55 protein-coding genes (1 of these 55 only partly in view) are annotated in these 55,683 nt (G+C 62.2%); 28 read left to right on the forward strand and 27 right to left on the reverse strand.

Features of this window, described 5'->3' with window-relative positions; genetic code table 11:
• Positions 1 to 272: 272 nt before the first annotated feature.
• Positions 273 to 794: a lipocalin family protein gene (locus QZT63_RS00005; RefSeq protein WP_290647564.1), complete on the forward strand. Its 522-nt coding sequence runs from the start codon at positions 273 to 275 to the stop codon at positions 792 to 794.
• A gap of 57 nt (positions 795 to 851) precedes the next feature.
• Here the strand turns inward: QZT63_RS00005 and QZT63_RS00010 are convergent, their stop codons facing one another.
• A complete protein-coding gene (locus tag QZT63_RS00010; protein WP_290647566.1) occupies positions 852 to 1,451 on the reverse strand; it encodes a rhomboid family intramembrane serine protease in 600 nt (199 codons plus the stop codon).
• A 169-nt stretch (positions 1,452 to 1,620) separates the two neighbouring features.
• Here QZT63_RS00010 and QZT63_RS00015 point away from each other — a divergent pair, with 169 nt between their 5' ends.
• A complete protein-coding gene (locus QZT63_RS00015) occupies positions 1,621 to 2,121 on the forward strand; it encodes a GNAT family N-acetyltransferase (protein ID WP_290647568.1) in 501 nt (166 codons plus the stop codon).
• Here QZT63_RS00015 and QZT63_RS00020 read toward each other — a convergent pair.
• Complete coding sequence (locus QZT63_RS00020; RefSeq protein WP_290647570.1) at positions 2,051 to 3,574, reverse strand: ATP-binding protein; 1,524 nt, start codon at positions 3,572 to 3,574, stop codon at positions 2,051 to 2,053. The genes QZT63_RS00015 and QZT63_RS00020 overlap by 71 nt on opposite strands.
• Positions 3,575 to 3,685: 111 nt before the next feature.
• Here QZT63_RS00020 and QZT63_RS00025 point away from each other — a divergent pair, with 111 nt between their 5' ends.
• The 10 genes from QZT63_RS00025 (at position 3,686) to QZT63_RS00070 (ending at position 11,662) form a co-directional block, all read left to right on the forward strand.
• Complete coding sequence (locus QZT63_RS00025; RefSeq protein ID WP_290647572.1) at positions 3,686 to 4,912, forward strand: MFS transporter; 1,227 nt, start codon at positions 3,686 to 3,688, stop codon at positions 4,910 to 4,912.
• A gap of 125 nt (positions 4,913 to 5,037) precedes the next feature.
• Positions 5,038 to 5,922, forward strand: a complete 885-nt coding sequence (locus QZT63_RS00030) for a universal stress protein (protein ID WP_290647574.1) — start codon at positions 5,038 to 5,040, stop codon at positions 5,920 to 5,922.
• 93 nt (positions 5,923 to 6,015) lie between these two features.
• A complete protein-coding gene (locus tag QZT63_RS00035) occupies positions 6,016 to 6,819 on the forward strand; it encodes a DUF2189 domain-containing protein (protein WP_290647576.1) in 804 nt (267 codons plus the stop codon).
• Positions 6,820 to 7,208: 389 nt separating this feature from the next.
• The gene (locus tag QZT63_RS00040; RefSeq protein WP_290647578.1) at positions 7,209 to 7,634 is read left to right on the forward strand and encodes a PRC-barrel domain-containing protein; all 426 of its coding nucleotides are present in this window, start codon (positions 7,209 to 7,211) and stop codon (positions 7,632 to 7,634) included.
• A gap of 181 nt (positions 7,635 to 7,815) precedes the next feature.
• A complete protein-coding gene (locus tag QZT63_RS00045; protein ID WP_290647580.1) occupies positions 7,816 to 8,961 on the forward strand; it encodes an AI-2E family transporter in 1,146 nt (381 codons plus the stop codon).
• Between the two features lie 75 nt (positions 8,962 to 9,036).
• On the forward strand, positions 9,037 to 9,321 hold the full coding sequence (locus tag QZT63_RS00050; protein ID WP_290647581.1) for a hypothetical protein: 285 nt from the start codon (positions 9,037 to 9,039) through the stop codon (positions 9,319 to 9,321).
• A gap of 16 nt (positions 9,322 to 9,337) precedes the next feature.
• Positions 9,338 to 9,733: a hypothetical protein gene (locus tag QZT63_RS00055; protein WP_290647582.1), complete on the forward strand. Its 396-nt coding sequence runs from the start codon at positions 9,338 to 9,340 to the stop codon at positions 9,731 to 9,733.
• Positions 9,733 to 10,074, forward strand: a complete 342-nt coding sequence (locus tag QZT63_RS00060) for a hypothetical protein (protein ID WP_290647583.1) — start codon at positions 9,733 to 9,735, stop codon at positions 10,072 to 10,074. The genes QZT63_RS00055 and QZT63_RS00060 overlap by 1 nt, the downstream gene beginning before the upstream one ends.
• Positions 10,075 to 10,289: 215 nt before the next feature.
• Complete coding sequence (locus QZT63_RS00065; RefSeq protein WP_290647585.1) at positions 10,290 to 10,823, forward strand: RNA polymerase sigma factor; 534 nt, start codon at positions 10,290 to 10,292, stop codon at positions 10,821 to 10,823.
• Positions 10,820 to 11,662, forward strand: coding sequence for a hypothetical protein (locus QZT63_RS00070; protein ID WP_290647587.1), 843 nt, complete (start codon positions 10,820 to 10,822; stop codon positions 11,660 to 11,662). The genes QZT63_RS00065 and QZT63_RS00070 overlap by 4 nt, the downstream gene beginning before the upstream one ends.
• Before the next feature lie 45 nt (positions 11,663 to 11,707).
• Here QZT63_RS00070 and QZT63_RS00075 read toward each other — a convergent pair whose 3' ends face one another.
• Positions 11,708 to 12,706: a GGDEF domain-containing protein gene (locus QZT63_RS00075; RefSeq protein WP_290647589.1), complete on the reverse strand. Its 999-nt coding sequence runs from the start codon at positions 12,704 to 12,706 to the stop codon at positions 11,708 to 11,710.
• Between the two features lie 361 nt (positions 12,707 to 13,067).
• Between QZT63_RS00075 and QZT63_RS00080 the strand changes: the two genes are divergently transcribed.
• Positions 13,068 to 14,396: a DUF2254 domain-containing protein gene (locus QZT63_RS00080; RefSeq protein WP_290647591.1), complete on the forward strand. Its 1,329-nt coding sequence runs from the start codon at positions 13,068 to 13,070 to the stop codon at positions 14,394 to 14,396.
• A 29-nt stretch (positions 14,397 to 14,425) separates the two neighbouring features.
• A complete protein-coding gene (locus tag QZT63_RS00085; RefSeq protein ID WP_290647593.1) occupies positions 14,426 to 15,706 on the forward strand; it encodes a Glu/Leu/Phe/Val dehydrogenase in 1,281 nt (426 codons plus the stop codon).
• Positions 15,707 to 15,839: 133 nt separating this feature from the next.
• Here QZT63_RS00085 and QZT63_RS00090 read toward each other — a convergent pair whose 3' ends face one another.
• From QZT63_RS00090 to QZT63_RS00100, 3 genes are all read right to left on the reverse strand, one after another.
• On the reverse strand, positions 15,840 to 17,159 hold the full coding sequence (locus QZT63_RS00090) for a ferredoxin reductase family protein (RefSeq protein WP_290647595.1): 1,320 nt from the start codon (positions 17,157 to 17,159) through the stop codon (positions 15,840 to 15,842).
• 39 nt (positions 17,160 to 17,198) lie between these two features.
• A complete protein-coding gene (locus QZT63_RS00095) occupies positions 17,199 to 19,250 on the reverse strand; it encodes an AsmA family protein (RefSeq protein WP_290647597.1) in 2,052 nt (683 codons plus the stop codon).
• 166 nt (positions 19,251 to 19,416) lie between these two features.
• Complete coding sequence (locus QZT63_RS00100) at positions 19,417 to 20,271, reverse strand: zf-HC2 domain-containing protein (RefSeq protein WP_290647599.1); 855 nt, start codon at positions 20,269 to 20,271, stop codon at positions 19,417 to 19,419.
• 368 nt (positions 20,272 to 20,639) lie between these two features.
• Between QZT63_RS00100 and QZT63_RS00105 the strand changes: the two genes are divergently transcribed.
• A complete protein-coding gene (locus QZT63_RS00105; RefSeq protein ID WP_290647600.1) occupies positions 20,640 to 21,083 on the forward strand; it encodes a CopD family protein in 444 nt (147 codons plus the stop codon).
• Between the two features lie 20 nt (positions 21,084 to 21,103).
• On the opposite strand, the gene QZT63_RS00110 is transcribed toward QZT63_RS00105, so the two are convergent.
• The gene (locus QZT63_RS00110; protein ID WP_290647602.1) at positions 21,104 to 21,592 is read right to left on the reverse strand and encodes a DUF2231 domain-containing protein; all 489 of its coding nucleotides are present in this window, start codon (positions 21,590 to 21,592) and stop codon (positions 21,104 to 21,106) included.
• Between the two features lie 33 nt (positions 21,593 to 21,625).
• On the opposite strand from QZT63_RS00110, the gene coxB reads away from it, so the two are divergent.
• The 5 genes from coxB to QZT63_RS00135 all read left to right on the forward strand — a co-directional run bounded on the left by coxB (position 21,626) and on the right by QZT63_RS00135 (position 27,408).
• Complete coding sequence (gene coxB / locus QZT63_RS00115; protein WP_290647604.1) at positions 21,626 to 22,348, forward strand: cytochrome c oxidase subunit II; 723 nt, start codon at positions 21,626 to 21,628, stop codon at positions 22,346 to 22,348.
• Complete coding sequence (gene ctaD, locus QZT63_RS00120; RefSeq protein ID WP_290647606.1) at positions 22,341 to 24,857, forward strand: cytochrome c oxidase subunit I; 2,517 nt, start codon at positions 22,341 to 22,343, stop codon at positions 24,855 to 24,857. The genes coxB and ctaD overlap by 8 nt, the downstream gene beginning before the upstream one ends.
• Positions 24,854 to 25,201, forward strand: a complete 348-nt coding sequence (locus QZT63_RS00125) for a hypothetical protein (protein ID WP_290647607.1) — start codon at positions 24,854 to 24,856, stop codon at positions 25,199 to 25,201. The genes ctaD and QZT63_RS00125 overlap by 4 nt, the downstream gene beginning before the upstream one ends.
• Before the next feature lie 77 nt (positions 25,202 to 25,278).
• A complete protein-coding gene (locus tag QZT63_RS00130; RefSeq protein WP_290647609.1) occupies positions 25,279 to 26,100 on the forward strand; it encodes a cytochrome c oxidase assembly protein in 822 nt (273 codons plus the stop codon).
• 168 nt (positions 26,101 to 26,268) lie between these two features.
• Complete coding sequence (locus QZT63_RS00135; protein ID WP_290647611.1) at positions 26,269 to 27,408, forward strand: hypothetical protein; 1,140 nt, start codon at positions 26,269 to 26,271, stop codon at positions 27,406 to 27,408.
• A 460-nt stretch (positions 27,409 to 27,868) separates the two neighbouring features.
• On the opposite strand, the gene QZT63_RS00140 is transcribed toward QZT63_RS00135, so the two are convergent.
• From QZT63_RS00140 to QZT63_RS00155, 4 genes are all read right to left on the reverse strand, one after another.
• Positions 27,869 to 28,090: a hypothetical protein gene (locus QZT63_RS00140; RefSeq protein ID WP_290647612.1), complete on the reverse strand. Its 222-nt coding sequence runs from the start codon at positions 28,088 to 28,090 to the stop codon at positions 27,869 to 27,871.
• 121 nt (positions 28,091 to 28,211) lie between these two features.
• Positions 28,212 to 28,433: a hypothetical protein gene (locus QZT63_RS00145; RefSeq protein ID WP_290647614.1), complete on the reverse strand. Its 222-nt coding sequence runs from the start codon at positions 28,431 to 28,433 to the stop codon at positions 28,212 to 28,214.
• 233 nt (positions 28,434 to 28,666) lie between these two features.
• Complete coding sequence (locus QZT63_RS00150) at positions 28,667 to 29,665, reverse strand: kelch repeat-containing protein (RefSeq protein ID WP_290647616.1); 999 nt, start codon at positions 29,663 to 29,665, stop codon at positions 28,667 to 28,669.
• A 167-nt stretch (positions 29,666 to 29,832) separates the two neighbouring features.
• Positions 29,833 to 30,204: a thiol-disulfide oxidoreductase DCC family protein gene (locus QZT63_RS00155; RefSeq protein ID WP_290647618.1), complete on the reverse strand. Its 372-nt coding sequence runs from the start codon at positions 30,202 to 30,204 to the stop codon at positions 29,833 to 29,835.
• A 91-nt stretch (positions 30,205 to 30,295) separates the two neighbouring features.
• Between QZT63_RS00155 and QZT63_RS00160 the strand changes: the two genes are divergently transcribed.
• Positions 30,296 to 30,874 (forward strand): NnrU family protein, encoded by a 579-nt coding sequence (locus QZT63_RS00160; RefSeq protein ID WP_290647620.1) that lies wholly within the window; start codon positions 30,296 to 30,298, stop codon positions 30,872 to 30,874.
• A gap of 33 nt (positions 30,875 to 30,907) precedes the next feature.
• On the opposite strand, the gene QZT63_RS00165 is transcribed toward QZT63_RS00160, so the two are convergent.
• The 5 genes from QZT63_RS00165 to QZT63_RS00185 form a co-directional block, all read right to left on the reverse strand.
• Positions 30,908 to 31,234, reverse strand: a complete 327-nt coding sequence (locus tag QZT63_RS00165; protein WP_290647622.1) for an AzlD domain-containing protein — start codon at positions 31,232 to 31,234, stop codon at positions 30,908 to 30,910.
• Positions 31,231 to 31,944 (reverse strand): AzlC family ABC transporter permease, encoded by a 714-nt coding sequence (locus QZT63_RS00170; RefSeq protein ID WP_290647624.1) that lies wholly within the window; start codon positions 31,942 to 31,944, stop codon positions 31,231 to 31,233. Before QZT63_RS00170 ends, QZT63_RS00165 begins: the two co-directional genes overlap by 4 nt.
• 55 nt (positions 31,945 to 31,999) lie before the next feature.
• Entirely contained in the window at positions 32,000 to 33,169 is a 1,170-nt protein-coding gene (locus QZT63_RS00175; RefSeq protein ID WP_290647625.1) for a PLP-dependent aspartate aminotransferase family protein, read from the reverse strand.
• Positions 33,170 to 33,201: 32 nt separating this feature from the next.
• Positions 33,202 to 34,572: a cystathionine beta-synthase gene (locus QZT63_RS00180; protein ID WP_290647626.1), complete on the reverse strand. Its 1,371-nt coding sequence runs from the start codon at positions 34,570 to 34,572 to the stop codon at positions 33,202 to 33,204.
• 301 nt (positions 34,573 to 34,873) lie between these two features.
• Positions 34,874 to 35,866 (reverse strand): cysteine synthase A, encoded by a 993-nt coding sequence (locus tag QZT63_RS00185; RefSeq protein WP_290647628.1) that lies wholly within the window; start codon positions 35,864 to 35,866, stop codon positions 34,874 to 34,876.
• A 465-nt stretch (positions 35,867 to 36,331) separates the two neighbouring features.
• On the opposite strand from QZT63_RS00185, the gene QZT63_RS00190 reads away from it, so the two are divergent.
• The gene (locus QZT63_RS00190; protein WP_290647630.1) at positions 36,332 to 38,467 is read left to right on the forward strand and encodes a S9 family peptidase; all 2,136 of its coding nucleotides are present in this window, start codon (positions 36,332 to 36,334) and stop codon (positions 38,465 to 38,467) included.
• Between the two features lie 143 nt (positions 38,468 to 38,610).
• Here the strand turns inward: QZT63_RS00190 and QZT63_RS00195 are convergent, their stop codons facing one another.
• The 4 genes from QZT63_RS00195 to QZT63_RS00210 all read right to left on the reverse strand — a co-directional run bounded on the left by QZT63_RS00195 (position 38,611) and on the right by QZT63_RS00210 (position 42,297).
• The gene (locus QZT63_RS00195) at positions 38,611 to 39,411 is read right to left on the reverse strand and encodes an alpha/beta hydrolase (RefSeq protein ID WP_290647631.1); all 801 of its coding nucleotides are present in this window, start codon (positions 39,409 to 39,411) and stop codon (positions 38,611 to 38,613) included.
• A gap of 473 nt (positions 39,412 to 39,884) precedes the next feature.
• Positions 39,885 to 40,274 carry a DUF3775 domain-containing protein gene (locus QZT63_RS00200; RefSeq protein ID WP_290647633.1) on the reverse strand — a complete coding sequence of 130 codons (390 nt, stop codon included), beginning with the start codon at positions 40,272 to 40,274 and terminating at the stop codon, positions 39,885 to 39,887.
• A 244-nt stretch (positions 40,275 to 40,518) separates the two neighbouring features.
• Complete coding sequence (locus tag QZT63_RS00205; protein WP_290647635.1) at positions 40,519 to 41,994, reverse strand: DASS family sodium-coupled anion symporter; 1,476 nt, start codon at positions 41,992 to 41,994, stop codon at positions 40,519 to 40,521.
• Positions 41,995 to 42,297 carry a hypothetical protein gene (locus tag QZT63_RS00210; RefSeq protein ID WP_290647637.1) on the reverse strand — a complete coding sequence of 101 codons (303 nt, stop codon included), beginning with the start codon at positions 42,295 to 42,297 and terminating at the stop codon, positions 41,995 to 41,997.
• 140 nt (positions 42,298 to 42,437) lie between these two features.
• On the opposite strand from QZT63_RS00210, the gene QZT63_RS00215 reads away from it, so the two are divergent.
• Both QZT63_RS00215 and QZT63_RS00220 read left to right on the forward strand, forming a co-directional pair.
• On the forward strand, positions 42,438 to 42,884 hold the full coding sequence (locus QZT63_RS00215; protein ID WP_290647639.1) for a YaiI/YqxD family protein: 447 nt from the start codon (positions 42,438 to 42,440) through the stop codon (positions 42,882 to 42,884).
• Between the two features lie 538 nt (positions 42,885 to 43,422).
• On the forward strand, positions 43,423 to 44,991 hold the full coding sequence (locus QZT63_RS00220) for a PAS domain S-box protein (protein WP_290647641.1): 1,569 nt from the start codon (positions 43,423 to 43,425) through the stop codon (positions 44,989 to 44,991).
• Here the strand turns inward: QZT63_RS00220 and QZT63_RS00225 are convergent, their stop codons facing one another.
• On the reverse strand, positions 44,992 to 45,612 hold the full coding sequence (locus QZT63_RS00225; protein WP_290647643.1) for a response regulator: 621 nt from the start codon (positions 45,610 to 45,612) through the stop codon (positions 44,992 to 44,994). It lies immediately after the preceding gene.
• Between the two features lie 483 nt (positions 45,613 to 46,095).
• Between QZT63_RS00225 and QZT63_RS00230 the strand changes: the two genes are divergently transcribed.
• Positions 46,096 to 46,746 (forward strand): LuxR C-terminal-related transcriptional regulator, encoded by a 651-nt coding sequence (locus QZT63_RS00230; RefSeq protein WP_290647645.1) that lies wholly within the window; start codon positions 46,096 to 46,098, stop codon positions 46,744 to 46,746.
• A 213-nt stretch (positions 46,747 to 46,959) separates the two neighbouring features.
• Positions 46,960 to 47,421, forward strand: coding sequence for a hypothetical protein (locus QZT63_RS00235; protein WP_290647647.1), 462 nt, complete (start codon positions 46,960 to 46,962; stop codon positions 47,419 to 47,421).
• A gap of 102 nt (positions 47,422 to 47,523) precedes the next feature.
• Here the strand turns inward: QZT63_RS00235 and QZT63_RS00240 are convergent, their stop codons facing one another.
• From QZT63_RS00240 to fdxA, 3 genes are all read right to left on the reverse strand, one after another.
• Complete coding sequence (locus QZT63_RS00240; protein WP_290647649.1) at positions 47,524 to 48,777, reverse strand: DEAD/DEAH box helicase; 1,254 nt, start codon at positions 48,775 to 48,777, stop codon at positions 47,524 to 47,526.
• Positions 48,778 to 48,996: 219 nt separating this feature from the next.
• Positions 48,997 to 49,722 carry a 5-formyltetrahydrofolate cyclo-ligase gene (locus QZT63_RS00245; protein WP_290647651.1) on the reverse strand — a complete coding sequence of 242 codons (726 nt, stop codon included), beginning with the start codon at positions 49,720 to 49,722 and terminating at the stop codon, positions 48,997 to 48,999.
• A 40-nt stretch (positions 49,723 to 49,762) separates the two neighbouring features.
• Positions 49,763 to 50,086, reverse strand: a complete 324-nt coding sequence (gene fdxA / locus QZT63_RS00250) for a ferredoxin FdxA (RefSeq protein ID WP_290647652.1) — start codon at positions 50,084 to 50,086, stop codon at positions 49,763 to 49,765.
• A gap of 298 nt (positions 50,087 to 50,384) precedes the next feature.
• Between fdxA and QZT63_RS00255 the strand changes: the two genes are divergently transcribed.
• On the forward strand, positions 50,385 to 50,819 hold the full coding sequence (locus QZT63_RS00255) for an Rrf2 family transcriptional regulator (RefSeq protein WP_290647654.1): 435 nt from the start codon (positions 50,385 to 50,387) through the stop codon (positions 50,817 to 50,819).
• 43 nt (positions 50,820 to 50,862) lie between these two features.
• Here QZT63_RS00255 and QZT63_RS00260 read toward each other — a convergent pair whose 3' ends face one another.
• Positions 50,863 to 52,977 carry an exonuclease domain-containing protein gene (locus tag QZT63_RS00260; RefSeq protein ID WP_290647657.1) on the reverse strand — a complete coding sequence of 705 codons (2,115 nt, stop codon included), beginning with the start codon at positions 52,975 to 52,977 and terminating at the stop codon, positions 50,863 to 50,865.
• A gap of 348 nt (positions 52,978 to 53,325) precedes the next feature.
• Between QZT63_RS00260 and QZT63_RS00265 the strand changes: the two genes are divergently transcribed.
• Entirely contained in the window at positions 53,326 to 53,580 is a 255-nt protein-coding gene (locus tag QZT63_RS00265) for a hypothetical protein (RefSeq protein ID WP_290647658.1), read from the forward strand.
• Between the two features lie 5 nt (positions 53,581 to 53,585).
• On the opposite strand, the gene QZT63_RS00270 is transcribed toward QZT63_RS00265, so the two are convergent.
• Both QZT63_RS00270 and QZT63_RS00275 read right to left on the reverse strand, forming a co-directional pair.
• Positions 53,586 to 55,049 carry a DUF294 nucleotidyltransferase-like domain-containing protein gene (locus tag QZT63_RS00270; protein ID WP_290647660.1) on the reverse strand — a complete coding sequence of 488 codons (1,464 nt, stop codon included), beginning with the start codon at positions 55,047 to 55,049 and terminating at the stop codon, positions 53,586 to 53,588.
• A gap of 10 nt (positions 55,050 to 55,059) precedes the next feature.
• A protein-coding gene (locus tag QZT63_RS00275; RefSeq protein WP_290647662.1) for a DUF294 nucleotidyltransferase-like domain-containing protein crosses the window boundary here: on the reverse strand, positions 55,060 to 55,683 show its 3' portion. 402 nt of this gene lie beyond the right edge of the window; only the last 624 of its 1,026 coding nucleotides appear in the window; its start codon lies off the right edge, out of view; it ends in the stop codon at positions 55,060 to 55,062.

Consider the following 55,683-nt stretch of genomic DNA (forward strand, 5'->3'; position numbering starts at 1 on the left):
CTACGGCGAGGAGGCGCAACGCCGCCAGGGGCCGTCAGGGCCGCGACAATCGTAACGTTATTTGCGGGACAGGACACTAGTGTACTGAGTACATCCGGGAGCCCCCCAGCCGGGGATACTTGCTGTCCTGAGCCAACCGAGAAGGCCGACGTCCGGGGTTGATGTGTTTCAGTTCGGAAAAGCTATACAAGACTAATACATTTTGTGGCAGACTCCTGTTCGTGCCGGCATGACCGACACGGTATCCGTGAAGCATCAGCAGGGAGAACACTATGCCGCTGCCCCGTCTTCTGGCCGTCACCTGTGCCGCAGCGCTGCTGGCGGGGTGCCAGAGCCGACCACCCATGGACACCGTTGACCACGTCGATCTTCAGCGCTACATGGGCGATTGGTATGTGATCGCGAACATTCCCACTTTCCTTGAACGTGACGCTCACAACGCTGTCGAGCGATACAGCCTGAATGACGACGGCAGCATCGATACTGTATTCACCTTCCGCAAAGGTGGCTTCGACGGCGAGGAGAAACGATACAATCCGACAGGCTTCGTGCGCAGCAGCAACAACGCCGAATGGGGCATGCAGTTCATCTGGCCGATCAAGGCGGAGTTTCTGGTGATCTATCTCGACGATGACTACGAGCACACCGTGATCGGGCGAACGCGCCGGGATTACGTGTGGATTATGGCCCGCAAGCCAGAGATGCCGCGGCAGGATTACGAGCGCATACTCGCCTTCTTGGATGATCGCGGTTACGACACCGACGAAATTGAGAAAGTGCCGCAGCGCTGGTGAAAACCTCTCGAGGAACGAAAAGCTAGCGTCCTGTAACCGGTTTTCGGTTACAGGACGCTAGAGGGGTGAAAGAAGCTCCTGGAGGAAGTGCGGGACCAAGGCGGGTTCCAGGCCGATCATGAACACCACGCCCCAGGCGGCACCCCATAGATGGGCACTATGGTTGATGTTGTCCTGGGCCCGGCGCTCGGCCCAGAAGGAATACGTGACATACACGAGTGCGAAGACAATGGCAGGCACCGGGATGACAAAGACCAGCAGCATCGCCCACGGCTGGATGAGGATATAGGCGAACAGCACTGCGGCGACCGCGCCGGAGGCGCCCAGGCTGCGATACGCCACATCATGCCGGTGGCGGTACTGGCTGGGAAGGGCCGCAATCATGATCCCGGCGATGTAAAACAGTACAAAACCAAGGGTGCCGATGTGGGGGACGAGCACCTGTTCCATGACCCTGCCGAAGAAAAACAGCGTGATCATGTTGAACAGCAGATGCGTGGTGTCCGCGTGGATAAAGCCATGGGTAATCAGTCGCCACCACTCGCCACGCTGGACCCCCGGCGGCCAGTGGATCAGCGTGTGAAACAGGCTTGGTTGCTGCCAGGCAAGGAACGAGACAGCAACGGTGACGGCAATCAGTAGCAGCGTAATCGTCATGTTGTGCCCGGGGTTTGCGATAATGATGCTGTGATGTCATTCAGGCCGTGCCTGGAGGACGCCTCCATACGCTCCAGCCGCCAGTGTGACGCACGCGGTGCCCGATGGGATAGTCACGCAGCGCGGGTGCACCAGGCCACACGGCCCTAAACGAGGACGGTCCGACACCATGAACGCTTTCCGGACGCTTGCAGTAACCGAAGCCGACCGCAGCCAATGGCGTCAGCTCTTCGACGGTTATGCCGATTTCTATGGGATAGCCATGGATTCGGGGACTGCTGAGCGGGTCTGGCGGTGGTTGATGGATGACAGCCACGCACTGGAGGGCCTGATGACACGGAGCGCGGATGGCAATGCCGTCGCCATCGCCCACATTCGGGCCTGCCCACGGCCCCTCGGCGGCTGCGAAATCGGCTTCCTGGACGATTTATTCGTGGCACCCCATGCGCGCGGCAGTGGGGCCGCGGACGCTTTGTTCGAGGCCCTGTACGCACTGGCCAAAATCCGCGGCTGGCCATCCATCCGCTGGGTGACCCAGCACTCCAATCACCGCGGTCGGGCCTTCTACGATCGCTACACCGGTGGCCCGAGTGACTTTATCATGTACCAGTGGACGTGGCCGCCAGTTGACGGCCAGACAGTGTCTGGGAGGCCGCCGTTGGCAGAGTGAACCGGAATGTCGTGCCGCTGAGTTCCGGCCGATCAAGCCAGATACGGCCCTGATGGCTATCGATAATGGACCGGCAGAGGGACAGCCCAATCCCCATACCGCCTCGTTTGGTACTGAAAAACGGTTCAAAGAGGCGTGCTGCACGCTCTGGCTCGATTCCGGGGCCCGTGTCTCTGACGGTGATGACGACATTCCCGGTGTGGTCGCGTTCGGCGCAAACCTCAAGTCGGCGTTCGGTAGACGAGTGCTGCAACATCGCCTCGGTGCTGTTGCGTGCGAGATTGAGAATCACCTGCTGGATCAGGATAGAGTCGACCTCGACTTCCGGCAGGCCTTCAGCGACATTGATCACCAGTTCCACCCCGCTATGTCGGGCATCGGCGCGCAGCAAGATGGCGGCATCATGGATGAGCTGCGCGACCTCGATGCGCCGCCGTTGCGGTTCCCCGCTTGTCATATAGTCGCGCAATCGCGAGACGATATCGCTGATCCGCTCCGCGCTGTTGAGCGTTGCCGAAAGACCCTGCTGCAGACGTTCGAGGTCCGGCTCTCCCTGTTCGAGCATCCGCAGGCAGCTCCGCCCGCGTGTGAGCATTGCGGTTAGTGGCTGGTTGATTTCGTGCGAGATGGCGGAGGCAAGTTCGGTGACTGATGCTTGCCGGGATACCCGGGCCAGCTCGCTTAGGTAACGCCGCGCTTCGTCCCGCGAGCGAACCTCCTCGGTGATGTCGCGTGAGAAACTGACCAGCGTCTCTTCGAAGCCGTGCTGGACCAGCTGCACAGTCACCGTCGCCGGGAAAACCGTGCCATCGCCGGCCAGCATCCTGCGCTCGAAACGGATCCGTTTACGCTTGCGGAACTGTTCAACCTGGCGGGGGAATTCTTCCGCGCAGGCATCCACGTCGATGTCCCAGATCCACATTGCCTCGAGGCGCAATCGCTCGATCCCGAGGACCTCGGACGCCGTTTGATTCGCATAATACACCCTCCCGGAGGTCGTCACCCACAGCACCATCTCCGGGGCGTGATGGATAAGACTGCGCGTCGTGGCCAGTTCATCTTGTAGTGCGCGATACTCAGATCGACGCACTGGCTGGCCGCCGTCAAATGACGGCTCCTGGCGGAGGTCGCGAACGACGGCCAGCAGATACTCCTGGCCCGAGGCCATCACTGCGCTGGCCGAGACTTCCGCGGGGATGAAAACGCCACTGCGGTTACGGCAGGTCAGCGCCCGGGTGCGTGCGCCGCCCTGAGACAATACCTTTGCCTTGAACGCGTTGAATTGATTCATCTCAAACGGATGAATCTCCGCCATGGGTAACCCAACCAGCTCCTGGCGGGACAGCTCCAGCAGCTCTGCGGCCGCATCGTTGACCTCGCGTATGATCCCCTCATGCGGGTCAAGCACAAATACCGGTTCATTGATTGCACGAAAGAGTTGCTGGAAATCCACATTCAGCTCCCGTCAAGGTAAACGGCCTCGGCAAAGACGCCTGCGTTCGAGCTTGACTGACCTGTCAAGTCTGGGGACAACACCGGGGTTTCTCTGGAGTCCGACGCACCAATGAACTCTGTCAAGCAGCCTAAGTCATTGCTCAGACACGGTCCAGCGCTGGTGCTGGTTTGTGCGGCCGGCATCGTCGCGCTGAGTCTGGGCATGCGCCAGTCATTTGGCATCTTCATGCCGCACGTGAGCGAGCTCCTCGGCGGTAGCCGTGAGGTCTTTTCGCTGGCCATTGCCTTGCAGAACCTGATTTGGGGGCTGGCACAACCCGGGGTGGGTATGGTGGCCGACCGTTATGGCGCGCGCATCGTCGCCGGCGCCGGGGGCATGCTGTATGGGCTCGGTCTCGCGGCAACCGCCCTGGTCTCCACCGCCCTGGCCCTGAATATCAATTTCGGCCTGCTGATCGGACTGGGGCTGAGCGCGACGAGTTTTGTAGTGGTGCTCGGTGCGGTGGCCCGGGTTGTGCCGCAGGAGCGCCGCGGTCTGGCTTTCGGGGTGGTCACTGCCGTCGGGTCGTTCGGCATGTTCGCGGTTGTGCCTTTAGGGCAAGGGCTGGTGGCGGGGCTGGGCTGGCAGGGCGCCTTTTTGGCGCTCTCCGGGTTCGCCGTACTCATGGTGCTGATGGCGATGGGCTTTCCGGGCGCCCCGACTCAAGCGAGCGCATCCGGTGGACTAACCCTGGGGCAGGCGCTGCGCCAGGCCGCCGGCCACCGTGGATACTGGCTCTTGAACGCAGGGTTCTTCGTCTGTGGCTTCCACGTCATGTTCATCGCCACCCATCTACCTTCCTATCTGGTCGATGCGGGCCTCCCGGCAGCTGTGGGGGCCATGTGCCTTGCGCTGATTGGGCTGTTCAATATTATCGGGTCGTTTACTTTCGGGATGCTCGGCGACCGCCTGCGCAAGCCCCTGCTGCTCAGCGGCCTGTACTCTGGGCGGGTGGCTGTGATCACCGTCTTTATGCTTCTGCCGCTGACGGCGCCGGTTGCTTTAATCTTCAGCGCGGTGATGGGATTCCTGTGGCTGGGTACCGTGCCCCTAACCAGCGGCCTGGTGGCGCAGATCTTCGGTGCACGCTACATGGGCAGCCTGTTTGGTATTGTCTTTCTCAGTCACCAATTGGGGAGTTTTGTCGGTGCCTGGCTTGGCGGGCGAGTGTACGATGTAGCTGGTGACTACGGCGCTGTGTGGGTGCTCGCGATCGGCCTGGGTGCGGTGGCAGCGTTGCTGCATTTGCCGATTTCCGACAAGAGCGTTGTCAGCGAGGCGCCGCAACCAGGCTGAGTGGCGTTTGCGCGCGGGGAGCGCCAATGGCGTGTCGTGGGTGTGCTCCAGCGCATGCCGCTATTGCAGAGCGCGGAAAGCCGTTCACACTTCACAGGAGAAGGTCTGCTTGCGGAGGGGGTGCCATGGTGGCGCGTATCGTAGTTCCGGTTGACGGTTCCGACCGCTGTCTGGCGGCGCTAGGCCCCGCCCGCGCCTTGGCCGAGCAACTCGGGGTTCCACTGCGCGTTCTGTCCGTGGTTGCCGAGGGCAAAGAGGACACGGTTCGCCGCAATGAAGTCAATGCAGCCATGCATCGGCTCGGTCTCGACGCCGCGGAAGTGCAGGTCGTCAGCGCTGACAGCCCGGCCCATCGCATCCTGCTTGAGACCCAGACCGAGGAAGGGATCCTGGTTTGCATGACCAGCCATGCGCGCGGCGCGCTCACCGAGCTCGTGCTGGGGAGTGTCTCCAGCGAGATTCTGCGTCGGGCCCATCGTCCGCTCGTGATCACCGGGCCTCGCCTCTCGGTTCACTGGCACGGACCGGTGCGCTCGCTCGTGGTGTGTCTCGACAGTTCCACGCAGGCGGAGGTCGCACTGAATCATGCACTGGATCTGGGCCGCCAGCTCGGGGCCTCCATTCACCTGCTGCACGCTTCCCTGGAACATATACACGGGGGGCCTGAAACGGGTGAGGATGGCTCGGACTGGCTGACGGGTTCCGATTGGCATACCGGCGCATTCGGGGAAGTCCCGTCGGTTGCATCGGCGGAGGAGGACCCATATTGGGAGCGCCTTCGGCAGCGCGCGGAGCAGATTCGGGCGGAGTCCGGTCTGGAGACCGAGTGGCAAGTCGTTTATCGCCCCAACGCACCAACGGCCGTTACCGATTATGCCGATACGGTTCCCGGTGCGATGGTCGTAACCGGAACGCATGGTCGCTCAAGCCTGGAACGACTCGTGCTAGGCAGCTTCGCCACGGCCCTCATTCGCGGTGCAGGGTGCCCGGTCATGGTTGTTAGTTCCTAAGACTGCCGCCAGCATCCGGTGCGCAGTCGCAGTGACGGATTTCGTGTAGATTGAGGATCATTGGTCTGATTGTGACTGGGGAGATTTCGAATTATGGCCACTCCATCATCGGCAAGGCTCGACCTCGGGGGCGAGCAGCCTCTGTTCATCCACAGGATATCCATGGAGCAGCCGTGGGGCTGGGTGCAGGCGGGTTGGCACGACTTAAAACGCTGTCCCGGCACCAGTATTGGCTATGGGGCGATCTGGGTCATCGTGAGTCTGGCCCTGGTGGGCGGTCTCTGGGCGGCCGGTCAAGGCGCCTGGCTGCTGCCGCTGGTGGCGGGTTTCATGATCATGGGGCCTGTCGTCGCCATCGGCCTCTACGACATGAGCCGCCGCCTGGACAGTGGCACCAGGCCGTCGCTTCAGCAGTCACTACTCGCTTGGCGGGCGAATGCGACACAGATCGCCTTGTTGGGTGTGCTGCTGATGGTTTTCTTGCTCGCATGGATTCGCTTCGCGACATTGTTGTTTGCGTTGTTCTTCGGCGTCGAGATCCCCACCGCGGAAACCACGCTGGTGTACACGGATCTGCTGCTGACGGGTACAGGTGTGGCCCTGATTATTGTGGGCACAGCCATCGGCGCCGTGCTCGCTTTTACCGCGTTCGCCCTGAGTGTAGTCGCCATCCCACGCCTGCTGGACGAGCCACAGGCAAGCGTGCTTGAGGCGGTGATCACGAGCCTCGCGGTCGTCAAGCATAACCTGAAACCGATGCTGCTCTGGGGCGTTATCTTGAGTGCGATCACCTTCGTTGGCCTCGCCACCGCATTCATCGGCTTGGCCATTGCCCTGCCCATACTCGGCCATGCCAGTTGGCATGCGTATAAGGACCTCGTGGCGACAGAGGCCTGAGAACCCGCGTGACCGTCGGCTGTCCATGCCGATGGCGGGCAGCTTTGTGGCGATGTTCCTCGTGGACTGTGCTCGCCGGCATCGAGGTGGCGGGCTTGCCATCCGGAACACTGCGTCGGCTCCATAAGCGCGATCCGTCCCCCGCCTGGCGGCGGGTTCACGATTGGCCCGTGGCACACCCCTTGCCGCGGGGCGGGTTACGTTCCCGGCGGCGTTACCGATGTCCATCTGGCCGCATTCGACACGGCTGTTGGAACTAACCCCGACCCTCCCGCGTATATCCCCCGAATGCAGGCCAACACAGCGCGTTGGGCGGCTTTCAGAGATTCAGCCTTCGAGTGCGTAGCGAGGCTGAATCGGATTTGTAAGTCAATGGTAAGGAGATACCAATGAAACGAATGACAGCGACCACACTGAGCGTGATGCTCGGCTCAGCAATGATGCTGGGAATGGGCAGCCTTGCCGCCGAGGACCAGGCAAACGGCATGGATGACGACAAGTATATGTCGAGCAAGCCAGAGGGCGCCTTCCACGCGAATGACCTGATCGGTAACACCGTGAAGGGTGCGGAGGATGAGGAAGTCGGCTCCATTAACGACCTGATCATCGACGAGGACGGACAAATCGTCGGTGTGGTCGTGGGAGTTGGCGGATTCCTCGGCATTGGTGATAAGGACATCGCCATGTCTTGGGATGAAATCGAACTCACTCACGACGCGGAAGATGACGAGTACATCCTTCGCACAGATGCTGACGAAGAGATGCTCGATTCCGCACCTGAATATGACGGTGGCGAAGGCGGTATGCTCGAGTAACGGCGCACGGATCTGTGTCGTTCCTTACAGAGACGGATCTCTGGCAGCAGGGGCGTAGTACGCCCCTGCTGTTTTCGCGCTCTTACGGTGGGATCCTGACGCCGGAGGCATGCCTGCGCCCGGTCAAGTCGATTACAAACATTATGCCGGACCATGGCCCGGGTAAAAGTTCGGAGTAACGATGGACGACCCCGAGAGCGCTGAGGACCGGCAACTGCTGGACTTGAGCCCCGGTGAACGGCGCCTGGTGCGCTTTACGCTCGTCGCGTTTACTGCAGTGGCACTCGCCGGCCTTGCCGTGGCCGGGATCTGGGTGCTTGGGCAGATCATCTCTGCACTCCACCTGCTCGTTTTCCCCCTTGCGGTCGCCGGGGTGCTGGCGTTGGTCTTCTCCCCCGTCATCGCCGTATTGCAACGGTATGCCCGTTTACCACGTCTTGCCGCGGTGGTGACGCTGTTCGTGCTGCTGTTCCTTCTGTTGGCAGGCATCCTGCTGCTCATTGTCCCGACTGCTGTCAACCAGGGTGCCGCTTTCGTCAACGCCATACCGGATATGGCGGAGCGGGGGTACACCACGCTCTCCAACAAGCTTCCGCGACTCCTGCCGATGATCGAGGATGCCGCCGCAGGTCTTGATTTTGCGATGTTCCTGCCGGAGGCCGGTGAGGCGGCTGACGTGACCATGGACTATGTGGGACTGGTCGTCGGTATGGGATTCGTGCCGCTTTATCTTTTCTTTGCGCTACTCGTAGGCAGCAGGATCAATGAGAGCTTCAAGAAGTCCCTTTTTCTCTTCAATCATGAAACGCAGAATGAGGTGCTTTATCTCGGCCAGGTATTTGTTTCTTATGTGACGGCTTTTTTCCGCGGGCAGCTCGCCATCGCCTTGATTATGGGAGTCATCATGGCGACTGGGTTTACAATCGTCGGACTGGAAGGCGCCATATTCTTCGGCTTGGCCTTGGGGTTGCTTAATATAGTCCCCTATCTGGGGACAGTCCTCGGTATCGCGACGGTCTTGCCGATTGCATACATTCAGCCCGATGGTGGGCTACAGCTGGTCGCGCTGGTCGGTCTTGTGATCGCCCTGGCGCAGGGGATTGACGCGATCTTGTTGACGCCGAAAATCATGGCTGACCGCTCGGGGCTTCACCCCGTTGTTGTCGTTGTATCGATCCTTTTCTGGGGAACTGTCTTGGGTGGTGTGGTCGGCATGATTCTAGCGGTCCCGTTGACTGCCTTTCTGTTGACGTTAGGCCAACATATTAGAATGCGTTACTCCAAGACGATTCATCCGGACCGGATGCACAAGGAGTGGAAAACGTGAATAGGTAGTGGTTACAGTTGCATTTCCGCAAGACAATTGCATTATCCGTAAAAGTGTCTAGAGGAGAGTGGAATCATGGCAACAGAATCAAGTGGCCGTAGAACGACCGAGGAAGTTGCGGGAAAGGCCCATGAGACAGTGGATCGGGTCGCCGAGGGAGCTGGCAGGGCCGAGGAAGCGGCGCGGGAGCGCTTATCCGGGGCCGGCGACGAGGTCCGCGAAAAAGTCCAGTACGGAAAAGAACGTGCCGATGACCTCTTGGGATCGGTGAGTGGTTACATTCGCGACTATCCGTTGACAGCCATTGGCCTCGCGTTCGTGGCAGGCACACTCTATGCTTCCCTAAAACGTCGTCGCTAACCGGGGTGATACGGTAATGGGAGCTGTCCATGACGATCCAGTGAAGGATGTGACGGAGCTGGCTTTCATTATCGGTGCGGCGGTGAAGGACCTGGCACGGCTACTGGGCCTGGAGACGCAGCTGGCGCTCAGGACGATTGTCGTGATGTTAGTGCTGAGCGTGTTTCTCGCGTTAGTCCTGATTGCCGTATGGGGTTCGCTCGCGGTCGCTATCGCCGTAGGTCTGTATGAGTACACCATCCTCAATGTAACGGGCAGTGTGCTGGCTGTGTGTCTCTTGAATGTCGCGCTGGGAGGCGCAGTGGCCGTCACGTTGCGGCGGATGGCCAGGCGTCTTAGCTTCCCGGAGACGCGGATGGCGTTGCGCGCGCTGTTGTCCGCGGGGGCAAACGCCGAAGAGGGAGGGCAGTGATGGGCTACGTGTCCCTGCACCGGGAGATCAAAACGCAGCGGGGGCTTACGCTCACGCGCGCGGTGGAGGTGCGGCGTCGGTTAAAACGCGTCCACAGCCGTCTCCAGACACCGACAGTTGTACTCCCGGCATTTGTTTGCGGTGTAATCGTGGGCCGTTTGTGGCCGCAGCTGGTGCCGGTGCGGGAAATGGTCGCGACCCTGGTTGGCCTGTCCGCTGATGTGCGGCAGGTCAATGCCGCCCTTGGCCACCTGATGATGCTATTGCGGTGGCTCGACAACGGTCGCGAGTTGGACCGGCGGTCCGGGACGGTCGAAGTCGCACAAGACCGCTTGGCTTAACGAACGGTACTTAAGTATAATTTGGTATCCGACGTGCGTCATTTATTCTGGGATGTGGTCGCGTATGTCCCTTGGACAAACGGGGGCGACGGATGGTTAAGGCCGTCCGCCCTCGAAGCCAAAGGCTTTGCAGTTGCGCTACGGGATACAGGCGATGGTCACAAGGTGTAGCGAAGTCACGTCGAGTGCAAGACCGACCCCGGAAGGTGCCTGCGATGGATGATCTTCGCTCGCGGCTCACGGAAGAAATCCCGCACCTGCGGCGTTACGCCAGGGCGCTTGTCAGGGGTAACCGTGATGAGGCGGACGATCTCGTCCAGGAGTGCCTGGAACGGGCGCTGAGCCGGGCGTCGCAATGGGACCCGACCAAGGGCACGCGGTCTTGGCTATTTGGTATTATGCATAACAACTTTGTGTCATCCGTGAGGAAGCGCAACCGGCAGAGTGAACTCCAGCGCCGTTACCCGGCGGAGGACACAGTGCAGGCCAACCATGATCAGTCTTGTGAACTCGATCTGGTCCAGGAGGCTTTAGACAAGCTCCCGGCTGATCAGCGTGATGCCATTATTCTTATTGCCGTCTCAGGACTCTCCTACGAGGAGGCCTCGGAGGCGCTGTCGGTACCGGTGGGTACGGTTCGCTCACGCCTCTCCCGGGCCCGGGAGGCGCTGCGGTCCCGGATGTCCGCCTCCCCCGTCGACGCGGGCGCTGACGCCCGAGCAGTAGCGGCCGACAGGGGCATGTCATGACCGGAACGCATTCTAAGCTTGGCCTTGATGTCTTAAGCGACTATGTCGCCGGTGAGCTTGATGAGCAAGCCCGGCAGGAAGTCGAGCGGCAGCTTGCACAAAGCCCGGAAGACCAGGCGCGCGTGCGTGCCTACCAGCTCCAGTCTGATGCGCTCTATCGGGCCTACGAGCCGGTGCTCGATGAGCCGATCCCTGATCGACTCCTTGCCGTCCTGACACCGACCGAGCGCGCTGACGTTAAGCCGTTACGCTCATCCCGCTCCCGGTCCAGGGTCATCTTCAGTGGTGCAATGGCGGCAAGCCTGGCGCTTGCAGTCGGTGGCCTCGCCGGTTGGCTCGTTCGCGGGCACCTGATTGAGCAGGAGGCGCAAGAGCTGGCCATGGCCATTTTCCTGGACGAAGCGTTCAGCTCGTACTCCCTATACGCGGCTGATGATTCCCCATGGCGAAACGCTGGCGCCCAGGACGATCCCAGCGCGTTCGGTCAGTGGTTCCAGGAGGAATGGGAGCTGGAGGTGGCAGTCCCTGACCTTTCCGAAGCCGGATACACCTTCGTCGGTGGGAGGGCGTTGCCAGAATCCCGCGGCTCGACAGGGCAGGTGGTCTATGAGGATGCGGATGGCAACATGATCGCCCTCTATTTCCAGTACGCACAAGATGACGCTCCGATCAGGGTGGCCCGGGGGGGGCGTGAGGGCAGCCTGTTCGAGTATGAAGACGACGTCTTCGCCTATTACTGGGCCGCCGCGTCGGGTCAGGCCAATTATGCCGTTCTGGGACGCTTGGGTTCAGACGACCTGACGGCGCTTGGGGAAAAGCTTGTGGGACAAGTAGACTGAGCGCTTGCAGCCGCTTGCGAGGTCATGCCGCCAATGGCTCACCCTTCAACCAAGATTGCCCGAGTCGAGGTTACTGTTGCGCCTTGCCTCCTCGACTGTTTCACACGGCTTGGCTGTGCGGGGCTTTTGCTGATACATGGCCTGGTCCGCGGCGTGAAGGAGTTGGCTCGCCGAGGGCGCGTCAATGGGGTAGAAGGCAATGCCGACGGAGGCCGTTACCCTAAGCGACAAATTCCCGATGCTAACAGGTTGGCTTGCCACGCGCTGCACTTCTTGGCTAACCCGGGCCGCCTCTTGACTGCTCCTTAGCCCGTCCAGAATAATCCCGAACTCGTCGCCACCGAGTCTTGCCACCGTTTCATAGTGGCGTACACAGCCGGCCAACCGGCTCGCAATAATCGCCAGCAACTGATCGCCGATGAGGTGACCGTGCTGGTCATTGATTGCCTTAAAGCAATTCAAGTCGATAAACAGCACGGCGACAATCCGGTTTAACGGCGCCGCTCGCCGAATTGCCTCTTGCAGGCGGTCCATGAGGGCGTTGCGGTTCGGCAGGCCTGTCAGGGCATCGCGGGCGGCGGCGATCGCGGGCGCGTGATTCGCGTAAGCAGGCCTTATGACGAGCATGCCGGCCTGGCTGCCCTCCGAAAACGCGCACCCCCCGGAAACCATAACCCGTTGCCGGTTCTCCGCGCGGTCAATGATGTGACTCTCGAAGTCGGCGACTTGTCGATCGACAACCAACCGCTCAAGGATGCGCACCGGGTCGCTCGCCTGGCCGAAAAACACAGCCAGGTCCTGTCCGATAAGCTCTGAAACCGCCACCCCGAAAAGCGCTGCGGCTGCCGCATTGGCATAAAGGCATTTCCAGTCCGACACGCGGATGACCACCACCGGGGTGGGTACGGCATCGAGCAGTTCCTGCGTTACCGCGACTTCCGACAGCGCGCCACGAACACATTCCCCCTCGCGATCACAAATAGAGCCGTGCCCGTCGTGCTCGCCACGCAGTTTATCGCCAGTTGCGGTAATTGGTAAGGACATCGTGTCATCTCCCGGGTCAGTGCCTGATCAATCGCCCCTCCATGGGTTCAGGCGGAATGGTGCTTCACTCCATGCGGTGACCGTCCTAGGCCCAGAGTCCATTGGCATGCTCGCATGGCGTCTGCAGCAAAACCCCTGACCAAAGTTGTACCGCTTGTCCGTTTGCGTAGGTACGCCGCGGTGGAGATGATGGTTCCATCGCACCCTTCAGTACGCCGATTAGGCCGCTGCATACTCGTCGGAACTGGAACGGCCTCCATGCCGTACTTGGATGCATGCCAAAACGACTGCCGGTAGAGCGAGACATGACGCGCGTTGGGACCGCGAACACAACCCGGAAGCTGCCAGGAGGTTCAACCCTTTGCATACGCGGATCGACGACGGTTTTTGGTTCTGGCCGGTGCTCTACAACGCGCTCGCCGCCGTTGCGGCCCTACTCACGGCGGCCAGCGATGTCCTGCTGGATAGGCAGACTCCGCTCCTCGGCGTTGTGGTCATGCCCATTGATCTCAGTATGGAGATCCTGAGTACGCTCTCCGTCGCGATCCTGACGATGACGGCGATTACCTTCTCCACCATGATGGTTGTGCTGAGCACCTATTCCACGCAGTTCTCACCGCGCGTGCTGCAAAACTTCATCGCCGATCGTTCCACACAGCACGTGCTTGCCGTCTTCAGCGCCGGGTTCACGTTTTCCTTAATTGCGCTCTTTTTCACCAACGAGACGTTGACCGGGGAGGTATTGCTCAGTCCACTTGTGGGGGTTGGCTGGGGATTGGCGGGAATCGCTGCATTCGTCTACTTCATCCACCACTCGTCGGTATGGATGCGGGTGAATAACCTGATCGGCACCCTCGCCCTGGAGACAGAGAAGACAGTCGAGCGGGTGACCACGCGAGCGATTTCCGACCTGCGTGCACCCCTTCAGGATGAAGACCGCAGCCGACTGGAGCGACGGGGGGGTACCCCAATACACGCACCCACCTCGGGCTACGTCATCTTTGTGGATATGCGGCGGCTCTTCGAGCAAGCCCGGCGAGACGACGCCATCGTGGACATGAATACCCGTATTGGCGCGTACATCATGGAGGACGTCCCGGTGATGACGGTTTACCCCGAACACGCGGGTACGGTTGACGCACCAGTGTATCGCGACGCCATCAGGATCGGCGACGAACAGATGGAAGCCCAGGACGTGGCATTCGGCTTGAGGAAGCTGGTGGAAATTGCATTACGGGCCATCTCGCCGAGTGTGACGGATCCCTATACGGCAGCAGCGTGCGTGAACCGGATGACGCCCATTTTGGTCATGTTGGCGCAGCGCGACCGACGCATGTCGGCCTTCTACGATCAAGGCGGGGCGCTTCGGCTGGTTGCGGTCGACCTTTGGTTCGAAGATTATCTTTTCAGGGCGTTTCACGAGATACGCCACTACGGGCTCCGTGACGTCACAGTGATCACCTCAATTGTTGATTCACTGACCCTGGTGGCGCGCGCCGACGACCACGACTGCCACGAAACGCTGTGGCAATTCGGCCTACAGACCGCTGCCGCATTCGATGAAGCCGCCACCATGGAGGCCAGCCGGGAGTACGTGCGTCACCGCATGGCGCTGCTGGCAGAGGCGACGGGACGTACGGAGGCGTACAGGGGAATGCAGATGCTGACCCCCCTGCGGGATGGAAGTTGACATGCATGGGTGAAAGGGGAGTGCGACATATGGATCTCTTCGAGGATGCACGATCCAGGCTCTACGAGGTGCTCGAGCGCCTGGAGGTCAGCGACGACGTTCGGGAGCGGTTGTCCCAGCCCGTTTTGTCACTACAGGTCAGCATTCCGGTCCGCATGGACGATGGTCACTTGTGCGTCTTCAAGGGCTGGCGTGTGCAGTACAGCAACATCCTCGGGCCCACCAAGGGCGGTATCCGCTTTCACACGAATGTGAACCAGACGGAAGTGACCACCCTGAGTTTCTGGATGGCTGTGAAATGCGCCGTGGTCGGGCTGCCGTATGGCGGCGGCAAAGGCGGTGTGGAGGTGGATCCGAAATCACTCTCGCTCCTGGAGCTCGAGCAGCTTGCCAGAGGCTATATCCGCGCCATCGCCGATGTCATCGGGCCGGATCGGGATATCCCGGCGCCGGATGTGAATACAAACGCCACCGTGATGGGCTGGATGGCGGACGAGTATGACCACATTGTCCGCAGGCAAACCCCTGCCGCCATAACGGGAAAACCCGTCGAGCTCGGCGGCTCCATCGGCCGGGTGGCCGCCACAGGCCGGGGGGCGCTGCAGGTCCTCGATCTCTGGGTGGAGCGTGAAGGGCGGTCTCCGGAAGATCTCACGGTTGCAATACAGGGGTTTGGCAACGCCGCCTACCATTTCGCCAGCCTCGCCCACCAGAAGGGGTATCGAATCGTCGCTCTATCGGATTCTCAAGGGGCGATTCACAGTGAGAAAGGGCTTGAACCCGATCCGATTTGGGAGGAGAAAACCCGTAACCGCGACCTCACGGGCATGGTGTATTGCGACGACTCGGTGCGAGGCCAAGCGGATCGGGTGCAGGAGATCCCTCAGGATGCGTTGCTTACGCTCGATGTGGACGTCTTGGTGCTCGCGGCGCTGGAAGACCAAATCCACGAAGGCAATGTGGATGACGTGCAGGCCGGTGCGATCCTGGAGATCGCCAACGGCCCACTGACCAGCGCCGCGGACGCTGCGCTGTGGAAACGCGGCGTGCCCGTGCTGCCGGACGTGCTGGCCAACACCGGTGGGGTGATCGTGAGCTACCTGGAATGGATTCAGAACCGCACCGGGGATTACTGGGACGAAGCGACCGTGAATCAGCGCCTGGCCGAGCGCCTGGGCAAGGAAACGGGCCGCGTCCTGGACCGGGCCGAGGAGGAAGGGGTCAGCTATCGAACGGCCGCCTACCTGGAGGGGGTCGAGCGGATCGCGACTGCGATCAACCGGCGGGGGAACCGTCAGGACTGGGATTGAACCCCGTCTGGCAAGCGGTGTTGGTGCCTCAGCCCGCCTGAGTGCTTGCTGCTGCAATCACGATGATCAGCAGCAGGAGTGACACGGCGACTGCGGCACGACTGGCATACACATGGAGCATGGGGCGGTTCCTTCAGAATAGATCGAAGCGATCGGAGAAGAGTCGGGTCGGGGAGACGCCTTGCCGGATCAATGCCTTTTCAACGGTATCCATTAACGGGTCTGGCCCGCAGATGAAATACTCCACGCTGCTGCTATCCTCCGGCAGTCTGCGCTCCAGCAGGTCCCCATCGATATACCCGGTTTCGCCGCTCCATTGTTTGGGCGGTTTCGAAATCACATGAATGACCTGCAGCGGCAGCGTCTCGGCCAGTTCATCGAGCTCCTCCCGAAAGGTGACGTCCTCCCAGTGTTCGTTCGCGTAGAGTAACCACAACGGCGTGCGCACACGCCGCTCGTCAAACGTGCGCAGCATACTCATGATCGGAGTGATGCCGACGCCGCCGGCAATGAGAATGATTTTGTCCACCCGGCCGGGGTTCGGAATGAAGGCGCCGTAGGGGCCCTCAACCCAGGCCCGGGTGCCGGGCTCCACACTCGGAAGGGTGGCCGTGAAATCCCCAACATGCTTGGCCGTGAAAGCGATTCTCCGTGGCTCCGTGGCCGAGGATGCGAACGAGAACGGGTGCTGCTGCAGGGAAAACGGCGTCTCGCCCAACGTCACCCAGATAAACTGCCCGGGTTCAAAGTGCAAGCCGTCATGACCCACTGCCTCGAGTGTGATGGTGGTCGAATCGCCGCGTTCAGCCTGCGTCCCCGCCACTCGCCAGGGCCGCCGGCGCATCCGCAGCGCCCGGAGCAGGCGTGTATCAACCAGATAGCCCAGAGGAATCAGAACCACGCCGGCAAGCACTACTTTGGTTAACGCCCCGGCTGTGTAGTGGTCCGCCATCAATGCATGGCCCAGGCCGCCGGTGACAATGAACAGGGCAAGCCCGCCGTGGAGCACCCGCCACCACTCGTAGGGCAGACCAATAGTAACCCGCCACAGGGAACTGCAGACCAGGATGATTGCGCTCGCCACCATCATGGCGAGGGAGATGGCGCGCAGCGTGTCTTCCCGGGGATCCAGATAGGCCAGGTACTTGGGATCGGCCAAGATCAGCGTTGTGGGATGGGCCAGCACGAGCAGCAACGCAAAAATGCCTACCTCGCGATGGAACTGCAGCGTGTTATCCAGTCCGAGCTCCGGAGCAAACCACCGATGCCGGCCGGTAATCAGCATCTGCACGGCCAGGACCCCAAGGCCGAGAAGCCCGAGCATCGCCCCGAGCTCGACCCAAAAGCCTCTTGCCTCGGTGGGCTGGTGGACGAGGGCAACCCCGAGGGGCACTAACGCGAGTAGCACGTAGACAGACAACCAGAGCAGGGCGCGCGGGATGATAGGACTCAATCTCCGTCTCCGTTTTGTCGCAGTGGGGCTGCCGATGGCTCAGGGCACGTAATCGCCGTGCTCACCGGGCTCATCGCTGTCAAGCAGTCCTTCGAAATCGAACTCCACTTCCAGGTCCACCAGTGGACCGTGCAGGTTCAGCGGCAGCGTCACGCCGTCCAGGAGCTGCAGCAGCTCCTCGCTCTCGGTCTGGAAACTCTCCACCAGGGTAAGCTCCAGCTTGTAACCCAGCTCGCCGGTCTTCATGTCCAGGGCGCCCTCCCCAACAACGGAGAAGTGCTCGGACACAGCCTTTGCCGCGGCGTTGTCAAGCTTTCCATTAGCCGCCGTAAATTCGCCGCTCACCGAGGAAAACACTGTGGACGCGTCCTCGCCGAAGGGTTCCTTGTCCGGACTGCCCAGAGCCTCCGGTACCGCGTCTTCGATCATGTTCTGGAGGTCGAAGCCGTTGATTGTGCCATCGCGTAGATAGAGCTCGCCTTCGGCTTCGAGAGAGTCGCGTATCTCGGGCCAGCGTAACCCGTTAAACGATCCCCTCCATCGTGTGTGTCCCTCGCTGTCGAGAAAGGCCCGCCCGAGCAGGGCTTCAAACGGCTCAGCCAAATTAATCGACTCCAGCCGTTGGTCGAACGAGAATCGAGGCGACTCATCCGTCAATGTCACTTCCAGTTCCCCGTGGTAATTGCCGCCGTAGAGCGACGCCTGCAGTGGCACGAATTCGAGCGTGTCCCCTTCGGAGTGAGCCCGCGCGGAGACCTCGGTAAGCTCGAGGCCATTTGTCTTCAGTGCGCCGATCGCCAATGACCCATCCACGCCCATGCCTGCCAGCTCGTCGAGGATCACACCCAGCGCGCGTTGCGCCGGCTCCGGGTCAAACTCCTCCCGGCCACCGTACCGGTCCAGATCGACCTGATCGACCGTGATATCGAATTCCCACAGCGGATCGTCCGCCACTGCGATGGCGGTGTAAGCCTCAAGCCGGGTATCATCCAGCCGCGCGGTCAGGTCGCTGACAGTCAGACGCTTTGTTTCATAACGGAAGCCTCCCTGCAGATGCAATAGGCCGAGCGCGTCAGGGTCTTTTGTCTCGGGGTCGTCTCCCGTCACCCGGCGAAGTGTCTCCCGCAGCAGGTCGTCGGCGACGGTGAAGGTGCCGGTGACTTCTGGTTGGTCCCCATCGTATTGGACCTGCGCCTCCAGCTCAGCGAATAACTGGTGCAATGAAAGGCGAAACCCCGTCAACGAGGCAGTTTCAGCGGCCGAATCCAGTTCCAGCAGTGCTTCGATCTCGAGTGGCAGTTTCAGCTGGCCTTCCGCTCCAAGCGTGAGATCCGCTTGCAGGGCCTTCAGCTCGATTCGGCGCAACGCCATCTCATCATCCAGCTGCACTGCGGCGTCCAGCCTCCCGCGACCCTGCCCGATCCCTCCCAGATCGCCGCTCCAGTCGGCGCTCAACGTGGCCTCGTGATCTGCCAGCACGTCCTTGGCTAGAAGGTCCCGGAGTTCGAAGTGCCATGGAGGTGCTTCGCCATGTTCCTGGAAATCAACGCGCACGCCATCGAGCTGTGCGCGGCGCAGACCACTGAAAGTGAGCGCAAACCCGTCCTCTTCCTCATTTCGCGCCTGGATGGTGTCAAGCAACTGCCGCCAGTTGCTCGCGCCCTCGCTATCCTGTTCCATGTTGAGGGCCAGTTGACCGGCCCGGACATCTTCCAACACCAGCCGCCCGCGCGCCAGGGACATGGGGCTGATGGCAGCCACGACCTCCCTGGCCTCGGCAAAGGCCGGCGCACGGAAACCTTCCGCATTGGCCAGTGTCACCTTCTCAACCTGGATGGCGGGCTTGGGCAACAGGGCCAGGGCCACGCCACCCTCGACACGCACGGGATGGCCAACAGCGGCCGTGGCCTGCTGACTGATCTCCACTGTGTAGTCGCTGGGGTCAAGAAACCACCAAAGGGCGCTGAGCGCCACGCCGCCAAGGAGCAGCACGAGCAACAGTAACAAAGAGAGCTTGCGCAGCAATCCCACCCCGGGGACCCATATTCGACCAATTGACCCACTGGTGGCGGCGCGCCACTGCACAACCACCGCCGCTCCAGAACGTTATGGTTTACTTACGCACGCGAGCTTGGAAGTGTTCCATGCGGCTGTGTGTCTTGGTAGGGGATCGGCCCGGCATCAGGGGAAATGATGGAATTTTCCGGCGAGTATCCGGTGACGACGCGGTGGGATTGGCATTGCCCCGGGCGACGGATTACTGGAAGTGGTCCAGCAGCTTCTCGCCAATCGAGGCCATCCCACCCTCGTCCAAGGGTCCGACGACAGCGAAGTTTGCCGTATCAGACGGGTCACTCCAGTGGTAGATCGAGACGTCGTCTCGTTCAACAAAGGAGCCGGCCGCTTCGTTTGCCGTTGCCGCCGCGTGGATCGTATTGTCCTCGCCCCGGCGATCGAGGTAATTAAAATGAATGGCGAGCATGTTTCCGTCATCGTCACGATAGACCATCTGCCCCGCAGACCCCTGGGAAGCCGGCAGGGCACGCCCCCCCACAAAGCGAAAGCCAGCGTCCTCGAGTTCCGGGGCGGAGATCTCCAGCTCCCATTCCTTCTTGAACCATTGACCAAACTCACTGGGGTCTTTGCTGAGGCCGGCTTCCCTCCACGGGGAATCCTCGCGCGCGTAGAGCGAATACGAGCTGACTGCCTCGTTGAGAAACATTTCCATGGCAAGGTGCCGGGTTTCCTGCTCCATGATGTGTCCGCGGACCTCCCACCCGGCATAACCGCCAAGAGCAAGAGCGAGCACTGCACTAGCCGCCATGGCCAGCGTGCCACTCATGCGGCGGCGGGACCACGCGGAGCGTTTGCCCTCCTCACCACGGTCACCATGCACGGTATCGAGCAAGCGATCCGGGATCGGCTCATCAAGCACATGCGCGTACGCGCGATGCAGCGCCGCCGACTGAGCCTGATAGGCGCGCACCCGCTCCTCGTCGCCGGGGTTCTCCGCGAGATGCCGCTCGACCTTGCGGCGAGTCTCGGGGTCAAGCTCACCATCGACGTAGCGATTCAGCGCCTCGTGATCAATTGGCTTGTCCCCGTCGGTCATGGCTCACCCAAAACCCCTTATCCACCGTCACGCAACCACTCAGTGAGCCGCACGATAAGTTTGCTCCCCGATTTTGGTTACAACATGTCCTCCCAATCCGATTCTCGCACTTGGGCCTTGCGCTTCTCCTGTCCCGGTATGTCACCGTATGATTAACGTACGCGTCAAGGCCAGGGTTAGTTCCAACCGTGTGAAGCCACCTCCGGCCCCGTTGCAAACGCGTCGAACCGCCGGGGCCTGGATGCTCCGCCGCGGCCGGTTGCCTGTAGCTGCGTACTCGTAGGAACCGTCGACGACCGTCAAGCGTATGCTATTTTCTGGGCGTCAAACTGTTATCCATATCACGGTTTAACAATAGGGGCGGCAGAATGCTGTGGGTGCTTATTCTGCACGTGATTGCTTTGCTCTTCTGGTCGGCAGCGTTACTTTACCTCCCCGCATTGGTGGCAGGCGCAGACGCGCGACAAATCGAGATCGCGGACACCCCCACCCGGCACGCCACCGTGGCGCGCGTGGTTTGTACGCACGTCGCGACGCCCGCGGCGCTGCTGACAATCACCTCCGGAACGGCCATTTTTCTGCTCAACGCGACGGTTGAGGTCTGGTTGATCGCCAAGCTGACCTTGGTCGCAGGGCTGGTCGTGTGCCATGTATTGATGGGGGTGCTGATTCTTCGTGCGGAAGGGGAGAGTCACCGGCCGGTGCGACCCTGGTGCTGGCTGCTTGGCGTTGTGCTGTGTGTGCTCATGACGGCGATCGTCTGGGTGGTCCTGGCGAAACCCTCCCTGGAGGCCTTGCCATGGGCGCCGTGAACCCACCCGCCCGTGCTCGATTACGACGGTTTCGCCCGGGCGTGCTTATCCTTGGCCTGCTCGGTGTCCACGCCCACCGCGTATTCGTACACCAACTGGCCGCCCAGGATACCGGCGGCAGAGATCAGCACGGCAGTGAGCAGCGAGACGTACAGACCCCACGGCAGAATATACGCAGCCGGCTCGCCGAAGCGCAGCAGCCAGTTAAAGGAGGCGAGGGAGAGCAGCATGACCGCGACGATCGAGTGGCACCATGCGGTGATGAGACGGCGGATGCGAGCCACGGTGACAAGGTCGATCAGCCCGGCAAGTCCGGAAATCCAACCGCCCAGCGCGCCGACGCCGGCAAGCCACAGGCCCGCTCTGGCCCAAAAAAAATCGTCGGTGAAAACGTAAGCGATGTCCGTTCCCACCAGCATGAGCAGGGCTGCGACGGGGAAATGGATCAACATGGGGTGAATCGGATGGCCGAGAATCGACGCCCTACTGATGATGGGTTCGAGCTGCATGGCGCTCCCTGGAGGGTTGCTGGTGGCCGGGGCTTGTTCCCGCGGTTGCTTACCGCAAAGAGCGTAGCCATCTTTGCGCTGTTTATCATCCCCCTGTTGCTCGGCGGATGCGCCGGGCCACTGTCGACACTGGATCCGGCCGGCCCTGCCGCCACCGCCGTCGCCTGGCTCTGGTGGGCCATGTTCGCCTTTTCCACTGTGGTGTTGCTCGCGGTGGTGGTGTTGTGGCTGGTTGCCATGCGCCGGGATCCGGATGGGGTCAGTGAAGAGGCCGCGCGGCGGCTGCAAAACCGGTGGATCGTCGGCGGCGGGCTCATCTTACCGCTGGCGAGCGTCACCGTGTTGCTGGCTTTCGGAATTCCGGTCGGCCACAACATGCTGCCCGTGGCCGCCGATGGCGAGGATGTATTGCGCATCGAAGTCACCGGCCATCAGTGGTGGTGGGAGGTGGAATATCCGGGGAAGGACATTCGCCTTGCGGACGAGCTGCACATTCCGGTCGGCGTCCCCGTGCATGTGCACGTGACCAGCGAGGACGTCATCCACTCGTTTTGGGTGCCCCGCCTGGGCGGCAAGCTTGATGCGATCCCCGGGCGAGACAACGTATTGCGCTTAGTCGCCGATGAGCCGGGCACGTATCGCGGCCAGTGCGCGGAGTTTTGCGGGCTCAATCATGCCCATATGGATTTCACACTCGAGGCCCACTCCCAGGAGGCGTTCGAGGCCTGGCTAGAGGAAGCGCACAGCGATGAGTGACGCACGCACCGAGGAGGGGGGCACGCTGGAACAGCGCTTCGAGCGTGTCTGGTCGAATCTGCCGGGCTGGGGAACGCTCGCGGCAGTGAACCATACCTCACTCGGTCTGCGCTTCATGGTCACGGGGGTGGTGTTTTTCCTGATCGGCGGGCTGCTCGCGATGCTGGTGCGCACCCAGCTCGCGTTGCCGGAACAGGAGATCATCTCGGCGGACGTCTACAACCAGATCTTCACCATGCACGGCACGGTGATGATGTTTCTGTTCGCCATTCCCATCCTGGAAGGCCTGGCGATCTACATGATCCCCAAATTCATTGGTGCCCGGGACCTGGTGTTCCCGCGTATCACCTCGCTTGGCTACTACTGCTATCTCTTCGGCGGCCTGATTATCGCGTCCAGCCTGGTGCTGGGCGAGGCGCCGGACTCTGGCTGGTTCATGTACACGCCGCTGAGTGGCTCCGCGTACGCGCCGGGCCCGGGGTCGGACTTCTGGCTGCTCGGCGTTACCTTTGTCGAGATCTCCGCCATGGCGGCGGGCATCGAGCTGACGGTCTCCATTCTTCGCACCCGTTCCAACGGAATGTCGCTGCGCCGCATGCCGATCTTCTGCTGGTACATCCTGGCAATGGCGCTGATGATCGTCTTCGGTTTCCCGCCGCTGATTCTCGCAAGCATCCTTCTGGAGCTCGAGCGGGCTGTGGGAATGCCGTTTTTTGATGTGGCCGGGGGAGGGGATCCGGTCCTCTGGCAGCACCTCTTCTGGCTGTTCGGCCACCCGGACGTCTACATCATCTTTCTACCGGCGGCGGGGATCGTCTCCACACTCATTCCCGTATTTTCTCAGCGACCCATCGTTGGCTACCGCTGGCTCGTGCTCGCCATCATCGTCACGGCGTTTATCAGTTTCGGTCTGTGGGTCCACCACATGTTCACCATCGGCATCCCCAAGCTCGCCCAGTCGTTCTTCTCGGTGGCCAGCATGCTGGTGGCAGTGCCCACGGCGATCCAGATATTCGCCTGGCTGGCCACCCTGTGGACCGGGCGGGTGATCTACAGCCTGCCCATGCTGTGGATTTTCGGCTTTCTCGTTGTATTCGTGGCCGGTGGGCTGACCGGTGTCATGCTTGCCCTGGTGCCGTTTAACTGGCAGGTGCATGACACCCACTTCGTCGTCGCTCACCTCCATTACGTGCTCGTCGGCGGCATGCTGTTTCCCCTGATCGCAGGCTTCTACTACTGGTTGCCGCACTGGTCCGGACGGATGCCTTCGGCCGCGCTCGGTCGTTGGGGTTTCTGGCTAACGTTCATCGGCTTCAACGTCACGTTCCTGCTCATGCACCTGACCGGGCTGCTGGGTATGCCGCGGCGGGTGTATACCTACGAGGCCGGGTTGGGATGGGACTGGCTCAACCTGCTGTCCTCCGTGGGTGGCTTTATCATGGCCGCCGGGGTGGCGATGATTCTCCTCGACATTGCCCTGCACTTCCGCTTCGGGCGACCGGCCCCGCGTAACCCGTGGAATGCGGATACGCTCGAATGGGCGACAGATACACCGCCGGGTTCTTACAATTTCGTCAGTCTTCCGGATGTGCGTACCCGCCACCCCCTCTGGGAACACCCGGAGCTGCCTGAGACCATCGCGGCTGGTGAGCACGGTTTGGCGAGAATTGATCACGGGCGCCGCGAAACCTACGGCTCGGATGCGGTCACCGGCAAGGTCAGGGAGGTCATCCATTTGCCCTCCAATTCCTGGTTGCCGTTACTGGCGGCCTTATCCCTCGCGGTGGTGTGCATTGCACTGCTGGTACGTGTTTACCCCGTTGCGGCCCTCGGCGCCGCCGGCGCGATGGTTTTCTTGCTGCGCTGGAGCTGGGTCAATGGGGCTCACCCCCAGGCCGCACCACTTAAGGACAATGAGCCGCACCAGCCGCCCCTCCACTCGCGGACCTGCGACGGTCCCGGACTCTGGGGCATGGTGGTCACGTTGCTTGCAAACGGCACGCTTTATGTGTCGCTGATTTTCGGCTGGCTGTATCTGTGGACGGCCTCGCCCGGGTGGTCCGTCCCCGAGGGACAGCAGATTCCCCTTGTGCCGCTGATCGGCAGCGGTGTTTTGCTCACCCTCACGGTTTTGTTTTACCACCGAGTGGTTGAGCGCCTCAGGGGGCGGGATGCCACGGGGCTACAGGGGAAACTCTGGGGCGTGTCGATACTGGGGGGGGCGCACGTGGCGTTGCTGGTTTGGGTGCAGATGAGCGCCGCGTTGAGCCCGACGGAACTGGCGCATGACGCCTTGCTTCTTGTCATGCTGATCTATCTCTTTATTCACGGTGGCCTCGCGGTGATTCTCAGTGTGCTTCAGGCCGTGCGGGTGCGGCTTGGATATATCAATTCCGCTCTCCCCTATGAACCCGTCGTCCTGCGCCCGTTCTGGGTCTACACGCTGGGTGTGTTCTGGGTGAGTTTTGCCGTGTTTATTCTGCTCCCCATGGCCTGGGGAGGCGCATGATGCTCTCGCCGACGCATCCGTTTCAGCTGGTCCTGGGACTGGTCATCTGGAGTGTCTGGTTTGTCGCGCTGTACGGCGGGCTCTCCGTGGGGTGTGCCGTGGCGCCGCCGGACCCGGCGGCAGGTGCTCTGACATGGCTCAACGCCCTTCTGCTGCTCCTGACGCTTGCGACGACCCTGCTGCTGGTGCACTGGACGCTGCGTTGCTGGCGCGGTGCATCCGAAGCGGGAGGGGGGACCGTGAAGCGTTTCCTCACCTGGGTTGCCAGTGGTGTCCATCTGACCGCGGCCGGGGCCACGCTCGCGGTCGGCCTACCGGTGATCGTATTCCCCCCATGCGTCTAGTGCCCTGGCCCACAGGCTCGGACCACTCAGTGTGGGACAGAACGCAACGTCCGGCATATGCGTCACGGCTGGCCAGCGTGGCCTTACTGTCCTTGATGCCCTTCCAGTCGGCACTGGCCCATAATCCCTTGACAAGCCGGGGTCAGGATCAGGCAGCCGGTCTACTGGGCGCTGTATTGCTCGCGTTGTTCTGGGTCGCTTACTTGCGCGGTTCGCGCAGGCGTCTGCCTACCCTCCCGGCAGCATCCCTTTTCCATGCAACGACACTCCTCTGCGCGCTGGCTCTGTTCGGCCCGCTGGATGACTGGGCCCAGGCCAGCACCGCCGCCCATATGGTGCAGCACATGCTGCTGATAGTTGTCATTGCACCACTGTGGGTGCTGAGTCGTCCGCTACCGCAAATCGCCGCTGGCGCAGGGCGCATGCTCATCGGCATTTGGGGGCCCATCTTGCGCCTGGTCGGGCGCCCCATGGTGACTGCGTATCTGCACGGCGTTGCAATCTGGTTCTGGCACACCCCCTATTTCTACATGGTGGCGGTCAATAACCCCTGGTGGCATGCAGCGGAGCATGCGTGCTTTGTAGTGACGGCCGGGGTGTTCTGGTGGGCTGTGCTGAAGAGCAGCGAACGCAATGCACCTTGGGCGTTGCTTGCGTTGCTCCTGACGCTGATGCATACGGGGTTCCTGGGCGCTGTGCTCACATTCGCCGAGGCGCCGATGTATGGGGAAGCACGCGGCCTGCAGGACCAGCAACTGGCGGGGTTGATCATGTGGGTTGTCGGGGGCATCCCGTATATCCTCGCTTCCGCCTGGGTCGGTGCGCGCTGGTATCGCCAAATGCAACGACGCATGGACGCGGCGGGCCAAGGCCGCGGCGGTTGGGAAAACCGGGGCTAACCCTTGTAGCCTTGAAAGCCGTCTGGGCGGGCGGTAGGGACTGGGCCCAGGGCCTCCGCAGGAGCTGGAATGGCGGGAGCAGGGGCAGCCTGGACGGCGGCGCGTGCGCCGCATCGGTTCTCCCTGCGCCGTGTCGGGACCATGGGCTTAAATCGACGAAGGTATCCCGTGCCTAGCTGTGTTCGGTCGCTGTTGTTGTTGAGCCTGCTCATGCCCAGCCTGGCGGGGGCATTCGATTGCGATGAATTGCTTGCCACGGCCCGAGGCGCCGAGCAGTTGCAGGCGCGAACCCATGGACTTGAAAGGGCTTACGTCAACGACTGCCTGGGCGGCGACAAGGACACGTGGCCGCCCGCCCGGATGCTGGCGTTCGAACTCAACCTCAACCAATTCGCGACGGTGGCAGGGCTGCGCTCTGCGGCATCCCAGGTGGCGGAGCGCATTGCCGGAGACGCCCGCAACGCCGGGGGCAATGCTGCCACCGCGCAGTTGCGCGGTTGGTTCGAGGCGGTCTCGAAAAATGCCGACCGCGTCGGGGCACGGTTGGCCGGGCAACAAGGGCTGAATCGACCCCCGGCGCGTATGGACCACTGGCAGGTGGCGTTTGACCCGACCGGGCGCTGGATGCTGCCTGTCATCGACGACGATGACATAGGCGCTGAGGCCCTGCGCCCGGCATGCCGGGCGCCCGGACCGCAATGCGATGCGGTGACCGAAGACGTGATCCTGCTCCTGCGCCAGGTAAAACTGATGGAGCGTGTCGTGAATCTGAGTGTCGAGCGCCCGGCGACGGAGAATCTCCATCAGCGCCTTAGGGTTCATCACCGGCAATGGACCGCGTACCTCACCGAAGCGCGCAGCCAAATGCCCTGGGAGCTCGCGTTCAACGCCTGGCGGTATCGCGCGGCGCGCGACCATTACTGCGACACGCCCGGTGGGATGTGCGGGGCGCCGGAGTCCCAGTGGATCCTGCTGCACCCCGGCGTAGCGCTGGAATACCTGCAGGGGCAGGAATCAGGCGAGCGCGTGGAGCCGGCGCTAACTCTGGAACTTGTCGGCTACAACCGTTGGTCCTGGCGCAACGACGGCAGCATCGGCAGGGGATTGGGCGCATCGCTCGTCACCACCGCTTCGGACCGTTCCGGCAAATCCGTTCTCGGTTACGGCGTGATGTTTCACCTGAATCACCGCATATCGGTGGGTGTCACGCAGCGCGGCGATGAAACCGCATTTTTTGTCGGCTACGATTTGTGGCGGACCGCTCCGGGCCGCGTTGACCCATTGCGTGATCGTTTTCGGGGCCAATGACGCCGCGATTGGCTGATTGTTGGAACCCCTTAGCTGCTTGTACGAATAGCCAGGCAACCACTCCGCCAGTATATAGGGTGGTAACGACAGAGGAGTTCTGGGAGGTCCGCATGATCACTCTTGAGATCCAGCGGCGCCAGGGACACTCCAAGGCGTCTACGCGTCGACTTCATCCACGTTCGCCGCGACAGTGCTACAGCCTCGCCTTGCGCCTTCTGAAGCGGGCGGGAGTGCTTCGGTGCCAATGTCGCAACGGAGGCTTCGTGACGGAAATCGACCGCAACGGGTATCGAACCGTCCGGGATCTGTCCATTGGCATCGGTGAGTGAGGCTAACCGTCTCGCCGACGGCACATCGTATGGCTATCAATGATCGCACGAGGGGACGGTGGATACACTACAGTCAGCCGATCGCGCGCACGCTGGCGGGTCAATCGGGTTCACTCGGAGTTCCCACCTTTTTATCCGGCATCTATTTGCCGCGTCCAGAGGTTGTCCGGTTCGTGCCGCTTCAGAATACGCTCCACGTGCCCCCGTGCCGTGTCCGGCACGACCACCCTAACCTGACTGGAGTCCGTGTCCAGAAACAGCTGTTCTTGGGTAAACCCCTCCGCCACCAGTTCATGAAAGGCGTTGGTTGCCTTGTCGACGCGGTCATAGGCGGCCGTAACCGTCTGACTCATTGGCATCCTCCGCGGCGCGCTTGCACTTGTGCTGGAGGCCACCCCGGTGTGACCGGGCCAGCCCCCGGCAGGCCTGTCCGCGGGCCAGCGCTGCCATCAGAGATGGCGGGCAGTGGATGGGCTATTGGGGCGTGAACGGGCGTGCCCATACATCGCTCGGTTCGTGTCGCCTGAGAATTTCTTCCACTCCGCTTCGAAGTGGGTTCGGCACGATCACTTTGACCTGATTGGTCTCTTTGTCCAGGTACAGCTCTTCTCGGGCGTAGCCTTCCGACACCAGCTCATCAAAGGCGTTGTTGGCTTTATCGATACTGTCATAAGCAGCCGTCACAGTCTGGCTCATGGCGTCCTCCGCAAATGGTGTAACAGGAAATCCGTTCTAAATGACTCGGTCACGCGCAAGTATAGTTGCTTTCCCTGATGCACGAAAACACAGTGCGGAACAAGCCCGCCGTTGCCTGGAGCAGGAGCCGTGGCTTGACCCGCCTCAACGCATTCCGGCATGACGCTGCATCGCCTTGCCTAGCGTCCTGTAAGGGCGGAGGTGGGCGACCCACACACGCATTTGCGGATCCGTTAGTCGTCGCCGTTTGGGACCAGGCGCTCGTTGACGTCTGAGAATGCGAAACCCGCATCCGGACCGCCGGAGATCACAAAAATCGCGTCGTCCACCGCGGCTGCGTCAAGGCCGTGCCGAGCTGTCGGCATCGCTGGCAGGCGCTCCCAGCGATCCTCCTCCAGGCTGTAGCGCTCAGCGTCGTCGAATGTGCGCTCTTCGGGTTCGAAGGTCTCGCCGCCGAACAGGTACACCCAACCATCGAGCGCCGTCACGGCAACCCCGCTGCGCCCCGTGGGCACAGGAGCACCGTCTTCCCAGCGGTCATCGGCCGGGTCGTAGATTTCGTTGGTTGTCAGGCGAAACGTGGTGTCATCGCGCCCGGCGAGGACGACGATTCGACCCTCTATCGTGGTCGCGCGGTGATGGTTTCGGGGCGTCGGCATGGGTGCGAGCTCGGTCCATTCGCCTGTCTCAGGGTCATAGATTTCGTGGGCCCCGACATCCCGCCTGCCATGCGTTGTGCCACCGATGGCGTGGATACGCCCATCGAGCACGGCGGTCGCCAGAGCCCCGCGCGCCGTGGGCACGGGCGGGCCGTCGCGCCAGCGATCGGCGTCGATATCGTAGATGCGCATGCAACTGATGGGGTCGAATGTGTTCTCATGGAACCCGGCGATGACGTAGAGTTTGCCGTCGTGGTATTCGAGCCCCGTATGGTTGACGCCCACGGGCAGTTCCGTGAGGGATGCCCAGTCGTCTGCCTCCGGGTTATAGGCGTATACGGTGCGCGGAGCCACCGCATCCTCCTCGCCAACCTGCTTAAAGCCGCCGGCAAGGAAAATCCGCTCACCGTCCGTGGCGACACTGACTTCGGTGCGCTCCTCCGGCAGTGGCGCCGATTGGCTCCAGCGGCCTTCGGCCTCGGGCACATCCGCACTGGCCACAGCGGAACCTAAGACCAACCCGAACGACGCGATCGCGCGTACAGCGCTTAGGTGATAATGTCTACTGCCCATGGCATCACGCTCCTGCCGTCATCATCACGACATCAAGGGACCGAATGTCAGAGCGGGCCGGGAATCGCCCGCTGGCTGCCCCAGACACTCCGTATTGTAGGAGAATTGTAGGAGACCTTGGCCAGGGGATGCAGCGATGAGTGTGGAGGCAAGAGCGCTGATCGGGCTTATGGCAGCCGGCCCTGCCGGGCAAGCCGGCGCTTGACGCAACGCCGATACCCCCATTCCAGGGCATCCTTGAGGACGGGGATCCCGAGCATCCAGGCAACTGGTTTCAGGGCGGGGACGGGGCGCATCAAGAGGATATAGGCCTCTATCCCATGGTGCATGGTGCCCTGATCGTCCTGGACGTGAAGCGCCTGGAGCGCATCCCGAGGCTCCACACCCAGGGCGCGCAACGTCTCTTCGTTGCCGGTGACGTCAACCCATTCCACCGCGGCAGCGGCAGCGCCGGCGAGCCGCTCGTAGCGGGCCCTGTCGTGCAAGCAGCGCGGACAGGCACCATCGTAGTAGACCTTGAGGCTTGGCTGTTTCGCCACACATTCTCCCGGCTTTGCACTCACTACAATACTCCGCCATTACGACAATACCCCACCATCACATGGGCTTCACAACACGGAGGCACGCCCCATGATTATCATGATAATCGGTCTGCTGATCTTCCTGGGTGCCCATTCAGTGCGGGTTTTCGCCGAGGACTGGCGCACCGCGCAAATCCAGCGAATCGGCGAGGGGCCCTGGAAGGGGATATACGCTGTGATTTCTGTCATCGGGCTGGCACTGGCGATCTGGGGCTACGGTCAGATGCGGCTGGACCCCATTTACCTCTGGTACCCACCGATGGGACTGCGACATGCCGTTGCGCTGTTGATGATCCCGGCCTTTGTCCTGTTGGTAGCGACGTATGTGCCAAGAAACCACATCCAGGCAACCTTGGGCCATCCCATGCTGCTTGCAGTGAAGCTCTGGGCGCTGTCGCACCTACTGGCCAACGGGCGCGTCGGGGATGTCGTCTTCTTCGGCGCATTTCTGGTTTGGGCGATCCTGGCATTCCGCGCCGCGCGTCGGCGGGATCGCGCCGCGCAGGTGATGCCGCCCAAGGCAAGCGTGCTCGGCACCACCGCCACCGTTGTGATCGGGCTGGTCGTCTACTTTCTGTTCGCGTTCTACCTGCACGCGTGGGTCACAGGCGTCCCGGCCCTGGCATAGTGGTGCATTGTGCCGCTGATCGCCTCCATGCGCTCAGGGCATGAGCCAGTCGATGAGCCACAGGCTACCCATGCCCACGCCCAGGGTGGCGAGGACACTGCGGGTGCTCCAGGCCACCACGGCGGCGATGATTCCGGCGAGCAGCCGGCTATTCTCCAGGCTGAACCCCGGGTCCGGGCCGCCGTAGACAATCGCCGGGACCACGATTGCAGCGATCACCGCTGCCGGCACGTAGCGCAACGTGCGGGCAAGCCAATCCGGCATAGTGCCGCTGCCGAGCAGCTGAAGTCCGGACAGGCGCAGCAAGAAGGTGCCGAACCCGATCAGCACGATAACAACCCAAACGGTGGTGGCGTTCATGGCCGGCCTCTCCTGCGGTGGAGCATGAGCTCGGTGGCAACCCCGCTGACCACACCGGCCAGGGCGCCGATGCTCAGGCCGAGGTGGTAGGGCGCGTCATGGGCCACCAGTGCTATGCCACCGCCGACCAGTGCAGCCACAAAGCTCGGGCGGTCACGAATCACAGGAACCAGCAGTACCAGGAAGACCAGTGGCAACGCGAACCCGACCTGCCAGGCCGCCGGAACGGCTGCACCCAGCCACACACCCAGCGCTGTCGCCGCCAGCCAGATCACCCAGAGCGGAAAAGCTGTACCCAGGTAGAACCAGAGTTTGGGGCCGCCGACCGAACCGTGCAGAAAACGAGTGATGCTGACGGCGTACGCTTGGTCCGTAAGCAGGTAGGCGGCCGATGCCCGCCAGGGCAGGGGCAGTGGGCCGAAATGGGGCGCGAGGGAGGCGCTGTACATCACAAGACGCAGATTGATGATCAACGCCGTGAGGACGACGATCAGCGGCAGGGCGCCATCGCCAATGAGCTGCGCGACCACCAGTTGCGCGGCGCCGGCGAATATGATCAGCGACATGCCCATTGCCATCAGCGGGTCGAGCCCCGCCTCCACGGCGGCGATGCCCGCCGTCATACCGAACGGCACCACGCCGGGGAGCATGGGTGCAATCGCACTGAAACCATCCAGGAAGACCTGTTGGACCCTAAATCGGCCAGTCATGGTCCCTTGCGCCCGGGTTGGCGACAGGGGCGATCAACACCGCGGGAGTCATCCATCAAGGCGCTTGCAGGGCGTCGGCCAGGTCGCTGATCAGGTCGTCGCAGTCCTCTATGCCGACTGACAGACGGATGAGTCCGTCCTCGATACCCAGCTGCCTGCGCGTCTCCGCGGGGACCGAGGCGTGGGTCATGATGCCCGGGTGTTCGATCAGGCTCTCTACACCACCGAGGCTTTCGGCCAGTGCAAACAGGCGGCAGCCCTCCAGCACACGGCGCGCGCGCGCTTCCCCGCCTTTGACAACCATCGTGACCATACCGCCGAAGTCCGCCATCTGTCGGCTCGCGAGCGCGTGCTGTGGGTGGCTTTTCAGCCCGGGATAGAGCACCCGGCTGACCGCCTCGTGCCCTTCCAACCATTGGGCAATGGCGCGCGCGCTCTCGCAGTGCTGGCGCATGCGCAGCGACAGCGTCTTGATGCCGCGCAGCGCCAGGAAGCTGTCGAACGGCCCGGCGATGGCGCCGGCGGAGTTCTGGATGAAGGCGAGCTGCTCGGCAAGCTCGGAATGGTCTGCGACCACCGCGATGCCACCGACCACATCGGAGTGGCCGCCGAGGTATTTCGTCGCTGAGTGGACGACGACATCGAACCCGAGATCCAGCGGGCGTTGCAGCATCGGCGTCGCGAATGTGTTGTCCATGACGCTGATTAGCCCATGCTTGCGCGCAAACGCCGCGATTCGCTCCAGATCCACGAGCTTGAGCAAGGGATTGCTGGGGGATTCCACCCAGACCATGCGAGTGTTCTTTTGCAGCGCTTGCCCCGCGGCATCGTCGTCGCTGAGATCGACGAAACTGAACTCCAGCCCCGCGGAGCGCCGGCGCACATTCTCGAACAGCCGGTAGGTCCCGCCATATAGATCGTCCATGGCGATGACATGGCTGCCATGGTCCAGGAGCTCCAGCACGCTTGCGGTTGCGGCCATACCCGAGGCAAAGGCGAACCCTGCGCGGCCGCCCTCCAGGTCGGCCACGCAGCGCTCGTAGGCCAACCGCGTAGGATTGCTTGTGCGGGAGTAATCAAAGCCCCGATGGCGGCCCGGGCTCTCCTGGACATACGTGGAGTTCGCGTAGATCGGCGTCATGATCGCGCCAGTGGAGGGGTCGGGTGGCTGGCCTGCGTGAATGACGCGTGTCGCGAGCTTGTGCGGTTTATCGTGCGCGTTCATGGCGTCTCCTCATTGGGCTGTCCAGGGGGTGCTTAGCCGATTCGGCGCCGCAAATAGTTCAGCAGGTCGATGCGCGTGATCAGTCCCTGGAACTGCTCACCGTCGGTGACGATGGCCACGTGGTCCTGACTGAAGATCAGGACCAGGTCATCCAGGCTGGCATGCACATCGACTTTTTGCAGATCCGTGACCATGACGTCCCGCACGGGCGCCTGGAAGCGCTCTTCGGCGCCGTAGACGGCCATCAGCACGTCCGACTCATCCATAATGCCGACAATGCGGTCACCCTCGAGTACCGGCAGCTGCGAGATGTCGTAGAGCTTCATGCGCGCATAGGCCGTGATCAGGGGCTCATCGGGGCCAATGACAACCGTGTCGTTCTCGGTATACGGATGCTTGATGAGATCCCTCAGGTCGCCGTAATGCCGGCGCTCGATGAAGCCCTGATCGATCATCCAGTGGTCGTTGTACATCTTCGACAGGTACTTATTGCCGGTATCGCAGACGAAGGTCACCACCCGTTTGGGTTGCGAGTGCGCCTGGCAATAGCGCAGCGCTGCAGCCACGCAAGTGCCCGTCGACGTGCCGCCGAGGATACCCTCGCGGCGCAGCAGCTCGCGGCCGCACAGGAAACTCTCCTTGTCGCTGATGGTGATGGCCTGATGCACCCGGGAGAGATCCGCCACCGGCGGGATGAAATCCTCGCCGATCCCCTCGATCAGCCAGGAGCCGCTGTCCGTGCGTACCTCTCCGGTTGCCACATAATCGGCCAGGATGGAGCCTTCGGGGTCGGCCAGCACCAGTTCTGTCTCCGGCGAGGCTTCGGCAAAGCACCGGGAGAGCCCGGTCATTGTCCCGCCGGAACCGACGCCGCAGACCAGGGCGTCAAGATGGCCATCCATCTGGCGCAGGATCTCGGGGCCCGTGCCCCGTTCATGGGCCAGGGGGTTGGCGGGGTTGCCGAACTGGTTCACGTAGAGGGCATTCTCGCGTTCATCGGCGATGCGCTGTGCCTTGTCCTGGTAATACTCCGGGTGGCCCTTACCCACATCGGAGCGGGTCATCACGACTTCGGCGCCCATCGCCTTGAGGTTGAAGACCTTCTCCCGGCTCATCTTGTCCGGAATGACCAGGATCAGCTGGTAGCCTTTTTGCTGCGCGATGAGCGCGAGCGCAAGACCGGTATTGCCTGCCGTGCCCTCCACCAGCGTGCCCCCGGGCCGAAGCTCACCCGAGGCCTCAGCGGCCTCGACCATCGAGAGCCCGATGCGGTCCTTGATCGACCCGGTCGGATTCATGTTTTCCAGCTTCAGAAACAGCCGGCAAGGGCCGGTGTCGAGGCTGGTGACTTCCACCATCGGCGTGTTGCCGATGAGTTCCAAGGCATTGTGATAGGTTTGCATTCACCACCTCACGAGCTGCCAGACGGTGCCGGGTAGCGAGGCTTTACACACTACCTTGACGTTAGTCTAGTGTCCTGTCCCGTAAATAAGTTGCGAAAATTGGCGTGGATCCTGACGGTTCCTGGCAAGGCGCGCCGACGAGGCGTAGCGGGGACTACGGCGAGGAGGCGCAACGCCGTCAGGCGCCGTCAGGGCCGCGACAATCGTAACGTTATTTACGGGACAGGACACTGGTGTCCTGTCCCGTAAATTGGGCGCGTTGCCCGCGGCGGGTTACTGCCCGTTTGCCAAGGTCGGGTAATCAGGATACAGCCGCGGGATCTGCCTGCAGCCCTTTCCCCTGAAGCCACTCCAGGTTGAACAGTCGCGAGTAATACCGGGAGCCACCGTCGCAAAGAATTGTCGCGATGGTATGACCGGGCCCCATCTCCCGGGCCAGGCGCACCGCCGCGGCGACATTGATGCCGGAGGAACTGCCCAGAAAAAGACCCTCTTTGTGCAACAGCCGGTAGACCATGCTCACTGCCTCCTGGTCCGGAATCATGCAGGCATCGTCAATGGGAGCGCCGTCCAGATTGGCGGTGACGCGAGTGCTGCCGATGCCTTCGGTGATGGAGCCTTCACCTTCGACTTCCGGCGATCCGGTCGTGACATAGCGATACAAGGCGCTACCGCTCGGGTCGGCGAGAACGCAGCGCACTGTGCTGGATTGTTCCTTGAGGTAATGCGCGACCCCGGCCAGCGTCCCCCCGGTACCCGTTGCGGCGACGAAGGCGTCCAGGGTGGCGTCGGTCTGGCCCCAGATTTCGGGGCCCGTCGTTTCATAGTGGCCCTGGCGATTGGCCACGTTATCGAACTGGTTCGCCCAAATGGCGTTGTCCATCTCGCCGGCCATACGCCCGGCGATCTTCTGGTAGTTGTTCGGATCCTTGTAGGGCTTCGCGGGCACCGTGTGCACCTCGGCACCGAGGGTGCGGAGCAGGTCGATCTTCTCCTGGGTCTGGGTATCCGGGATGACGATGACGCATCGGTAGCCGCGGGCATTGCAGATATGGGCGAGCCCGATGCCGGTGTTTCCGGCGGTGCCTTCAACCACGGTACCGCCCTTGCGCAGCTCACCGCGACGCTCGGCGTCCCGGATGATATACAGCGCGGCCCGGTCCTTGACAGAGCCTCCGGGGTTCATGAACTCTGCCTTGCCGAGAATGTTACACCCCGTCTCCTCGGACAACCCTTGCAGCCGAATGAGCGGCGTGTTGCCGACTGCCCCTGCAAAGCCGTCACATACTTGCATGGCCGGACTCTCCCCTGATTGATCTTCACTTCGGAACCGTGCCAGCTCATGGCGCGTTGGCGGCACCACCGACTCCAGTCACTCACGTGAAACGTGGACGAGAGTCACCGGCGGACACCTGGATCGCGAGGTTGCCACAGGCAGTGGCGCCGCAGGCGCAGCGCATCACGCTGGTGTCCGCCGCATGCAGGTGCTGCCAGGATTCGGCGCGTCACCGAGGCGTCTCCAGGCCGGACCCGGGTGCCATCCCAGCGGGGGCGGCCACGGATTCGCGTTTCACCGGGTTGCGTGGCGAGTCTCTCATGGTGGTGTTCCATAGTGAACTGTCTCGGTGTACATGGTCATCTGTCTCTGCTTGGATGTCCATGCAACTTCATGCGGTGGCGGCGGTCCATAGGCGTCTGAGGACTGGCACCGCGTCATGGACAGGCTGAGATTGACCGCCAACCACGAGCAGGAGTTTCTATGCGGGCTAGAGGATTGCTGATCCTGGTCGGGCTGATTGCTGCTGGTTCTGCCGCAGGGTCATCGGCCGCGGGCAACGGGGAGCCGCCGCTGATCGACATGCAGCGGTTTTTCGAGGATCCGAAGTACATGGCCGCGCGGTTGTCGCCGAATGGCGAGGAGGTCGCGTTTCTGAGCACCTTCGAAGGGGCCATGAACATCTGGGTCAAGGGAGTCGATGAACCATTCGAAGACGCCCGCCCTGTCACGGCCTACGACCGCTCGGTTGGTGGATATTTTTGGGGCCGGGACAGCAAATCCATCCTCTATGTCCAGGATGCCGAGGGCGACGAGAACTACCAGGTGCGCGCGGTGGACCCCTTCGTCGAGGCCGAGGAGGATGCAAAGATGCCGGCCTCACGCAAGCTTACCGACGTCGAGGACGCGCGCGCTGTGATCTACCACGTGCCCCGCGAGGATCCCGACACGATCTTCATCGGGCTGAATGTGCGCAATCCCGCATATCACGACGTCTACCGGGTGGACACCGCCACCGGGGAGCGGGAGCGGGTTGCCAAGAACGACGAGGGTATCCACAGCTGGCATTTCCATGAGGGTGAGCTGCGCAAGGCCAGCCGGCAAACCGACGATGGCGGCACGCAGATACTCGAGGTCACCGCCGATGGCGAAGACCTCAAGACGATCTACGAATGCGCCTTCGGCGAGAGCTGCGGTATCTCCCGCTTCCACCCGGACGGTCAGCGCCTCTACCTGCGCACCAACGCCGGTGACGACCGGGATCTGGTGAAGCTCGCGTTGTTTGACCCGAAAACCGGAGAGGAAGAAGAGGTCCACAGCGATCCGGACGGAGAGGTCGATCTGGCGCATGTGATCTTCTCCGAGGACGACGACCGTCTTCTCGCCACCGTATACCACGGCGATCATCAACGGATCTATCCGCAGGACGATGCGTTCGCGGGGCACCTGGAGCGCCTGGAGTCGCTGCTGCCCGAGGGGAATCTGGACATCAGCTCCATGACCCAGGATGAGTCCCGCTGGACCGTGTCCCTGTCCCGCGATACGGATCCGGGAACGGTCTACCTTTACGACGCCGAAGCCGGTGAGCTGGACACGCTCTACAGGTCGCGTCCCGATCTGCCCAGCGAGCATCTGGCCACCATGGAGCCCATTCGCTATGAGGCCCGCGACGGCCTGGAGATCCCCGGCTACCTGACACTGCCGCCGGGTGCCGACGGTGAGGAGCTGCCTGTGGTGGTGCACCCCCACGGCGGCCCCTGGGTGCGGGATACCTGGGGTTACCGCGGGTCAGTGCAATTCCTCGCAAACCGTGGTTATGCGGTGTTCCAGCCGAACTTCCGTGGCTCTTCCGGCTACGGGCAGGAGTTTCTCAATGCCGGCAACCAGGAATGGGGAACCGGCGCCATGCAACATGACATTACCGACGGCGTGCAACACCTCATCGACGAAGGCATTGCCGACCCGGACCGAGTGGCCATTTACGGCGCCTCCTACGGCGGGTTTGCGACCTTGGCCGGGCTGGCGTTCACCCCGGAGCTCTACGCCGCCGGCGTGTCGGTGGTGGGACCGTCGAATATCATCAGCATGATCGAGTCGTTTCCGCCGTACTGGAAGTCGAGCATCGTGCAGTGGCATCGGCGGGTTGGTAACCCGGACGACCCCGGGGACCGGGAGCGGCTGAAGGAGCAGTCGCCGTTGTTCTCCGCGGAGCAAATGCGGGCCCCACTTATGGTGGTACACGGGGCCAACGATCCACGGGTGGTTCAGGCCGAGTCCGACCAGATTGTCACCGCTTTGCGCGATGCCGGGCATGATGTGGAGTACCTGGTCGCCGAAGACGAAGGGCACGGGTTTGTGAACGAGACCAATCGACTTGCCTTCATCGCCGGTATGGAGCGCTTTCTGGCGCAGCACATCGGCGGCCGTCAGCAGGACGACTATCCTGAACCGATTGCCGCGCGTCTGCAGGACCTGCGGGTCGATGTCACCGGGGTGGAGCCCCCGAATCCTGGTCCAGCCGGCTGTTCTCGCGGGCGAAATCCGGCAGAGGATGGAGCCAGCTCTGGTGCACGCCACTGCACGCCTGGCGACCCTGCGGGCGGGCAGTCCATGCCCTGAGCACACGCGCTGCTGCAGGCTTTGTACTGCCCATGGCACATGCCGCCGCACCATTGCGCTGGATGATGCGGCGGCGCTGCAGCCGGCCCCGCAGTCCTCACGGGAGGAAGGGGGTAAGCAATGGCGCTGCCCCGGCTTCGGGGTTATGTATTGTTTATGAACTCAAGGATGTGGCTGTTCACCTTCGCAGGCTGCTCCAGCGCGAGGGACTGTCCGGCCCCGGCGATGGTCACCATTTCGCCGTTCTCCACCACATCGAGAATGTTCTCCGAGAGTTGCGGCGGGTAGGCGTGGTCCTGCGCCCCGGGGAGCAGGAGCAGGGGCACCGTGCAGTCCTGCAGCTCGTCGAGCACCCCTTGCCGGCGGATGACCCCATCCGCGGTTCGGGCGATATCGGGCTCCAGGCTCAGCATGTGGCTCTTCCAGAATTCCCGCACCTCGGCCATGCCTGGGTTCGCTAGCGTATCGTCCCCGAACATGATGTACATGAGCTGATCGATGTAAGCTGCCGTACCCTCGGCGCGAATCCCTTCCACCAGGGGGTGCAATTCGTCGAAGCTGTATTCGGGTTCGGCGCTTGAGGCCATGACGATGCAGCCGCGCAGCAGGTCCGGCCGGCGTGCGGCGAGCCGCAATGCGATGAATCCGCCCATTGAGCTGCCCGCGAAATAGCAGGGCGAAAGATCCAGAGCGTCGATCAGGTCAACCGCATCATCGGCTAGGGAGTCCATGGAGACGGGGGATTCGGCGCTCCTGCCGCTTCGCCCCTGATCCCGGTGGTCGTAGCAGACGACGCGCAGGTTCTGGGGGGGGAACGCTTTCGCCTGATTCACAAACATGCGGTGGTCAAAGAACAGCGAATGACTCAAGACAAGAGCTGGCGCGTCCTTCGGCCCCTGGTCCTCGTAGTAAATGTCATTTCCGTTAATGTTGATCGTGGGCATTCGAGGCCTCCTGGGTGCTCTCCGTCATCTTGCGACCAGTATTGTTGCGAGGTAAGCTTAGCCGCCAGCGGAGAAAGCGCAGGACTCAAGCCGGCCGCAGGCTTCCTTCCCCTGTGTCATAGACACTGACGCTGCTGAAAAAAACCCCACTGATTAGTGGAGAGGCCGGTTCTCCCTGGTGAGCGGCGGCCAGGCAACTCGTCCTTTCACCGGCGCAGGGACGCGGCAACCGGCTGTCGCGCCCGCTGACTGACCGTGCTGCGTTCACTTTCAGCGTCCGTTTTCGCTCCCGGCACACAGCGTGGATTGAGCGGCCCGAGTTCGCGGTGGTCGGCCTCGACGGTCGTGATGCAGCGCTTTGCTTGATGGTGACCCCTGCACAAGCCCTGGATGACGCACGAGTTCACTCCGCCTCACCGGCGTGCGCGCTGCCCTCAGCGCGTTGCATCTGATCCTGCCTGGTTTCATCTCCGTTACTCGCAATGATAGCCCAACAGTTCAAGTCCATCAGTGAGGTGCTCGGCGAGCAGCGGATGTGCAATCAGATACTCCGCCGTGCGGGGGTTCCAGGCGTCTTCTGCGTCCTGCACGAGCATTTCCCAGTCCGATTCAGTGTAATCGTCGCGTCCCAACCACAGCAGGGCCACCACCTGAACTTGTTGATCGGGGTAGAGGTCGGCGATGATCGAGCGGAACTCGGACAGCGTTGGATCGCTGGCATGGGCCGCAAGAATTTGCGTGGGCCAGTCCTCGGTCGGACTGATCGGGTCGTCCGGAAAAACCACCGCCTCCTGGGCATGAAACTCCCGGGCAAGCTGGATTAAATGGCACACCGTCTCGGGATTGACGTCAAGCGTTGGCATGATTCACTTCTCCTCTCTCGCTCGCGAATCCGCATCGCCGGGGCGCGGCGCACGCGGCCCTTGTCAAGTATTTCCCATGCTTATCGATACAGGTCAACCGCGGCCGGGATCCATGTGGCCGTCTGGCGGCGAAGCCGCTCGCCCGCGCTCGCGCCACGCGCTTGATGGTGATGGACTTGCGGCGAGCCGTCGCCATGGGAGCACAGAGGCGGGCCTGCCGGCACGCCGAGTCTGCCCGGGATTTTCACTGCGCCAGAACCAGCGGGGCGAGCAGCAGGCTTGCAACGGTAATGAGCGGGAGTGCGATCAGCGTGACTCCGCTACCGGCGCGCACCATATCCACGACGTGCAAACGCTCACTGCCAAACACAATGGCATTGGGCGGTGTCGCTACCGGTAGCATAAATGCGCACGAGGCAGCTAATGCCACGGGTACCGCGAGGAACGCCGGTGCCTGGTCGGTGGTCACCGCAATGCTGGTGACCAAAGGCAACAGCATGGCAGTCGTGGCTGTATTGCTGGCCACATGACTCAACAGCACCGTGAATGCGGCTATGGCGGCGATTGTCATGACGATCGGCAACGTCCCCATGCCGATCAACTGCGCGGCGACAGCGGTGGACAGCCCGCTGGATTCGATCGCTGTGCCGAGGCTCAGTCCGCCGCCCACAAGAAGTATGACGCCCCAAGGCAGTTCGCGGGTCCTCGACCAATCCAGCAAGGCGCCCTGATGATGGTCAGCCGCAGGGAGGAGAAAAAGCGCAATGGCGCCGACAATGGCGATGCCGGCGTCGGAGAGGTTGACGCCGTCAAACTGATGCTCCAACAAGGGGCGCAGAACCCAGGCAAGGGCGGTGAGCGCGAACACCGCGAGCACACGGCGCTCGGTTGGCGTGATAGGCCCCAATTCTGCGCGCCTTTGCGCGATCAATTCGGTCACACCGGCGATGGCGGTGCGCTCCAGTGGAAAGGCCAAGCGCGTAAGAATCCACCAGCACAGCACCAGCAGCGAGAGGCTCACCGGCACGCCGATCATCATCCATTGGCCGAATCCGATGTAAACACCGTACGTCTCCGCCATGAATGCGGCCAGAATGGCGTTCGGTGGTGTCCCGATCAGGGTTCCGATACCGCCGATATTGGCGGCGAATGCGATACCGAGCAGCAAAGCACGCGTAAAGCGGCGCTGCGCTTCACTCGCCTCATTGCCACGGTGGCCTTCCATGACCACCACCACCGACAGGCCGATGGGAAGCATCATGGCCGCCGTCGCCGTGTTGCTCACCCACATGCTCAGCCCGGCAGTGCCAACCATAAAACCGGCCACCACGTGGTGGGGGCGCTGCCCGGAGTAGTGGAGGATCAGCAGCGCAATGCGCCGATGCAGGTCCCAGCGCTGGATGGCGAGGGCAATGAGAAAACCGCCCAGAAACAGAAATACAAGTGGGTTGGCGTAGGGTGCGGCAATTTCAGCCGTTGTGCCGACGCCAAAGACCGGGAGGACCGCGACGGGGAGCAGAGCGGTGACTGGAATGGGTACGGCCTCCGTCACCCACCAAATCGCCATGAACAGCGCCAAAATGGCGACCAGCCATGCGTGCACCGCAAGGTCTCCGGGGGCGCCCCAGGCCAGCATTCCCATCGCAACGGCGGGCCCCAGTAGCAGCCCCACCCGCCGGGCGGACCACGTCCATTTGAGTTGTGCGCTTGATTGTCTCATTTAGCGTAAGGCGAACCCGATAGAGAACGGATGCGCTGTCAGCGGGAACAGGGGCCGACGGAGTTCGAGCCAGGCGATCAGTCCACCCAGACCTGGGAGTAATGGCAGTTGCAGCCAGCCTTGGCCGTCCACATCGAGCGATTGCGCGACGCCCATGGCCCAAGTGTATAGAAAGGAGTGGCAGGGCCTTGGTTCAAGACCCTGGACAGCCGCCAGTATCAGGGGGAGCATGACCAGGAACATGTAAGCGGTTACTAGCGCAGCCGGCACTGGCCAGCGCCTCAGCGCGGATTGCTTGACCATCGCTGCGGGCCTCTAGCGGGCATGTTGGTGGCAGTATCCCGGAGGCTGGACGATCACGGATTGACGCAGGTCATGCAGAGGCGACAATCGCCTGCGCGGCGTTCGTACGTTCGTACTTATCCAAGCGGAAGGAACAGGCCATGAGAATCTGGGTTGATGCGGATGCCTGCCCCGGGGTGATCAAGGATATCCTTTTCCGGGCCGCGGAGCGCACGGGGGTACGGCTGACGCTGGTCGCCAATCAGCCAGTTTGGATTCCGCCGTCACGGTTCATTGACAGGATCCAGGTCAGCCCTGGCTTCGACGTCGCGGACAATGAAATAGTCAAACAACTGGAGGCGAATGATCTGGTGATTACTGCCGATGTCCCCCTCGCGGCGGAGGTCATCGATAAGGGAGCCTATGCCCTCAATCCCGCCGGCGAGCTTTACTCGACGGAGACCATACGCGCCCGTCTCAACATGCGGGATTTCATGGATACTCTACGCGCGAGCGGAATCGATACGGGGCGCGCACCGGCAATGAGTCACAGAAACCGACAGGTCTTTGCCAATAACCTGGACAGGTTTCTGGCCAAGCGGCGGTGACAGGACACTAGTGCTCGCCTTCGCGACCGTGCGCATTCACTCACAGCGCCACGAGCCGTCTGCAGGGTCGCTGGGGTCGGGGTTATGGTACCCTGCCCAAGTGCGTGGTTACTCACGCCATCGTTCGCCGAGCCACCGTCCGGCAACTCCTGGCGCGGGCGGGATGACCGCAAGCGGACTAAGGAATTCCCTGATTCTCAGAGACCGGGCGCCGCCTTACGCTATAGTGCCGCTTTGTGATTAGACCGGAGAGACGAGCGTTCGGTGGTGCTTGTACTTCCGCGACGATGGCTGGCGGATCATGCCGTTGGCGTCACAGCGGTGTGTGTCTTACAGCATTGGGGAGGCAGCGTCTTTGCACACCACGCAGCCGTTCGACAACCGCCATCGATTCGATGAATAGCGCACCTGAAGGAGGGCGTCCGCCGGTCCGGATGCTCCTGGATCACAAGCTGCGCGCCGGCGCCGTTGACCGGCGCCTGCGATCGCGGAATGGGGCCTTTCGGATGAAGCCCCGCAGTGACGGAGCGTTTGCGCGATGACCTCGTTCAACGGGCTGGGCGGCAAGGGTCTTAAGTCGGCGGAGTCCAAGGCGGCATCCCCAGGGGCGGCGGTGTCTTCGGATCAATCGGAGATGTTTCGTCGCGTTGTCGAGGAATCCCCGGAGCTGATTGCCAGGTTCGACCGGAAGCTTTGCCACGTCTATGTCAATCGCGCAACCGTGCGTGCCTTTGGAGCCTCGCGGGAGCAACTCCTCGGTCGCGCGCATCGGCAATTGGACTTACCCGAAGCATTGGTGTCCCGCTGGGAACAGGCATTGAACAGGGTGTTCACAACGGGTGCCGAAGAAGCGTTTTACGTGTGCACTTCCCTCAACGGTCGTGAACGCTGCTTCGATGCCCGCATTATCCCGGAATTCGACGCCCAGGGAGACGTGCAGACCGTGTTTGGTATGACCCGCGACGTCACAGATGTCATGTCTGTGGGGAAGGCACTGCGCGAGAGTGAGTCGAAGTGCCGGGTTGTGATGGAAGCCTCCCTCGCCGGGATCTGCGTCTACCAGAACGGGACCTTCCTGTATGTTAATCCCGCCATGGCGGAACTCTTCGGCTATGAGCCGTTGGAGATGATCGGCTACATGGGTCCGCTGGATCTCGTGGTGCCCGAGCAGCGGGAAATGGTCGCGGAACGCATGGAAAGCCGCGCCGGCGGAAGACAGGGGCGGCCCTACGAGGTGCGTTGCGTGGCGCGGGATGGCTCGGTGCGGGATGTCATTGCCTGGGGGGCGACCGTGTTGCTGCAGGGCCAGGCGGCTTCGGTGGGGACCTTGATCGATATCACCGAGCGCAAGCGTGCCGAGGATCAGGTGTGGCGCCTGCAGCAACATCTCGCGCGTGTTTCCCGGTTCACGACTCTGGACGGCATGGCAAGCGGTCTGGCGCATGAAATCAACCAGCCGCTCACGGCCGTGATCAATTACGCTCAAGCCTGCCGTAACCTCCTGGGGAATGACTTGGCGGGCGACGGCACCCGGGTGGGGGAGCTCATGAACCATGTGGTGCAACAAGGTCAACGCGCGGGTCAGATCATTCAGCGCATGCGACGCCTTGCGCGCCATTCCGCCGGCCAACGCCAGCCGCTTGACATGAATGCAATGGTCAAGGAATCCATCCAGTTCGTGGATTGGGAGCTGCGGCAGCGTCGGATTCAGCTACGTCTGAACAGGACGCGGGAACTGCCGCTGGTTATGGCGGACCCCGTCGAGATCCAGCAGGTGTTACTGAACCTGCTCCAGAATGCCGTCAAGGCATTGGAGCAGCAGCCCGGCACTCGGGAGATCGAGATTGGCACAGCCACGCTCCAGGATACCGACCACTGGGCTGAGGTTTGGGTGGCGGACAACGGTCCCGGTGTCACGGTCGACAATCACCGGCGGCTACTCGAGCCATTCTTCACCACGAAGCCAGGAGGGTTGGGGTTCGGATTGCCGATCAGCAATTCCATCATTGAATCCCACGGCGGCGTTTTGGTGCTTCCGGAACCTGGCCCGAGCCCCACGTTCAGGTTTCGTTTGCCCGCTCTTGGTGAGGCTTTAGTTAAGGGCTGATCAGCGGCTGCGCCTATCCCAGAAGGTATCGGCAATGTAGATCAGTTCATAGAGCGTCTGTGCCCGTAGCTTGCGCATGATGTTGCGTCGGTGGGCCTCGACGGTCGACACGCTCACACCGAGCTCAGTGGCGATGGTCTTGTTGTAGCGCCCGTTGACCACACCCAGAAGAACCTCCCGCTCCCGATCTGAAAGCAGGGCCATGCGGGCAATGAGGGTGCGGGTGCGCTGCTTGCGGAAGCGTTGCTCGGAGTCCTGTTTCAGCGCCTCGTCGACTCGCGCGATCAGCTTGTTCGTATCGAATGGTTTCTGAATGAAATCCAACGCCCCGCTCTTGATGGCTCGCGTGGCCATGGGCACATCGCCGTGGCCACTGATGACGATGACGGGAATAACCTGCCCGCGACGTTGGAGTTCCCGTTGCAGGTCCAGGCCACTTGCTCCCGGCATACGCACGTCCACGATCAGGCAACCCGGGGTCTCCGGGTCGTACGCCTCGAGAAACGCCGAGGCATCAGCGAATGCACGGGTCAGGATCGACTTGGAATTCAGTAATGCTTCGATGGACTCCCGGATCATCGGGTCATCGTCGACAACGTAGACGATGGGCTCCTGACTCATGAACGATCCGGGCTCCCACCATCTGGGGAAGCCTCGCGCGCCGCACGGAAGATTCGCTGCAGTGCGCTGAAAGCGAGCACTGTCGACTGCTGGCTCGCTTGCGAAGACCAGTCAAGCGTGCGTGCAAACTCCAGCCATGCCGAAAACAGCGCGTGTCGGACCAGGCGTGGCTGGTTCGTCGTCGTATTCCTGTAGACTGGTCTCATACTCCATCCTCTCCTCGCGTCTTGTAGTATTTATGGTGGGAAAACCGCTCGATCGCTCGCCGACGGTATGCCCGACTACATAGCATACAAACCCAGGGCCAAGCCAGATATTAGGGATAACCGTAGTCCAGTTGTGGAAGTTCGCAGCCGCAATGGGCGATACCGTGGTAATGTTGTGGGGATAGCGTCCAGACTGCATACCCTGCATGTGCGGGGTTCCACGTACCTCAACGATCCTAGACATTCCGGTTACAGGACACTAGGGGGAGAGGTCGCCATGAAAGCCACTGCCAAGCCGAGCATCGCTGTCGTCGAGGAGGATCCCGAGATCCTGGCCAGCCTCCGGCAACTTCTGTCATCCGTTCATATCGACGCCGAGTGGTTTGACTCGGCCGATGCGTTGTGGGCGAAAGGAGCCCTCAGTTCTCGTTGGCAGTGTGTGCTGGCCGATGTTGGGACAGCCGGGGTGGCGGGAGCGCATTTCATTCAGCAGCTGCCACTATACGGTATTAACGCCCCGGCGATCCTGCTGTTGGAGCCAAACGACGTGCCCACCGCTGTCGAGGCGCTCAAGAGTGGGGCCGCGGATGTACTGGAGAAGCCCTTCAACGGGCAGATGTTGCTGGATGCGGTGCATGATGCACAACGCCGTGCCCGCAACGCATCACAGAGCCGCGAGCGGCGACGGGACCTGCGGGCGATTTTCTCTGACTTGACAAGCAGAGAATTCGACGTTGCCATCGCCCTGGTCAGAGGTTTGTCGAACCGGGAGATCGCCAGCGCGTTACAGATCAGCCCGAAGACTGTAGAAGTCTATCGATCCAGGGTCATGCAAAAGACCCAGGCGACAAGCCTGTGCGACCTGATTCGAATGGCTATCAAGGCCAACCTGGTTGAGGAGGAGATCAAAAACGTCGGGGCGTTTTGACGCCGCATCCGCGAGTACGGCCATCATGCGTTAAGGGACAACATGACTGGACTTCCGGTAATTCCGAATGGGCTGCGATCCGGCAAAAGGGTACTTTGGTCCCCCAAGAATCGGGTTGCCGTGCCGGCCCGATTGTTCAAGGACCAATCGCAGGCCAGTAGACGGTCGCCATGCAAATCAATCGCAATACCGCGAGACAGGAGACAACGCGAGATGGCTAACAGCAAGCAGCCCCAGCAAGCCGCATCCAAGACCACGCCGGTCGATCTAACAGCATTTGCCGAGTCGTGGACGACGGCGATCAAGGAGGCTGAGCAACGGATGCAGCGCATGCAGGAGCTCACCAGCGAGCTGCAGGAGGTGATGCAGAACGCGTCACGGGCCCAGGTGGATGATCTGGTAAAAACAGGTGACAGGATCAACAAGACCTTCGCGAAGGCCGCGGAAAACCGTGAGCCGACGGCGATGATCTCCGTTCAGCCGGAACTCTTCAGCTGCTTCATGGAGGCTGCCCAGACCACGAATCAACGCTGGCTGGACCTCATGGAACAACTCCAGGTCTCCTCGATGAGGGCCATGACGAACGGTGACACGGGTTCGGCGCATACCCAGTCAACGCAGCAACAATCCGCCACAGTCGACAGCAGCCCCGCCGATGAGGTTGCCGCCCGGTAATCGAAAACGCGAACTCGCCACGGTTTGCCGAACAAATTAGTCTACCTGCGGGGCGTGCGGGACAGGGTGTCCCAGGCGCCCCGCAGGCAATTCACTATACCTTTACCTGGCAGTGCGTTGCCGGCCACCGCTACGCGCACCACTGTTGCTGCGCTGATGCCGTGGCGCGCCGGGCTGATTGGTGTTGCGGCTTGAGCGCTTCGGCTGCGTGGTTGCTCTCTTGTTGGTCGGCTCGAAACCATCCCGGATCTCGGCGGGGATGTCGGTCTCCACGAGCTTGCGGATACCTGCGAAATCCCGCGCCTCGTCGGCGCAAACAAGCGATACCGCAGCACCGTCCTGACCGGCCCGCCCCGTGCGCCCGATGCGGTGGACGTAATCTTGCGGATTGCTGGGGATGTCGAAGTTGACCACATAAGGTAGCTGGTCGATATCGATGCCCCGCGCCGCCACGTCGGTGGCCACCAGGGCGCGCACCGAATGGTGCTTGAACGCCTTGAGGGCCTTGCTCCGCGCTGCCTGGCTCTTGTTGCCGTGGATGGCCGTGGCCCGAATACCGTCGTGCTCCAGCTGTTTCGCGAGCTTGTCGGCACCGCGTTTCGTGCGCGTGAAAACCAGGACCTGACTCCAATCATCGGCACCGATTAGATGAGAGAGCAGCTCGCGCTTGCGCTCCGGGTCCACCATGTAGGCCGTCTGCTCCACCGCCGCGGCAGCGGCGTTCCGGCGAGCGGTCTCAATCACCTCCGGTTGGTGCAGGAAACGGTTGGCCAGCTTGCTGATGGGCGCCGAGAATGTCGCGGAAAACATCAGCGTCTGACGCTCGCGCGGCAGTGTTTTGACGATCCGCTCGATGGCGGGCAGAAAGCCCATGTCCAGCATGCGGTCCGCTTCGTCGAGGACGAGGACCTCGACATGATCGAGCTTAATGGTACCGCGCTGCATGTGGTCCATCAGCCGGCCTGGTGTGGCCACGAGAATGTCCGTGCCCCGCCCCAGATCGCGCATCTGCGGCCCGATGGCGACACCGCCATAGATGGCCGTGCATTTCACCGGCAAGTGGCGGCCGTACGTTCGCACGCTTTCAGTCACCTGGACCGTCAACTCGCGGGTTGGAGTGAGGACGAGGGCGCGCACACGGCGCGGTTTCGTCGGCGTGGTGGCTGAAAGCCGCTGCAGCAGCGGCAGGGCGAAGGCGGCTGTCTTGCCGGTACCCGTCTGGGCGCTGGCCAACAGATCCTTGCCGGCGAGGGCGCTGGGAATAGCGCGCATCTGAATGGGTGAAGGCGTGTCGTAACCCTGCTCGACCACGGCGCGCAGAAGGTCGGCACGGACCCCAAGACTCTCGAATGACATCAATGACTATCCTGTTTGTGCAGCCAGGGCAATGACTCCGGTGGAGCCCGGATTAAGTCGCTTATCGGGGAAAGACCCTGGCATAAAACAGTCCGCGATGAGCAGCGGGGACCGGCCAGCTTAGGAAACCGGCGCACGACGGGTGCGGGAACAAGGCGGCGGGTACAACGCGGAGCGCAGAGTAACACGCATTGGGAGGGATAAACAGCGCCACTGTTATCACTGGGGGCGGTGTCGAGGCGGGGTGATCACGCGTTGCTCGGTGACAATGACATCCACTGGGCGATCATGCGGCTCCATTGGTAGCGTGGGCACCATCTGACACTCGAACGCGATCGCGACACACGTGCCAACCTGATTCGATTCCATCCAGCGATCGTAGTACCCGCGCCCATGACCCAGGCGTGCCCCGGCCTCGGTGAATGCCACCCCGGGAATGATGCACACATCGAACGGTCCGGGGGCGGAGGTCGTGTGGCGCGGCGAGAGTATCCCCCAGCGGCCGGCCTCCAGATCACCCCAGCCCGTCATGGGAACGGCGCGGATGGTTGTGGCGTCCATAATGCGGGGGACGGCAACGCGGTACTCAGCGGCAAGCAGGGCGTCGATCAGGGGATGGGTGTTCACCTCGCTGCCGAAAGAGATGAACGTGAATACGTGCCGGGCCGCCTGCAGTGCCGGTAGCCCCAGGAGCTGTTCGCGAATCCGCGCACTGGCCGAGGCATGAGCAGCCTCAGCGAGTTGGCCGCGGCGGTGCAGCGCGGATTCGCGCACCTCACGCTTGCGTGTTGCGCTGTCAGAGTGAGTATCGGTCATGGCGCTGTTGTAGACGATCCAAGCCCGTCGGCGCAAGCGCTGGGCGCGCGCCGACCCTGTCAGGGAGGAACGCTGAGGTGGTGTCGCCCCCTGACTGACCGTGGCCTGAGCCATGAATACCGTGCTCACGACTGTGTTTGTGCAGCTGACGGGGCTCGGTTACAGGGCACTAGCGCTCCAGCCACTGAAGCTTGTTTGGCACATCCTCCCATTCCTCTGCGTCCCCGGGCGGATCCTTTTGCTGGGTGATCACCGGCCACTGCCGCGACAACTCCGCATTGAGCTCCAGGAAGTGCGACTGTGCCGCAGGCAAATCGTCCTCGGAGAAGATGGCCTCCACCGGGCACTCGGGCTCGCACAGGGTGCAGTCGATGCACTCGTCCGGATCAATGGCCAGGAAGTTGGGGCCCTCGTGGAAGCAGTCCACAGGGCAGACTTCCACGCAGTCCGTGTATTTGCACTTGATGCAGTTCTCCGTGACGACGTAGGTCATGATATCTCCCGAAATCCAGCCGAGGGCGCAGCTCATGGATGCCCACCGGCGCTGAGACATGGCAATACGTGTGGCAAAATTACGGGCGACAAATGCCCACAGTCAAATAATGTATACTATATACATTGTATGAGGCAACCGAGTCCCGGGCCTCGATCGACAGGCGAGGCACTTTTGGTGCTGTGGCATCGGCCTCGTTACCATTCGGGCGAGGCTCGGAGTTCCGGCGAATGTGCCTGAGCCGGCTCGTTGCGGAGCCACCACCGGCCTGATCGGGCCGCGGCGGAGTCAACCGTTCATGGAATTGACCTATCACACGGACTACGGTCTACGGGTATTGATGTACGCCGGCGCGCACGGCGGTCGCCGGGTGACCATGCGGGAAATCGCGCAGGCGTACGGTATCTCCCTGGAGCATCTGCGCAAGGTGGTCCACCGACTCGCGCAGCATGGTTATTTGATCACGACCAAGGGGCGTGCCGGTGGGCTGACACTTGGTCAGCAACCAGCGTCAATCCCCATCGGGGATGTCGTCCTTGCCATGGAAGAGTCTATGGCCATCGTCGATTGCGACCGCCAACCGTGCCCCTTGTGTGGAGGTTGTTCCCTGAAGACCGTGTTTGACAGCGCGCGCCAGGCCTTTATCAATCAGCTCAACACCTTCACCCTTCAGGATCTTCTCGGGAACACGCAGACGCTCGGTCAATTGCAGCGCCTGAACCGATCCGCATAGGAACGACGGGCGCGTCGGGGTAGCGGATCACGTCGCGAGCGGCTCAGATGTGCTGCGACGATGCCACCATTGCGGAGCGGTGGCGAATCTGGGCCGCCATGTTCGATGCCTTCATGACTTCACCGAAGGTCTCGAACCCCTTGGCTTCCAGGCGGTCGATCATACGCACGAGAAGTTCCGCCGTGCCCAGGGTATCCCCGAGAGCAGAATGGCGGCCGCTGATGGTGATACCGTAGCGCTCGCAGAGCGCGTCCAGGGAGTGGTCTTCTTCGTCGCCATCGAGCATGGATGACAGCAGCAGCGTATCCAGGACCGGATTATCGAATTCCACGCCGCTTTCGTGCTGCTTAAGGCTGATGAACTGCATGTCGAAAGCGGCATTGTGGGCCACCATCACCGCGTCGCCCACAAAGTCCTTGAACTGCCGCAGCACGAGCTGGATGGCCGGTTTGTCCTGTACCTGATCGTCGGTGATCCCATGGAATTGGACGGATTGCTCAGGGATGGGCCGACCCGGGTTGACCAACCGCTCGAACGTCTCGCCAGTGAGCACCCGGTGCTTGACGACCCGCACCCCGGCGATGGCGATAATCTCATCGCCGCCCATGGGGTCCAGTCCGGTCATTTCGCAGTCGAAGACCACGAATGACAGATCCCGCAACGGGGTGGCGGCAAGTTCCTCGTCATCGGCGTGCCGCTGCATGAGACCGAAATCGTAGAATTCCGGGCGAGCCGGGAGCCGCTCGGGTTCCGGAAAGAACTGGGGTCGTGTGGGCGTCGGCAGGGGCAGCCGCACCACGGCCTGGTTCTCGCCGCGGCCGGCTTGGCTCCAGGGCTCGCACTCGTGGCGCTCCAGCACCTCCCGTATGCGCTGCCCGCTGGCCTCGTCGTCGCAAGGGGTGTCGAGCCAAGCCTCCAGCCCGTCCGCGGACAAAGGTTTCCCCGCCCAGCGCACCTCGAGATAGATGGCCTGATCGGCTAGCAGCGATTCGATATCGAATTCGCTTGCCTCGGTCTCCTCGTGAAGCTGCCGGATCAGACAATCCAGGGCCTGCATGAGCGAGAGGCTATCCCCGTGCAGCCACAATGGCATCCCCACGAGGTTCACCTGGACGCTCGGCAGGTCCCGCAGCCGTTCCTGGACGCAACTCACCAGATCGCTGATGAACAGGTCGGCCATTGGCCAGCGGCCCAGTAGCTGCCCACGAATCTCCTGACCGAGCTCTTCAATGCGGCGGCTGAGCGTCTCGCTCTCGTTGAGGATGACGTCGTCGAACGAGTGCCGCTCCTCGGCTGTCATGTCCGGATAGGCGTTGAGCGTCTCCGCTGCCGCCCGAATGTTACCCACCACGCCACGCAGGTCCCGGGTCAGGGCGAGGCGGATGGCATCGCCGCGGGCGAGCAGGGCGACATCCTCGGAAATGTCAATCAGGGTGATCAGGTGTCCCGTGATCGCCCGATTTTGGTCCAGAATCAATGCAATGCGGGCATGGAGCATTTGCCGGGCGTCGGCACTGCTGCACACGAAGGGCGCGGTGAGTTCCGCGGCCTCCGAGACGCCGTCGCCGTGATGCCGTTCCAGTCGTTCCAGCGTGTGCTGGACTGGAGCCTTGGAGAGGATATTGAACAGCGGACGCCCCAGCCCGATCGCTTCCGGCAGACCCAGAATGGAGACTGCGGCGTTATTGTAGAGCAGGATCTGATGCCGCCGGTTACACACCAGCACGCCCTCGCTCAGGCTTTGCAGGATCACCTCGAGCCACGTCTTCTGTTCCTCGACCTGCGCCGTGGCGCGATCCATCGCTTGCCGGATTTCCTGGCGCGAATCCTTCAGGGCGGTGGCCAATTCGACGGTGGCATCGGGCAGACTGCCCAAGGCGTGGTAACGGGGCAGGGGCAGTGACTGGTTCGGTGAGCGGGATTCCAGCAGGGCCCGAATGCCGCGAACCAGCTTTCGTGCTGGCCGCATGATGAGCCGATCGAGCACGAACCAGGCGATGAGCACCAGCGTGGCGACACTCAGCCCGCCAAGCAAGGCACCGGCAAAGGCCGTATCGCTCTCCGGAGGCGTGACGATATGCACGGCCACGCCTGTCACCCCGCCGGCGACCAGTGCCAAGACAACAAAAATCAGCGCGAATTGATGCTGTGCCTGCATTCCGGCGTGTCAGACGCGTGTCGTCGGAGGCAGGGGGACCATGTCCGGCGCATTGCCAGCGGTGGGAGCGGAACAGCGCATCGGTTGTCTCCTGCAGCTAAGCGGTGCGGATGGGGCTCTCAGGCCAACGCTCGAGTGGGTGCCGGCGTGGGCGCGAGAACACCCACCAGCCCCCGGCTCCCGGTCTCATATGGCCTAAACGTACCACAGGCCACCGAGGTTTTCATGCGCGGTCACTCAGGTGGGGCGGCGTGGCGACAAGAGGACGGGGCAGCAGCACCACTCTTGAATGGCGCTGACGCGCTGACTAGTATATAGGCGCCGTGTGGAAGCAGGTAGGAGCGGTCGATGGACGCGGGGGAGGACGTGAAAAGGGTCTCGAGTGATTCGTGGCTGCGTTTGTTGATGAAAATCGGCATCCCGATGGCCGTTATCAGCATTGTTGCGCTTTGGAGCGGTCAATTGCTCGGTATTCCGGACCTATTTATTCTCTTTTTCATCACAGGCGGACTGACGCTGGCCATTGGTCTTGCCTACAACGTTCGTTTCGTGCTCTTGGCGATGCGTAAAGCCCGCCAGGAGCAAGAAGGCAACAAGCCGTAGCCGGCTTAGCCCATATCCGCGCCCACAAGGTCCCGGCTCAGGCGCCTGACCATCCCCTGCACGTTTTTAAGGCTTGCCACCAGCGTCTCCCGCTCCCGCCTCGTGAGTGTCCTCGGGTCGACGTGCTTGCTTGGAGGGCGCTCCCGCGACAGATCATCCAGTTGCCGACGCAGGATCAGCCCGGCAACGGCACCATGGGCGTGTTGCAAGGCATCCGCGTCGTCGGCGGAGAGGGCACCCGCATCCGCAAGTGCCTGCAGGCGCCCCGGGGTTGATGCGGTCTCGATGCCGTGGGCGAGCGCGTAGAAACGGGCGACCTCCACGATGGGCATGATGCCGTGGCGCTTGAGATCGATCTCCCCCGCGTGGGAGCTGTCCCCGGACTCGGTCACCAAGCGATCGAACCATCCCAATCCGACGTCTCGTGTCGATTCGTTCAGGGTGAGTGCCCGCAGGTAGGTGCGTGACCGCGCCAACTGGTGAGTCAGGTCGTGCCGCAGCTGAGCGGCCAACCCCGCTTCGCCCGCAACCCCACGGCAATCCAGCAGGATATTGCTCTGCAGGAACCCCTGCTCTGTCCGGCGACGCAGCCATCCCCGAATCTGCTCATGCCACTGGGACAGGGTTTTCCGCCACAGCGGATTGGTGGCCATCACATGCCCCTTGCACAAGGGAATGCCGACGGTGTCCAGTGATTGCGTCAAGCGCCGGGCGAGTTCCACGAAATAGCGATCGATGGCGCCATGCGCACTGTCCGGGTAGTCGGCGATGACGAAGCCGTTATCCTGGTCTGGATCAAGAAAGCTCTCCATGCGGCCCGCAGAACCCATTAGGATCAGTGCAAAACCCGCGGGCGGCGGCCCCCAACCGTCCTGATCCATACCGTCCATGGCCAGTGCCAGCAGGCGGGAATGGAGATCGTCGTTCAGGCGCGAGATGACCTGCTGCACGTTGCGGGCGTCCGGGTTGTCCCCAAGCAGGGCGCGTGCGATGTCCACCTGGCGGGCCCGGGCCTGCTTGAGCCCCTCCAGGGTCGCGGGCGTGGCCAAGTGTTCCAGGCGGGCCACACCCCGCGGAAGCGCGAGTTGCCGGGCCTCGTCGGCGTACAGGACACCAAGCAGTGCACCGTCGGCCGCGATCACTGGGGCGTGTCGCACGTGCCGCGCGTCCATCTCCGCCAGTGCCCGGTAAAGGGGAACCTCCCCCCTTGTGACATACGGAGAGGTTGTCATCACCCGGGCGACGGGCATATCGCCGCCCACTCGGCACGCAACATGGCGCGCGATACCCTGAAGCGTGAGCAGCCCCTGTACGTGGCCGTTCCTGTCAACGATGACCGCGCACTCTTCCCCGGTGTCGGCCAGCTGACGCACCACCGATTCGCACGGTGTACGGGCCTCGCAGCGCGTGCGTACCGGGCGCATGGCATCCTGGGTGATGCGGTTGAACAAAGCAAGATACGCGGGCATGGATCCCCCCTTATAGCGCATGGCCCTGGCGCAGGGCACGTTGTGCGTGGCAGATGGCACCCAGAGATGATTTGAGGTGCGCGAGTTCGAGTTCCGACAACACCGCCGGATCGATGCGATTCGTTGCGGCTGTGCCACGGCGAAACGCCTCAACGATGAAACGCGCGCGCAGCCCGGTGACCGTCTCCAGTGCGAGCTGCAGATCACGCGCCTGTGCCCGCGGGATGAGGCCAGCGGCAGCGGCAGCGGTGATGCGATCCACCGTGTTGGTCGCCACCACGCCCGCCTTAAGCGCGTAGGCCAGTGCCAGCTGAGACAATGGGAGCATTGCCTGTTGCTTGAGGTTGAAGGTGCCCCGGTCCGGGGCTCGGCGTTTCACTCGCAGGCGACGGAAGGCGCCCAGCGGCGCTTCGCCACGCAGCGCGTTCTGTTCGACGCGCGCCAGGAAGAGGCTGCTGCTGGCCGCCGCGTCCGCGGCCGCGCGGCGGATGCCGGGGAACAGTGAGGCCTCCCCATGAATGCATCGCCAGTCAAAGTAGTGCGATGCCACCATCACCTCGCGCACGCCCGGTGTGCGAATGACGGCGGTGATGGCCTTGCGCCAGCCGGAGACGGAACGACGCCATTCGGCATG

The organism is Aquisalimonas sp. (assembly GCF_007120195.1).
Classification (GTDB): domain Bacteria; phylum Pseudomonadota; class Gammaproteobacteria; order Nitrococcales; family Aquisalimonadaceae; genus Aquisalimonas.

What these genes read in the sequence shown, in the direction of transcription:
- QZT63_RS00175 (WP_290647625.1), bottom strand. Translation starts at nt 33,169, where the DNA reads ATGAACGCGCACGATAAACCGCACAAGCTCGCGACACGCGTCATTCAC.
- QZT63_RS00145 (WP_290647614.1), bottom strand. Translation starts at nt 28,433, where the DNA reads ATGAGCCAGACTGTGACGGCTGCTTATGACAGTATCGATAAAGCCAAC.
- QZT63_RS00170 (WP_290647624.1), bottom strand. Translation starts at nt 31,944, where the DNA reads ATGACTGGCCGATTTAGGGTCCAACAGGTCTTCCTGGATGGTTTCAGT.
- QZT63_RS00165 (WP_290647622.1), bottom strand. Translation starts at nt 31,234, where the DNA reads ATGAACGCCACCACCGTTTGGGTTGTTATCGTGCTGATCGGGTTCGGC.
- QZT63_RS00140 (WP_290647612.1), bottom strand. Translation starts at nt 28,090, where the DNA reads ATGAGTCAGACGGTTACGGCCGCCTATGACCGCGTCGACAAGGCAACC.
- QZT63_RS00160 (WP_290647620.1), top strand. Translation starts at nt 30,296, where the DNA reads ATGATTATCATGATAATCGGTCTGCTGATCTTCCTGGGTGCCCATTCA.
- QZT63_RS00230 (WP_290647645.1), top strand. Translation starts at nt 46,096, where the DNA reads ATGAAAGCCACTGCCAAGCCGAGCATCGCTGTCGTCGAGGAGGATCCC.
- QZT63_RS00085 (WP_290647593.1), top strand. Translation starts at nt 14,426, where the DNA reads ATGGATCTCTTCGAGGATGCACGATCCAGGCTCTACGAGGTGCTCGAG.
- QZT63_RS00240 (WP_290647649.1), bottom strand. Translation starts at nt 48,777, where the DNA reads ATGTCATTCGAGAGTCTTGGGGTCCGTGCCGACCTTCTGCGCGCCGTG.
- QZT63_RS00185 (WP_290647628.1), bottom strand. Translation starts at nt 35,866, where the DNA reads ATGCAAGTATGTGACGGCTTTGCAGGGGCAGTCGGCAACACGCCGCTC.
- QZT63_RS00035 (WP_290647576.1), top strand. Translation starts at nt 6,016, where the DNA reads ATGGCCACTCCATCATCGGCAAGGCTCGACCTCGGGGGCGAGCAGCCT.
- QZT63_RS00005 (WP_290647564.1), top strand. Translation starts at nt 273, where the DNA reads ATGCCGCTGCCCCGTCTTCTGGCCGTCACCTGTGCCGCAGCGCTGCTG.
- QZT63_RS00125 (WP_290647607.1), top strand. Translation starts at nt 24,854, where the DNA reads ATGATGCTCTCGCCGACGCATCCGTTTCAGCTGGTCCTGGGACTGGTC.
- QZT63_RS00050 (WP_290647581.1), top strand. Translation starts at nt 9,037, where the DNA reads ATGGCAACAGAATCAAGTGGCCGTAGAACGACCGAGGAAGTTGCGGGA.
- QZT63_RS00070 (WP_290647587.1), top strand. Translation starts at nt 10,820, where the DNA reads ATGACCGGAACGCATTCTAAGCTTGGCCTTGATGTCTTAAGCGACTAT.
- QZT63_RS00060 (WP_290647583.1), top strand. Translation starts at nt 9,733, where the DNA reads ATGGGCTACGTGTCCCTGCACCGGGAGATCAAAACGCAGCGGGGGCTT.
- QZT63_RS00215 (WP_290647639.1), top strand. Translation starts at nt 42,438, where the DNA reads ATGAGAATCTGGGTTGATGCGGATGCCTGCCCCGGGGTGATCAAGGAT.
- QZT63_RS00030 (WP_290647574.1), top strand. Translation starts at nt 5,038, where the DNA reads ATGGTGGCGCGTATCGTAGTTCCGGTTGACGGTTCCGACCGCTGTCTG.
- QZT63_RS00180 (WP_290647626.1), bottom strand. Translation starts at nt 34,572, where the DNA reads ATGCAAACCTATCACAATGCCTTGGAACTCATCGGCAACACGCCGATG.
- QZT63_RS00110 (WP_290647602.1), bottom strand. Translation starts at nt 21,592, where the DNA reads ATGCAGCTCGAACCCATCATCAGTAGGGCGTCGATTCTCGGCCATCCG.
- QZT63_RS00265 (WP_290647658.1), top strand. Translation starts at nt 53,326, where the DNA reads ATGGACGCGGGGGAGGACGTGAAAAGGGTCTCGAGTGATTCGTGGCTG.
- QZT63_RS00040 (WP_290647578.1), top strand. Translation starts at nt 7,209, where the DNA reads ATGAAACGAATGACAGCGACCACACTGAGCGTGATGCTCGGCTCAGCA.
- QZT63_RS00015 (WP_290647568.1), top strand. Translation starts at nt 1,621, where the DNA reads ATGAACGCTTTCCGGACGCTTGCAGTAACCGAAGCCGACCGCAGCCAA.
- QZT63_RS00025 (WP_290647572.1), top strand. Translation starts at nt 3,686, where the DNA reads ATGAACTCTGTCAAGCAGCCTAAGTCATTGCTCAGACACGGTCCAGCG.
- QZT63_RS00210 (WP_290647637.1), bottom strand. Translation starts at nt 42,297, where the DNA reads ATGGTCAAGCAATCCGCGCTGAGGCGCTGGCCAGTGCCGGCTGCGCTA.
- ctaD (WP_290647606.1), top strand. Translation starts at nt 22,341, where the DNA reads ATGAGTGACGCACGCACCGAGGAGGGGGGCACGCTGGAACAGCGCTTC.
- fdxA (WP_290647652.1), bottom strand. Translation starts at nt 50,086, where the DNA reads ATGACCTACGTCGTCACGGAGAACTGCATCAAGTGCAAATACACGGAC.
- QZT63_RS00205 (WP_290647635.1), bottom strand. Translation starts at nt 41,994, where the DNA reads ATGAGACAATCAAGCGCACAACTCAAATGGACGTGGTCCGCCCGGCGG.
- QZT63_RS00055 (WP_290647582.1), top strand. Translation starts at nt 9,338, where the DNA reads ATGGGAGCTGTCCATGACGATCCAGTGAAGGATGTGACGGAGCTGGCT.
- QZT63_RS00260 (WP_290647657.1), bottom strand. Translation starts at nt 52,977, where the DNA reads ATGCAGGCACAGCATCAATTCGCGCTGATTTTTGTTGTCTTGGCACTG.
- QZT63_RS00220 (WP_290647641.1), top strand. Translation starts at nt 43,423, where the DNA reads ATGACCTCGTTCAACGGGCTGGGCGGCAAGGGTCTTAAGTCGGCGGAG.
- QZT63_RS00010 (WP_290647566.1), bottom strand. Translation starts at nt 1,451, where the DNA reads ATGACGATTACGCTGCTACTGATTGCCGTCACCGTTGCTGTCTCGTTC.
- QZT63_RS00100 (WP_290647599.1), bottom strand. Translation starts at nt 20,271, where the DNA reads ATGACCGACGGGGACAAGCCAATTGATCACGAGGCGCTGAATCGCTAC.
- QZT63_RS00195 (WP_290647631.1), bottom strand. Translation starts at nt 39,411, where the DNA reads ATGCCCACGATCAACATTAACGGAAATGACATTTACTACGAGGACCAG.
- QZT63_RS00200 (WP_290647633.1), bottom strand. Translation starts at nt 40,274, where the DNA reads ATGCCAACGCTTGACGTCAATCCCGAGACGGTGTGCCATTTAATCCAG.
- QZT63_RS00225 (WP_290647643.1), bottom strand. Translation starts at nt 45,612, where the DNA reads ATGAGTCAGGAGCCCATCGTCTACGTTGTCGACGATGACCCGATGATC.
- QZT63_RS00075 (WP_290647589.1), bottom strand. Translation starts at nt 12,706, where the DNA reads ATGTCCTTACCAATTACCGCAACTGGCGATAAACTGCGTGGCGAGCAC.
- QZT63_RS00065 (WP_290647585.1), top strand. Translation starts at nt 10,290, where the DNA reads ATGGATGATCTTCGCTCGCGGCTCACGGAAGAAATCCCGCACCTGCGG.
- QZT63_RS00235 (WP_290647647.1), top strand. Translation starts at nt 46,960, where the DNA reads ATGGCTAACAGCAAGCAGCCCCAGCAAGCCGCATCCAAGACCACGCCG.
- QZT63_RS00150 (WP_290647616.1), bottom strand. Translation starts at nt 29,665, where the DNA reads ATGGGCAGTAGACATTATCACCTAAGCGCTGTACGCGCGATCGCGTCG.
- QZT63_RS00045 (WP_290647580.1), top strand. Translation starts at nt 7,816, where the DNA reads ATGGACGACCCCGAGAGCGCTGAGGACCGGCAACTGCTGGACTTGAGC.
- QZT63_RS00270 (WP_290647660.1), bottom strand. Translation starts at nt 55,049, where the DNA reads ATGCCCGCGTATCTTGCTTTGTTCAACCGCATCACCCAGGATGCCATG.
- QZT63_RS00105 (WP_290647600.1), top strand. Translation starts at nt 20,640, where the DNA reads ATGCTGTGGGTGCTTATTCTGCACGTGATTGCTTTGCTCTTCTGGTCG.
- QZT63_RS00190 (WP_290647630.1), top strand. Translation starts at nt 36,332, where the DNA reads ATGCGGGCTAGAGGATTGCTGATCCTGGTCGGGCTGATTGCTGCTGGT.
- QZT63_RS00255 (WP_290647654.1), top strand. Translation starts at nt 50,385, where the DNA reads ATGGAATTGACCTATCACACGGACTACGGTCTACGGGTATTGATGTAC.